This window comes from Streptomyces sp. NPDC057939 (assembly GCF_042887545.1).
GTDB lineage: Bacteria > Actinomycetota > Actinomycetes > Streptomycetales > Streptomycetaceae > Streptomyces.
Genome location: NZ_JBHVPG010000057.1, coordinates 1 through 55348 on the forward strand (window position 1 = coordinate 1; position 55348 = coordinate 55348).

The window sequence follows — 55348 nt, forward strand, 5'->3', positions numbered from 1 at the left end:
CCCATCGGCGTCCTGCGCAGCACCCACCGACCCGTCTACGACACCCTCATGGCCGACCAACTCGACACCGCCGTCGACCAGCACGGCAAGGGGGATCTGGCCACGCTGCTGACGGGAGCCGACACCTGGACGGTCGCCGAGTAGGCGGCGGACGGCAGCACCCACCCGGCCGGCCGCGCGGCGCCCGGCCGGGGACGACGAGGCCCGGAGCCCGCTAGGGCGTCCGGGCCTCGTCGTGCGTCGCGCGGGCCTCGTCGTAGGCCGCGCGGGCGCCCTGGACCTCGGCGGTGCGGTGTTCCGTCCAGCGCGCGAGGGCCCACACCTGTTCGGCGGCCTCCCGGCCGAGTTCCGTCAGCGTGTAGTCCACGCGCGGCGGGATCACCGGGTGCGCGTGGCGCAGGACGAAGCCGTCGCGCTCCAGGGTGCGGAGGGTCTGGGCGAGCATCTTCTCGCTGACGCCGCCCACTTCCCGGCGGAGTTCGCTGAAGCGGTGGGAGCTCTCGACGAGGGCGGCGAGCACGAGCACGCCCCAGCGGCTGGTGACGTGCTCCAGGATCCCGCGCGAGGGACACATCGGGGTCCGGACGTCGGCCGCCTTCCCCAGGGAGCTTCGGGAATCCCCGGTACTTACTTCCATGCCAGTACCTTACTCGAAAGTGGGTACTTTCCAATGGTTAGCGCTCTCCGTAGGGTGGTGTCATCCACCTCGAACAGGAGCGCATCATGAGCATCGTCGTCACCGGAGCCACCGGGTCCCTGGGCCGCCTCGTCATCGAGGAACTGCTGAACCGGGTCCCCGCCGAACGCGTGGCCGCCGTCGTCCGCGACGAGGAGAAGGCCGCCGACCTCGCCGCCCGCGGCGTCGAGGTGCGGGTCGCCGACTACGACGACCCCGCGAGCCTGGGCCGCGCCTTCCGGGCCGGGGACCGGGTCCTGCTGATCTCCGGCAACGAGGTCGGCCGTCGCGTCCCGCAGCACACCGCCGTGATCAAGGCCGCCGCGGCGGCCGGGGTCGCCCAGCTGGCGTACACCGGGATCCTCGGCGGCCCCGAGGCCGACTTCGACCTGGCGGCCGAGCACAAGGTCACCGAGCAGGCGATCCTCGACTCCGGGCTCCCCCACACCTTCCTGCGCAACGGCTGGTACCACGAGAACTACACCGCCCAGCTGCCCGGCGTCCTGGCGCACGGCGCCGTCGTCGGCAGCGCGGGCGAGGGCCGGATCGCCTCGGCGGCTCGCGCCGACTACGCGGCGGCGGCCGCGGCCGTACTGACCGGCGACGGACACCTGAACCGGGTCTACGAGCTCTCCGGCGACACCGCCTGGAGCCTGGCCGAGTACGCCGGCGAGGTGGCCCGACAGTCCGGCAAGGAGGTCGCGTACGCCTCGGTGACCGCCGACGAGCACCTGGCGGTGCTGACCGGCGCCGGAGTGCCCGAGGGGTTCGCGGCGATCCTGGTCGACGTCGACGCGGCCATCGCGCGCGGCCGACTGGCCGGCACGAGCGGGGACCTGGCGCGGCTGATCGGTCGGCCGACCACCCCGGTGGCCGCCGCCGTCACCGCCGCCCTGGCCTGACCCGGGTCACCCACCGCGACCGGCCGGGGCGACCCGGCCGACCGGACGTCTCACCCATCGAGATGTCATGAGTATCTCGCTTATACGGGCATGACATCGGACCCTGGCGGCGCTACCTTCGTTGAGTTGTGAGATTGGCCTGAAGTAGCACTGGAGGACCCGTGAAGGCGGAGAACGAGCAGCGCACGGGATTGCTCTCCGGATTCGGCGCGTACGGCCTGTGGGGCCTCGTGCCCCTTTTCTGGCCACTGCTCAAGCCCTCGGGCGCGGTCGAGATCCTGGCCCACCGGATGGTGTGGTCGCTGGCCGTCGTGGGGATCGCCCTGCTGGCGCTGCGCCGCTGGAGCTGGATGCGCGAGCTGGCACGACAGCCCCGCAAGCTCGGGCTGACGGCCCTCGCGGCCTCCGTCATCAGCGTGAACTGGGGCCTGTACATCTGGGCGGTCAACAACGGGCAGGTCGTCGAGGCCAGCCTCGGCTACTTCATCAACCCGCTGGTCACCATCGCGATCGGCGTGCTGGTGCTCGGGGAGCGGCTGCGCCGGGCCCAGTGGGCGGCCGTCGGCATCGGCTTCGCGGCCGTGGTGGTGCTCGCGGTCGGGTACGGGCGACCGCCGTGGATCTCGCTGGTCCTGGCCTTCTCCTTCGCCGCGTACGGGCTGATCAAGAAGAAGCTCGACATGGGCGGCCTGGAGTCGCTGACGGCGGAGACGGCCCTGCTGTTCCCGCCGGCCCTCGCCTACCTGCTGTGGCTGGGCGTCCAGGGCGACTCGACGTTCGCCACGGAGGGCCTCGGGCACTCCCTACTGCTGGCCGCGACGGGCCTGGTCACCGCGATCCCGCTGGTGCTCTTCGGGGCGGCGGCGATCCGGGTGCCGCTGTCCACGCTGGGGCTGCTCCAGTACATGGCCCCGGTGTTCCAGTTCGGGCTCGGCGTCCTGTACTTCCACGAGGCGATGCCGCCCGAGCGCTGGGCGGGCTTCTCCCTGGTGTGGGCCGCCCTCGCGATCCTGACCTGGGACGCGCTGCGCACTTCCCGCAGGTCGCGGGCCCGGCTCGCGGCCGCGGCGGCGACGGCGCTCGGGGCGGGTCCGCAGGAACTCCCGCAGCCGGCCCTCCCTGACGACGCCCGCGGGACCCCCGCCGCGACCCTCACGGACGGGCCCGCCGGACCTCCCGCGCAGACCCGCGAACCGGCGTAACACCGCCCCCTTCGCCCACCCGATCCCCGGTACGGACCACCCGTACCGGGGATCGTCCGTTTTCCGAACCGCCCTGACCGGATTGTGGTCTTGACGGATTGTCATGCTCTCGCTGAACATCAGGCTCGCACTGACGCACTACAAGCTCACCTGCTCTATCCCCGCACGTTCCGTCTCATCCCCATACGGAATCCCGGAGCCCCCACATGAGCCTGTCCGTCTCCCGGCGCCTCGCTGCCGTCACCGCGATAGCGGTCACCGGTCTGCTGGGCGCCACCGCCCCCTCCGCGCTCGCCGCTCCCACGGCGGTCACCGCGGCCCCGACCCCGCCGGACATCCCGCTGGCCAACGTCAAGGCGCACCTGACACAGCTGCAGACGATCGCCACCAACAACGGCGGCAACCGCGCGCACGGCAGGGCCGGGTACAAGGCGTCCATCGACTACGTGAAGGCCAAGCTGGACGCGGCCGGCTTCACCACCACGCTCCAGACCTTCACCTCCAGCGGCGCCACCGGCTACAACCTGATCGCCGACTGGCCGGGCGGTGACCCCAACTCGGTGCTGATGTCCGGCGCGCACCTGGACTCGGTGACCTCGGGCGCGGGCATCAACGACAACGGCTCGGGCAGCGCGGCGGTCCTGGAGACCGCCCTCGCCGTGTCGCGCGCAGGCCTCCAGCCGACGAAGCACCTGCGCTTCGGCTGGTGGGGCGCGGAGGAGCTGGGCCTGGTCGGGTCGAAGTACTACGTCAACAACCTGCCGACCGCCGAGCGGGCCAAGTTCGCCGGGTACCTGAACTTCGACATGATCGGCTCCCCGAACCCGGGCTACTTCGTCTACGACGACGACCCGACCATCGAGCAGACGTTCAAGAACTACTACGCCGGCCTCGGCGTGGCGACGGAGATCGAGACCGAGGGCGACGGCCGCTCGGACCACGCGTCCTTCAAGAACGTGGGCATTCCCGTCGGCGGTCTGTTCACCGGCGCCAGCAACAGCAAGACGTCGGCGCAGGCGCAGAAGTGGGGCGGCACGGCCGGTCAGTCCTTCGACCGCTGCTACCACTCCTCCTGCGACAACACCTCGAACATCAACGACACGGCCCTGGACCGCAACGCGGACGCCATCGCCTACGCGGTCTGGAACCTCGGGGCGTCCACCCCGGTCCCGCCGGGCCCGTCCTTCGAGAACACCACGGACGTGAACATCCCGGACTCCCCCGCCGCCGGGGTGAACTCGCCGATCACGGTGTCCGGCGTCGCGGGCAACGCGCCCGCCACCACCAAGGTCGACGTGAACATCGTCCACACCTACCGCGGTGACCTCCAGATCGACCTGATCGCCCCCGACGGGACGGCGTACCGGCTGAAGAACTCCAACTCGGACTCCGCCGACAACGTCATCGCCTCGTACACGGTGAACGCGTCGAGCGAGGTGGCGAACGGCGTCTGGAAGCTCCAGGTCAAGGACGTGGCGGCGCAGGACGTCGGCTACATCAACAGCTGGAAGATCACCTTCTAGTGAAGGGTCCGGCGCCGCTCCCCACGGGGCGGCGCCGGCTCCGGACGTCCCGGGCCCGAGGCTACGCGTCCTCCGCGTTGGACCGCAGCGATGCGGGCAGCGGTTCCTGTATCCGGGCGCGCAGCTCCTGTGCGACGGCCCCGATGTCGGCGCGGCCGAGCTTGGCGGCCTCCACGAGGTCGCCGAGCTCCTCCGGCGTCGGCAGTTGCCTGGCCCCGGCCACCCGCAGGTACGAGCGGGTGGCCGCGGCCGCGTAGAACTCGTTCATCGGGGATTCGAGCGCGGGGCAGACGGCCAGCGTGTGCAGGAACGCGGCGGCCCGCCAGGCGGTGTCGGGGGCGGGCTGCTCGGGCACCAGCACCAGGTCGTTCTGGTGCCGGGCGACGGCGGCGGCCACCCCGGAGGGATCCCACACGGCGGGATCCGACGGCAGATGGTGGGCGAGGGCGGTCCAGGCCCACTCCATGGTGATCTTCAATTGCCGAACCGCTCCTGGAAGTAGCTCCAGTGATCGGCGAACTCCTCGATGCCGGTGAGGAACGACTTGCGGTCCTCGTCGAGTTCGCGCTCCGTCACCTCGGTGATCAGTGCGGTGACCGTCGTGCCCAGCGCCGCCGCGCGTGCCTTGAGGCGCTCGTGGAACTCTTCGTCCAGGCGAATGGTGACGTGTCTCGACATGGCCATCACGGTACAGCGGCCTTGCTGTACGCAGGAGGGGAACGGCAGAAGGGTGGCCCGGGACACAAGTCCCGGGCCACCCTTCGCGTTGTCGCCGTGCGCACCGACCGGGTGCGCGCGGACGGACTACTTGGCGGAGTCGGCCGCCTTGACCAGCGCGTCCTTGGTGACGGCGCCGACGTAGACCTTGCCGTCGTCCGTGATCAGGGCGTTGACCAGGCGGGTCGACAGGACCCGACCCTCGCCGAACTTCCCGGTGACCTTGTCACCGAGGGAGTTCAGGAACTGCTGGGCCTCCTTGGGGGCGTTCTTGTCCTTCTCCAGCTCCTTGAGGCCCTGGCCGGCGCCGGTGTCGATGCGGGCGACAGTGGCCCAGCCCTCGCCGAGAACCTTCACCTCGCCGTTGCCGCCGCCGGTCAGCGCGTCGAGGCCGGGGAAGGACTCAAGCGCCTTCCAGTGCTCGTCCTTCCCGGCCTTGCCGTGCTCCTCGCCCTCCAGGCCCTCGGTCACCTTGGCGCCCTTGGGCGGGGTGAACTTGAAGGTGTCGGCGGACGGCTTGGCGAAGTCGACCTTCGTGAAGCCCGCGTCGACGATCGGCTTGCCGCCCTGGCTGGAGAGCAGCTGGACGCGCAGCGGGACGCCGTTCTTGGCGTCGACCGCGATCTGCACCGAGCCGACCGTGGAGCCGCTCTGCTTGGGCTTGAGGACCAGCTGGTAGGCGTCGCGGCCGGCGACCTGCGCGGTGTCACCGACGCTGATGTCGGTGGTCGGGCCGGCGGCCTTGAGGATCTCCTGGGCGATCTGCTGCGGGGAGCCCGCGAGCCGGTCGGCCGTCTTGTGCTCGGTGCCCTTGCCGGCGCCCTCGGGGTTCTTCTCGTGGAAGACCTCGTTGGACTTCGAGTCGTAGCCCCAGACGTCGGCGCCGTTGTGGATGAGGCTGTACTCGTCCTTGCCGTCGAGGAAGGTGAGCTTCTGGCGGTCCGGGCCGTCCGCGGCGACGCGGAAGGTGTGCGAGCCGTTGGCCAGCTGCGCGAGCTTGTCCTCCGGGTTGGCCGAGCCGCCGGTGACGCCGCCGCCGCCGAGGAGGCCGGAGGCGATCTTCGGCAGGCCCAGGTCGGTGGTCAGCTTCGCGGTGCCGGAGAGCTGCTCGACGTCGGACGCGGCCACCTTCTCGATGAGCTGCTGCGCGGTGACCTTGGGAAGATCGGGTCCGCCGGCGTTGGCGAAGGCGGGGACCATCGCGACGGTCGCCGCCGCGATGCCCACCACCGCGACCGGTACGGCGTACCGTGCGGCCTTCCGCGAGGTCTTCGTGTTCGCTGCCATGTCAGTGCCCTGCCCTCTGTGTCGTCGGCGGCGACCCCCGTGTCGCCGCGCTCACCCGGTCCGGTGGGGTTCGATGTCTCCATCTGACCAAATCGGGGCTCCCGGGGCGTCAGCCCCCGGAGCCAACTCCGCGTACGACCGTGGGATGACACCGGACGGACCCTCCTCCCCCGACCCGTAGGGGTCGCCCGGGGGGAGGGAACCGTTCCGCCGGCGTGGGGCGCGCGGGGCCCCGGGGCGGTCCGGCGTCAGCCGGCGCGGTGGACCACCGCGTCGCACAGTTCCTCCAGCGCGGACTTCGCGAAGCACTCCGGCAGCGGGGCCAGCGTGGCCCGCGCGTCCTCCGCGTAGCGGATGGTGTCGCGGCGCGCCTGCTCCAGCGCGGGGTGGACGCGCAGCCGGGCGAGGACCTCGGCGTGCCGGGCGTCGTCCGTGAGGTCGCCGTCGAGGAGCTCGACGAGTTCCAGGTCCTCCGGGCGGCCGTCGCGCTCGGCCATCTCGCGCAGCCGCAGCACGGGCAGGGTGGGGATGCCCTCGCGCAGGTCGGTGCCGGGGGTCTTGCCGGACTCGTGGGAGTCGGAGGCGATGTCGAGGACGTCGTCGGCGAGCTGGAAGGCCGTGCCGAGCCGCTCGCCGTACTGGGTGAGGATGTCGACGACGGCTTCGTCGGCGCCGGCCATCAGCGCGCCGAACCGGCCGGAGACCGCGATCAGCGAGCCGGTCTTGCCGGCGATGACGTCGAGGTAGTGCGCGACGGGGTCGCGCCCGTCGCGCGGGCCGGCCGTCTCCAGGATCTGGCCGGTGACGAGCCGCTCGAAGGCCTCGGCCTGGATGCGCACGGCCTCCGGTCCGAGGTCGGCCAGGATGTGGGAGGCGCGGGCGAAGAGGAAGTCACCCGTCAGGACGGCGACGGAGTTGCCCCAGCGGGCGTTGGCGCTCTCCACCCCGCGGCGCACGTCGGCCTCGTCCATGACGTCGTCGTGGTAGAGCGTGGCCAGGTGCGTGAGCTCCACGACCACCGCGGACGGCACGATTCCGGGGGCGTAGGGGTCTCCGAAGCGGGACGCGAGCATCACCAGCAGCGGGCGGAACCGCTTGCCACCCGCTCTCACCAGGTGTTGTGCGGCCTCGGTGATGAAGGGGACTTCGCTCTTGGTGGCTTCCAGCAGACCCGCCTCGACGGCGGCCAGTCCGGCCTGGACATCGGTCTCAAGAGCCTGGTCCCGCACGCTCAGTCCGAACGGCCCGACGACGGTCACGAGGGGTACTCCTGTCTGCTGACGATCACCTTGACGATCACATGGATTGTCGATGTGTCGCTGCCATCACTCAAGCCAGCGTATCCGGTCCGTTTTCGATCACCCAGAGCGCCTGTCCGGCCGCCACGCGCGCATCGCCCGATCCACCCCGGTATGTTCAGTGGAAGTCGAAACAACCGGAGAATCTGTTTTGTCCAGAATCACGACCGATATGGACGGGCCCGACCCGGAGGCGGACCAGCCGCCGCCCGGTGACGACCACGCCTTCCTGGGGCATCCCAGGGGCCTGGCCACCCTGTCCGGGCTGGAAGTCTGGGAGCGGTTCTCCTTCCTCGGCATGCAGGCCATCCTCGTCCTCTACTTCGCGGACACGGTCGCCAGCGGCGGCCTGGGCATGAACCCCGGCAGCGCGGCCTCCGTCGCGGCGGCGTACGGGACCATGGTCTACCTCGTCTCGGTGGCCGGCGGGTGGCTCGCCGACCGGATCCTCGGTTCCTACCGCGCGGTCCTCTACGGCGGCATCCTGATCGCCTGCGGCCATTACGCCATGGCCGTGCCCACCGCCGCCATGACCTGGGTCGGACTCGGCCTGATCAGCGCGGGCACCGGCCTGCTCAAGCCCAACGTGGCCAGCATGGTCGGCAAGCTGTACCGCACCGACGACGAGCGGCGCGACGCCGGATTCGCCCTCTACTACATGGGCATCAACATCGGCGCCTTCGCCGGACCGCTGATCACCGCGTGGCTCGGGGAGCGCGAGGGCTGGCACTGGGGCTTCTCCGCCGCCGCGATCGGCATGACCGCCGGGCTCATCCAGTACGTGCTCGGACGCCGCCATCTGGCGGGACGGAAACACTCGGCCGAGTACGCCCTCGCACCCGACGCGATGCGCGCCGCCGTGTGGAAGATCGTCGGCGGCTGCGTCGCGTTCGCCGTCATCGCCACCCTCCTGGCCGCTATCGGCTGGTTGACGATGGCCCGTTTCGTCGACGTCCTCACCCTCGTGTCGGTGATCGCGCCGGTCGTCTACTTCGCCGTCATGTTCCGCAGCCCCCGCGTCACCGCCGAGGAACGCGGACGACTGCGCCCGTACGTGGTGCTCTTCCTGGCCTCGGTCGCCTTCAACTTCATCCTGTTCCAGGCGTACTCGACGATGATGCTGCTGGCCTCGACCAACGCCCGCACCACCATCCTCGGCTTCGACTTCCCCGCCGGCTGGTACGCCTCCGCGCTCGGCGCCTTCGAGGTGGCGCTGGCGCCCGTGGTGGCCGCCCTGTGGGTCCGGATGGGCCGCCGCCAGCCGCACGCCTCCAACAAGATCGCCATCGGGGTGATCCTGGGCGGCCTGTCCTTCCTGCTGATGGTCATCCCCACCTCGGGCCACGCCGACGAGACCTACAAGATGGCCGCCTGGTGGATCGTCGGCTCGTACCTGCTGCTCGGGCTCGGCGACGTGCTGCTGGAGACCTCCGGCATGTCCGCCACCACGAAGCTCGCCCCCAAGGCGTACGCGAGCCAGACCATGGCCCTGTGGTTCCTCTCGCTGGCCCTCGCCAACGGCATCCAGGCGCAGGTCGTCAAGCTCTACGACCAGGTGTCCCACCCCGTCTACTTCGGCGTCAACGGCGCCATCGCCGTCGCGGCGGGCCTGGTCGTGGTCGCGCTCGCGCCCTGGCTGCGCCGCACCATGCACCCCGTCCACTGAAAGGGGCCCGACCACCGATGATCATCCGTACCGAGTTCCCGTACGGGACCACCCACGAGGACGTCCGGATCCCGCTGCCGGACGGGGTGGAGCTGTACGCGCGGATCTGGCGCCCGGTGACGGACGAGCCCGTCCCCGCGCTGCTGGAGTACCTCCCCTACCGGCTCACCGACTGGACCGCTCCCCGCGACCGCCAGCGCCACCCCTGGTACGCCGGGCACGGCTACGCCTCGGTCCGCGTCGACGTGCGCGGCCACGGGTGCAGCGGCGGTCTCCCGGGCGACGAGTACGACGCGCGGGAGCTCGCCGACGGGGTCGCCGTGGTGGAGTGGCTGGCGGCGCAGCCCTGGTGCACGGGCGCGGTCGGCATGTTCGGGATCTCCTGGGGCGGCTTCAACAGCCTCCAGATCGCGGCGCTGGCCCCGCCGGCCCTCAAGGCGGTGGTCACCGTCTGCTCGACGGACGACCGCTACGACAACGACGTCCACTACATGGGCGGCTCCGTCCTGGCCGTGGACATGCACGCGTGGGCGGCGACGATGCTGGCCTTCGCCGCCCGACCCCCGGACCCGCTGTTCGTCGGCGACGCCTGGCGCGAGCAGTGGCTGGACCGGCTCACCGCCGTCGAGCCCCTCGTCCACACCTGGCTGGCCCACCAGACCCGCGACGCCTACTGGCGCCACGGCAGCGTCTGCGAGGACTACGGGGCGGTGAAGGCCGCCGTGCTGGCCGTCGGCGGCTGGCACGACCCGTACCGGGACACGGTCCTGCGCCTCGTCGAGCACCTGCCGGCCGGGCGCGTACGGGGTCTCATCGGCCCCTGGTCGCACCAGTACCCTGACCGCGGGCTGCCGCCCGGCCCGGCGATCGGCTTCCTCCAGGAGACCCTGCGCTGGTGGGACCACTGGCTGCGCGGCGACGACAACGGCGTCATGGACGAACCCCTGCTGCGCGCCTGGATCAGCGACTCGCACCCGCCGGCCACCGTCTACGAGCGGCTGCCGGGCCGCTGGGTGGGCGAGCGGGCCTGGCCGTCCCCGACGGTCGTCCCCGTCTCGTACGGGCTCCAGGGCCCGCCCGTCGTGGTGGCCTCGCCGCAGCACACCGGGCTGGACGCGGGCCGCTTCTTCCCCTTCGGCAACGACGCCGACCTGCCGCCGGACCAGCGCGAGGAGGACGCCAAGTCGGCGTGCTTCGAGTTCCCCGTCGGGGCGGGCGAGCCGGTGGAGATCCTCGGCCGGCCCTCGGTGACGCTGCGGCTGCGCATGGAGGTCCCGTACGGGCAGGTCGTGGCCCGACTGTGCGACGTGGCCCCCGACGGCTCCTCGACGCTGATCACCCGGGGCGCGCTGAACCTGTCGGCGCGCCACGGCCGCGACCGGGCGGCGCCGTGGACCCCGGGCGCGACCGAGGACGTCACCTTCGAGCTGAACGGCATCGGGCACGCGTTCCCGCCGGGGCACCGGATCCGGCTGGCGGTGTCGTCCGCGTACTGGCCGTGGATCTGGCCGCGGGCCGGCTCGGAGGCCGGCTGGACCCTCGACCCGGCGGGCAGCACCCTGGAACTCCCCGTCCGGCCGCCCTCCCCGCGTGCGGACGGCGGGATCGTCTTCGAGGCCCCGGAGCAGGCCGCCCCGCTGGGGGTCGCCTACCCGGACACCCTGGAGGAGCCCCGCCCGGAACGCCTGGTCGTACGGGACGTCGCGGCCGGCACCTGGCGCCTGGAGGTGGACCCCCGCTACGGGGGCACCCGGGTGTACCCGGACGGGCTGGAGTTCAGCGAGGACGCGCGGGAGGTGTACGAGATCCAGGAGTCGGACCCGCTGTCGGCCCGCACCCGCTCGGAGTGGAGCATCCGCCTGCACCGGCCGGAGCTGGGCTGGGACGCGAGGGTGGAGACCCGTTCGGAGATCTCCTGCGACGAGGGCGGCTTCCTGACGTCGAACGAGGTGGTCTGCCGGGAGGGCGACGAGGTCGTCTTCCACCGCACCTGGGAACGCCGCCTCCCGAGAGCGGCGGGCTGACGCGCCCGGGCCCCGGACGGCGTACGCGCCCGGGGCCCGATCGTCCGATGCTCAGACGGCCTTGACGCCGTCCACGAACGCGGCGAACGCGGCAGCGGCGAAGCCGAGCACGGGGCTGTCGTCACGCTTGGAGTCCCGGACCGGGACGACACCGCGCGAGGCGACGAGGTTCGTGGCGACCTCGACGCACTGACCGCCGTTGTCGCTGTAGGAGGACGTGAACCAGCGGGGCAGTTCGGTCATCACGGAGTGCCCTTTCGTAGTCCGATGGAGCGAGGTCAGACGGCCTTGACGCCGTCCACGAACGCGGCGAACGCGGCAGCGGCGAAGCCGAGCACGGGGCTGTCGTCACGCTTGGAGTCCCGAACGGGGACCACACCGCGCGAGGCGACGAGGTTGGTGGCGACCTCGACGCAGGCGCCGCCGTTGTCGCTGTACGAGGACGTGAACCAGCGGGGGGATTCGGTCGTCACGAGGTGCCCTTTCGTAGCTGATCGATCATGGCTACCGATGCCGCCTGGGTGCATGCCTCGGCCTGGAGCTGATGGTAGGCCGTCATCATGGGCACCACGGAGTTGTTATCCCGCTCCAGGTGGCCCCGTTGGGCGGATTCCGCATAGGACATGATCGAGCGGTCCGGCAACGTCAGGATGTAGAGCGGCAGGTTGAACGGTCGCCGCTCCCCCATGTCGAACGGAGCGATCTGAAGCACCGTGTTCGGCAGTTCGGCGAATTCCAGCAGCCGCGTGAACTGGTCCCGCATCAGGGCGGGACCGCCGAGGGGCCGACGGATACAGCTCTCGTCGAGCACCGCGAGGATCAGCGGCGGAGGAGTGCGGAGCAGCACGGCCTGCCGGTCCGCAACGACGGCGATCCGCTCGGCCGCGTGATCGGCGGTGATGGCGCCCCGCTTGACCGCGCTCTCGGCCAACACGGTCGCGTACTCCGGCGTCTGGAGCAGCCCCGGTATGACACCCACCTCGTACAGGCGGATCTCCACCGCCCGGCTTTCGTAGCCGAGGAACTCCGGGAAGCCCTCCAGCAGTACGCCGTGCCGGATCTCGCGCCACTCGCGCTCGAACGATTTTTCGCCCTGACCAGTGCCGAAGACCTCGTCAGCACTGCGCGAGAACCGCAAGGTCGGCACTTTCCGTCCGGTTTCGACCGCTGACACGTGCGTACTGGAGTACCCCAGCCGCCCGCCCAGGACCTCCTGCGTCCAACCCCGTTCCTCGCGCGAGCTGCGCAGACGTGCCCCGAAGGCCGCTCGGGGGTCGCGCTCGGGGTTCAACTCCTTGCGGTTCAAGGGCTCCTGACCAATCTTCCGTTCCATTTCGACAAGTTGAAGCCTCCCCCGGCCAGGGCCATCCTGAACCCGATCGGTAGCGAATCGACTACGGAGAGGAACGGTGTCATGTGTGAAACGAAGCCCCCTCAGCCGCCGTCGGCCGGCGCGCTCGTGGTGGACACCAGTCGCGGTGACCGCGTCGGGGAGTTCCGCGGGGTCGCCGGCCCCTACTGGTCGCTGCGTCCGGTGCGCGGCGGCACGGAATGGGAGGCGGAGCCGCGGCACGTGCGGCCCGCCGAGCCCATGGAGCGGATGCGGGCCGAGAACGCCCGGCGCAACGCGCGCAGCGCGAAGGGGTTGCTGTGAGCGCGCCACCGCCCGAAGGGGGCGACACCGGGGCCGAGTTGCGGCGCATGGAGTCGGACCCGGCCTACCGGGCGCTGTTCCTCGCCCTGCTGGACTCGGCTCTGGCGCGGCGGGAGGCGGAGCGCGGCGCGTTCGCCGGCGCGGCCCTGGCGGCGGCCGATCGGCTGCGTGGCCTGGTCCGTCCCGATCCCGACCCGGCGGCCCGGCGCGCCCGCGCCGACCGGCGGAGTGCGGTGGCCCTGACGGTCGGGGCGATCGCGTGGACGTGCTGCGTGGCCGGCATCGTCGCCCGGGGGTGGCTCGCGTGAGCGACGGGCCGCCCTGTCCCCCGCGCCCGGAGTGCGGCGCGTCCGGCACCCTCTCCGTGGCGCACCTGGAGGCGCTGGCGCGCCTCCTCTGCGCGCGGGCCCTGCGGGAGGTCCTCGCGGCCGGTCCGGAGCTTTTCTGCCCCCTGGAACGTCATGCGGGCCCGCACCTGGACGTCGTCCTCGACCCCGGGTCCGGCGACGCCCTGTGGGCCCGCTGGTCCGACGGGCAGGGACCCGACGCCGAACCCGACGCGGTCCTCCCCCTCCCCGACTGCCCGGCGATCACCGGCCCCGAAGCCTGCCCTCACCCCCTCGGCCACCCCGGCGGCCACGGCCCGCACCCATCGACCCCCGCGCCCTGACCCGTCGCCGTCACCGCCACCCTCACCATCGGCCCGCGATCAGGCCCAGAAGGCCTCGGTGACAACGATCTGCGGCTCGGCGTGGCGACGCATGAAGGTGTACATGAGCCAGCCTCGCCCACCCGCCAGATCCACGATGTGCTGGCCGCCCGGCTGCGTCGACGCCAGCGGGCGGACGGTCATCCAGTGCGGAAGCTCGACATCGGCGTCGATCCCCCGAAAGTAAGGGGTCCTCAGCCGTGATCAGCTCAGCGCGCGCACTCATGATCAACTCAACTGCTTCAGCGGGCATGCTCCGGAAGCCCTGGTCCGCCTCTTCGTCCAGTCCATCCGCCAAGGCGGCCGCGGTGGCTCGTCGCTCACTCCCCGGGCTCCCGCTCGGCAGCTTCGCGTCGGAGGCGGCTGTACTCCGCCAGGAGGCGCATGGACTCCTCGGGATCTTCGGACGCGGCCGCGCGCGCTTCCAGGTCGCGAAGGTGCGCGTCGAGAACGGGGTCGCGCACGATGGCGGGGTCGCCCCTCATCTCCTCGCCGACTTCGACCGCGACCGGGCGGCCGGCACCGCCCGCGCCCGTACCGAGGTGTCCGCCGCTCCCCTGCGTACCTTCACCGAGGCATGGGCCGTCGAGGTCGCCATCGCCCGGCACCCCGAGACCGCTGCCCGGCTTCGCGCGTTGGAGAGCCGCGCCGGAGAAGTCACCGACCTCTGCGAGGCCCGGGACATCACCGCCGAGATCAGCCGCATCCGCCGCGCGGCCGCCACCGAGGCGGGTATCGCCATCGCTGCCGGGCCCGCCTCGTGACCGTCGACCCGTCAGGCGTACAAGCGTTCCAGGACCACCGCGATGCCGTCCTCCTCGTTCGAGAGGGTGACCTCGTCGGCGACGGCCAGGAGTTCGCGGTGGGAGTTGGCCATGGCGACCCCGTGGGCCGCCCACGCGAACATCGGGACGTCGTTCGGCATGTCGCCGAAGGCGATCGTGGAGGAACCCGGGACGCCGAGCACCTCGGCGGCGCGGGCGAGGCCGCTCGCCTTGTCGATGCCGGGGGGCTGGAGTTCCACGGTGTGCTCGCCGGCCATGGTGACGTTCACCAGGTCGCCGACCACCGAGCGCGCGATCCGGGTCAGCTCGTCGTCGTCGAGCCGGGGGTGCTGGAGGAGGACCTTGTTGATCGGGGCCGACCACAGGTCGCTGCGGCGCGGTACGCGGACGGTCGGCAGGTGCGGGTGCCACATCCGGTAGCCGGGCCCTATCAGCATCTCCGCGTCGAGGCCCTCCTGGTTCACCGCCGCCCAGACCTCGCCGATCTCGGCCTCGATCTTGCCGAGGGCGACCTCGGCGAGCCCCCGGTCCATGGAGACGGAGTGCAGCAGGAGCCCGCGCGCCGCGTCGTACACCTGCGCGCCCTGCCCGCACACCGCGAGCCCCTCGTAGCCGAGGTCGTCCAGGACGTGTCGGACCTGGGGAACCGGCCGTCCGGTGACGACGATGTGTTGGGCGCCGGCGGCCCGGGCGGTCGCGAGGGCCTTGTGGGAGCGGGCGGAGACGGTGTCTCCGGCGCACAGCAGAGTCCCGTCCAGGTCGGTGGCGATCAAGGCATGGGGGAGGGCGGAAGTCACGGCGTCAAGGATACGGACCCCGTTGGACAAGTCCTACAAATAGCGCCCGAATCCGGCCTCCCACAGACCCCACCTGGCACGTAACGTGTCAACGAGCCCCCGGGACACCCCCGGCCCGCGTCGAAAGCGAGGCAGCACCCCATGCCCCAGCAGAGCCCCCTCGATGTTCCCGAGGGCGACCCGTTCGGGCCGCACAACCTCCCCTACGGCGTCTTCTCGACCGCCGGGGAGGACCGTCGCCGGATCGGCGTTCGGATCGGCGGGCACGTGCTCGACGCGGGAGCGGCCGCCCTGGCACTCGGCTCCCCGTACGCCGGACTGCTCGGGCAGTCCTCCCTGAACCCGCTGCTCGCCGCCGGCCGCACCGCCTGGCGCGACGTGCGCCGCGCGCTGACCGCCTGGGTCACCGACCCCGGCCACCGCCCCACGGTGGAGCCGCACCTGCTGCCGCTGGACGCGGTCACGCTGCACCTGCCGTACGAGGTCGCCGACTACGTCGACTTCTACGCGAGCGAGCACCACGCCACCAACGTCGGGAAGATGTTCCGCCCCGACGGGGACGCGCTGACGCCCAACTGGAAGCACCTGCCCATCGGTTACCACGGCCGCTCCGGCACCATCGTGGTCTCCGGCACGGACGTCGTGCGCCCCTCCGGGCAGCGCAAGGCGCCCACCGACGCGGCGCCCGTCTTCGGGCCGTCCGTGAAGCTCGACATCGAGGCCGAGGTCGGCTTCGTCGTCGGCACGCCGTCCGAGCTGGGCCGGCCGGTGCCGCTGGCCGACTTCGAGGACCACGTCTTCGGACTGTTCCTCCTCAACGACTGGTCGGCCCGCGACGTCCAGGCCTGGGAGTACGTCCCGCTCGGCCCGTTCCTCGGAAAGTCGTTCGCCACGTCAGTCTCCGCCTGGGTGACCCCCCTGGAGGCCCTGGACGCGGCCCGCGTCTCCCCGCCCGCCCGGGACTTCCCGCTGCTGCCCTACCTCGACGACGCCGACAGCGACCGCCCCGGCGGCTTCGACCTGCACATCGCCGTCTCGATCAACGGGCAGGAGGTGGCCCGGCCGCCGTTCGCGACGATGTACTGGACGGCCGCCCAACAGCTGGCCCACATGACCGTCAACGGCGCCTCCCTGCGCACCGGCGACGTGTTCGGCTCCGGCACCGTCAGCGGCCCCGAGGTCGACCAGCGCGGCTCCCTGCTGGAACTCACCTGGAACGGCCGCGACGCCATCGAGCTCGCCGACGGCAAGCGCACCTTCCTGGAGGACGGCGACACCGTCACCCTGACCGCCTGGGCGCCCGGCGCCGACGGCACCCGCGTCGGCCTCGGCGAGGTCACCGGCCGGATCGTGGGATCGCGCTAGTCCGTCCCTCGGGACGACGGGTTCCCGCAGGGTGGCGGATTCCTCCCCCACCCTGCGGGAACCGCAGGTCACAGCCCTGCACGCGGGGCGCCCGGTGGCGCAACACCGCCGCAACACCATCTCCGCCGCACCGCCGGTACGTTCCCTGCCATGCCAGCCGAACGCACCCGTGAGCACACCGTCCCGGTCGCCGCCGCGCGCCGCCGGCGGCTGCGCGCGGACCAGGCGCGACAGCTCGCCGACCTGCTCCGCCGCCAGATCCTGACCGGCGGCTACCCGGGCGGCGTCCTCCCCCTGGAGGACACCCTCGCCGTCGAGTACGGCGCGGGCCGCAACACCGTCCGCCAGGCCCTCGACCTGCTCCGCGGCGAACACCTCGTGGAACGCCGGCCCGGGGTCGGCACCCTCGTCGTCGGCGAGAAGTACCCGCACGGCCTGGACCGGCTCCAGGGACTGGCCGAAACCCTGCACGAGCACGGCGAGGTCACCAACGAGGTCCGCAGCGCGGGCCCCGTCCGCGCGCCCGCCCCCGTCGCCGGGCGGCTCGGGCTGCCCGAGCACGCCGAGGTGCTCTACATCGAGCGGCTGCGCCGGCTGAACGGCCTGCCGCTGTCCCTCGACCTCACGTACGTCCCCCTCGACATCGGCGCCGCCCTCCTCGACTGCGACCTGGAGCACACCGACGTGTTCCGGCTGCTGGAACGGCTCACCGGGCAGCCGCTCGGCCACGCCGAGATCACCCTGGAGTCCGTCAACGCCGACGCGCACTCCGCCGCCGTGCTCCAGGCCCCGCGCGGGGCCGCCGTCCTGATGCTGGAGCGGCTCACCCACCTCGCCGACGGACGGCCCGTGGACCTGGAGTTCATCCGCTTCCGCGGCGACCGCATCACCATGAGCGGCCTCCTGCACCGCTCGTTGTAGCCCCTCCCCACAGGACTCCGCGTCCAAGAGCAGCCCCTCCTACCCCTTTCCTGGAGACAGCCATGCCTCTGGTCCCCCAGCGCGGCGACGTGCCCGTGACCATCGACGAGTCCCTGTGCATCGACGGCTGCACCCTGTGCGTCGACATGTGTCCCCTCGACTCGCTCGCCATCCGCGAGGACAACGGCAAGGCGTACATGCACGTCGACGAGTGCTGGTACTGCGGCCCCTGCGCCGCCCGCTGCCCCACGGGCGCGGTCACCGTCAACATGCCCTACCTGCTCCGGTGAAAGGTCCCGTCCCCATGCGCACCCCGCCCGCGAAGGCCCTCGCGCCCGCGCTCGCCCTGCTCCTCGTCCCGCTCGCCACCGGCTGCGGCGACGCCTCGGGGGCGGACGGCCCGAAGACCGTCACCGTGACCGTCGGCTACCAGTCCAAGACCATCAACACCGTCACCGCGGGCACCCTGCTCCGCTCCCTGCGCTACTTCGAGGAGGAGCTCGCGGCCCGCGGCAAGAAGGACGGGATCACCTACGAGGTGGACTGGCAGGACTACGCCACCGGCGCTCCCATCACCGCCCAGATGACCGCCGGGAAGATCGACATCGGCTCCATGGGCGACTTCCCTCTCCTCATCAACGCGGCGCGCGGCAAGGAACTGAAGCAGCCCACCCGGCTCGTCTCGGTGACCGGCTACAACCTCCGCGGCGGACTCAACACCGTCGTCACCGCACCCGGCTCGACCCTCGAATCCCTGGCCGACCTGCGCGGCAAGAAGGTCTCCACGAGCGTCGGCTCCGCCGCCGACGGCACCCTCGTACGAGCCCTCCAACGGGCCGGCATCGACCCGGCCAAGGGCATCCAGAAGCTCAACCAGCAGCCCAGCGTGGGCGCTTCCGCCCTCCAGGCGGGCAGCGTCGACGCCCTCTCCCAGTTCGTGGCCTGGCCGGGCCAGCTCGCGCACGAGGGCAAGGCTAAGGCCCTGTACGACGGCGCCGAACTGAACCTGCCGACCTTCCACGGGGTCACCGTCCGGCAGGAGTTCGCCGAGAAGCGGCCCGGGATCCTCGACGACTTCCTGCGCGCCCAGATCAAGGCCACCGACCACCTGCGCGCCCACCCCGTCGCCGCCGCGGAATCGGTGGCGAAGGAGACCGGGCTGCCCGCCGAGGTGGTCTACCTCTACAACGGCGCGAACGGCATCGCGACCTTCGACCCGGAGCTGCGCCCGGAGCTGATCGCGGCGCTCAAGCAGGACGTGCCCGTGCTGAAGGACGCCGCGCTGGTCCCCGACGTCGACGTGGACGCCTTCGTCGACCCGGAACCACTGCGCCGCGTCGCCGCCGGCCGGACCCTGCCGGTCGCGGCCCCCGCCCGCAGCGAACTGTGGCTCAAGGGACAGACCGGGACCCGGAGCTACGACTCCCCGCGCGAACTCCTGAAGGCGGCCCGCGGGGCCGACGTCCGCGCGGCGTACGTACCGGACGCGGTGACCGGCACCCTCTGGTTCGCCGACAAGGCGGTGTGGGTCGCCGAGGGCACCGAGCTGCGCGCGTTCGTCACGACGGCGGGCGCGAAGGCGTACGTCGAGGCGCACCGGGACTCCGGGGCGCGGACCGTCGGCTGGGCCGAGGCCATCGGGCTCGCCTCGTGACCGCCGGCCGCCGGGCGCTGCGCGTGGCCTCGCTGGGGGCGGCGCTGCTCCTGTGGCAGGTGCTGACCTCGCTGGACGTGAACCTGTGGCTGCGCTTCGAGCAGTTCCCGACGGCCGTCGAGGTGGCGCGCAAGCTCGCCGAACGGGCGACGGCCGGCCCGTACTGGGAGGACCTGGGGTCCAGCCTGAGCCGGATCGTGACGGGCTTCGCGCTGGCCGCCGTCCTGGGCGTGGCGGCGGGCACGGCCATCGCCCGGTCGCGGATCGCGGCCGACCTGTTGGGGCCGCTGGTGGAGGTGCTGCGGCCGGTGCCGGCGATCGCGCTGGTTCCCGTCGCGATCCTGCTGTTCCCGTCCAACGAGCAGGGCATCGTGTTCATCACCTGCACGGCGGCGTTCTTCCCGGTGCTGGTCTCGACCCGGCACGCGGTGGCGGCCCTGTCGCCGGTGTGGGAGGAGGCCGTCCTCACGATGGGCGCCGGCCGGCGGCGGGTGCTGTTCTCGGTGGTGCTGCCGGGGGCCCTGCCGGGCGTGTTCGGCGGGCTGTCGGTGGGCATCGGGGTGTCCTGGATCTGCGTGATCTCCGCCGAGATGATCTCCGGTGAGTACGGGGTCGGGTACCGGACCTGGCAGGACTACACGGTGGTCGACTACCCGGGGGTCTTCGTCGGCATGGTCACCATCGGCGCGCTGGGCTGGCTGACCTCCACGGCCGTGGAACGGGCCGGCCGCCGCCTGACCCACTGGCTCCCGTCCCGCGAGACGGCCCCGGGCCCCGCGACCCTCCCCCGCCCGGCCCGCCGCAAGGCCCGGGCCGCGGTGACCGGCCGGAACGGCGGGAACGTGCCGCCTGCCCGCCCGACGGCGGGTGCCGCGGAGGGGCCGGCGGCCGATCCGGCGGCCGGTTCGACCGACATCCCGACAGCCAATGTGACGGCCGGTGCCGCGGAGGGGCCGGCGGCCGGTTCGGCGGGGGCGCGGGGTGCGGGTGGTTCCGGGGGGCCGGTGCGGGGTGGCGTCGTCGCGTCCGCCGGGTCCGCCGGCGGTCCGGCCCCGAGCGCCGCCGGGGTCCTCAGCTCTTCCGACCGAGAGGACGCCCCGTGAGCCCGACCGACATCGACACCGAGATCCACACCAACACCGTGACCGGCGCCGCGTCCGTAGCCCGCCCGGCACCGGGGGCGGAGCTCGCGCTGCGCCGCGTACGGCTCGGGCACGCCGGGAGTCCCGTCCTCGACGGGGTCGACCTCACGGTCGAGGCCGGGGAGGTGCTGGCCGTCGTGGGCCCCTCCGGGTGCGGGAAGTCGACGCTGCTGCGGGCCCTGGCCGGGCTGTTGCCGCCACTGGACGGGACCGTCGAACAGGACGGACGGGCCGTCACCGGGCCGGACGCCGACCGGGCGCTGGTGTTCCAGGACGACGCCCTGCTGCCCTGGCGGACGGTACGGGCCAACGTCGAACTCCCCCTGGCCATCCGCGGATCCGCCGGCATCGAGGCCGACGCCGCCACCGCGGCCAACCCCACCCCCGACGACCGCCGAAGCGGGCCCGGCGGTTCCTTCCTGGCCCGCCGGGCCGCGCGTCGGGCCACGGCCGCGGCCTGGCTGGAGCGGGTCGGGCTCGCCGAGCACGCGCACAAGCTCCCGCACCAGCTCTCGGGCGGCCAGCGCCAACGCGTGCAGCTGGCCCGCGCCCTCGCCGCGCGCCCCCGCGCCGTCCTCATGGACGAACCGTTCGGCGCGCTCGACGCCCAGACCCGTGCCGAGATGCAGGACCTCCTGATCGGGGTCCTCTCCGGGACCGGGGCCACCGTCGTGTTCGTCACGCACGACGTGGACGAGGCCCTCCACCTCGGCGACCGCGTCGCGCTCCTCGGCTCCGGCCGGATCCTCGACGTGTTCGACGTCCCGCGCCCCCGGACCCGTACGGCCCCGGACCCGGCCCTGCGCCGCCGGATCCTCGAATCCCTCTGACCCGTACGTCCGTACGGCCCGCCCCACCACCCCGAAAGGCAGCACCGTGGACATCCCCGCGATCGGCGACGCCGAGGAACTCTCCTGCGACGTCCTCGTCATCGGCGGCGGCACCGCCGGCACGATGGCGGCCCTGACCGCCGCCGAGCGCGGGGCACGGGTCCTGCTCCTGGAGAAGGCGCACGTGCGCCACTCCGGTGCCCTCGCCATGGGCATGGACGGCGTCAACAACGCCGTCATCCCGGGCCGCGCCGAACCGGACGACTACGTCGCCGAGATCACCCGCGCCAACGACGGCGTCGTCGACCAGTCCACCGTCCGCCAGACCGCGACCCGCGGCCACGACATGGTGCGGCGCCTGGAGTCGTACGGGGTGAAGTTCGAGAAGGACGAGCACGGCGAGTACGCGGTGCGCCAGGTGCACCGGTCCGGCTCGTACGTGCTGCCGATGCCCGAGGGCAAGGACGTCAAGAAGGTCCTCTACCGGCAGCTGCGGCGCCGCGAGATGCGCGAGCGCATCCGCATCGAGAACCGGGTGATGCCGGTGCGGGTGCTGACCTCGCCCGAGGACGGCCGCGCCATCGGGGCGGCCGCCTTCAACACCCGTACGGGCGCCTTCGTGACGGTCCGCGCGGGCGCCGTGGTGCTGGCGACGGGCCCGTGCGGCCGGCTCGGGCTGCCCGCCTCCGGTTACCTGTACGGGACGTACGAGAACCCGACCAACGCCGGTGACGGGTACGCGATGGCCTACCACGCGGGCGCCGCGCTCACCGGGATCGAGTGCTTCCAGATCAACCCGTTGATCAAGGACTACAACGGTCCGGCGTGCGCGTACGTGGCCAATCCGTTCGGCGGCTACCAGGTCAACCGGCACGGCGAACGGTTCGTCGACTCCGACTACTGGTCGGGCCGGATGATGTCGGAGTTCGCCGCCGAACTCGCCTCCGACCGGGGGCCGGTCTACCTCAAGCTCAGCCACCTCCCCGAGGAGACGGTGGCCTCGCTGGAGTCGATCCTGCACACGACGGAACGCCCCACCCGCGGCACCTTCCACGCGGGGCGCGGCCACGACTACCGCACGCACGACATCGAGATGCACATCTCGGAGATCGGGCTGTGCGGCGGCCACTCGGCCTCGGGCGTGCGCGTCGACGACCACGCGCGCACGACCGTCCCCCGGCTGTACGCGGCCGGCGACCTGGCCTCCGTACCGCACAACTACATGATCGGCGCGTTCGTGTTCGGTGACCTGGCGGGCGCGGACGCCTCCCGGTACACCGCGTACGAGGGGGACCTGCCGGCCGATCAGGTGGCGGCGGCGCACGAGCTGATCTACCGACCGCTGCGCCATCCGCAGGGGCCGCCGCAGCCGCAGGTGGAGTACAAGCTGCGGCGGTTCGTCAACGACTACGTCGCCCCGCCGAAGACGGGCGCGAAGCTGTCTCTGGCGGTGGCGGCGTTCGAGCGGATGACCGACGAGATCGCCGGGATGGGCGCGACCACCGCGCACGAGCTGATGCGGTGCGCGGAGGTGTCCTTCATCCGGGACTGCGCGGAGATGGCGGCGCGGTCCTCACTGGCGCGCACGGAGTCCCGCTGGGGGCTGTACCACGAGCGCCTGGACCACCCCGAGCGCGACGACGACGGCTGGCTTCACCATCTTGACCTGCGCAAATCCCCGTCCGGGGCGATGGTGTTCACCGCCCGGCCGGTCGAGCCGTACGTGGTGCCCGTGCCCGGGTTCGAGCCGTCGCCGGGGCCGTCGCGCGAGCTGGGCGAGGTCGTGCTCGTCCCGGTGGCAACGGCCGGCGGACGCAGCGCGGCGCCGGCGGCCGGCCGGGCCGCCGGCGGGCCCGGTGCAGGGCCCGGTGCAGGGCCCGGTGCAGGGACGCCCACCCCGGCCGGCCCCCCTGCCGCCGCCGCGCCCGGTGAGCGGTTGCTGCGGCTGGTCGGGCTGGCCGAGGAGGAGCCGGACCTGGACGCGCTCCTGCCCTACCTGACCGACCCGGACCCGGCGCTGCGGGCGGCGGCCGTGGCCACCCTCGGCGAGACCCTGCCCGCCGGAGCCGGGCCGGCCCTCGCGGCGCGGCTCGCCGACCCGGCGGGGCAGGTGCGCGCGGTGGCCGCGGCGGCGCTGCGAGAGCTCCTCGAAGTACTGCCGGCCGAGCCCGCGTTGGCGGCCGGCCTACGGGCGGCCCTCGCGGTAGCCGACCCGGCCGTCCGCGCGGCGGCCCTGGAGGCGTTGCGCGCCCTGCGGCTCGGCGACGCCGTGCTGTACGCCGCCTCGCTGGCCGACACCGACATCGAGGTCAGGATCCACGCCGTGCGGGCCCTGGTCTCCGTCGACGCGGTACCGGCCCTGGCGGCGGCCGCCGCCGATCCGGCGCGCGAGGTGCGGGTGGCGGTCGCGAAGGGGCTCGCGGCGGTGCACGCGCCGACGCCGGAGCCGTTGGACCCGCTGCTGGACGACGCCGATCCGCTGGTCCGGGGCGCCGCGCTGGCCGCCCTGGCGCAGACGGGCTGCCCGGCCGGTTACGCGGCGCGGGCGGCGGCGGCGCTGGCCGATCCGGCCTGGCAGGTCCGGGCGGGGGCGGCGGCGGCCCTCGGTCCGGCGGCGGCCGAGGAAGCGGTCCCGGCCCTGGCGGGGGCGCTGGCCGCCGACGCGAACGCGGACGTCCGCAAGGCGGCGGTGCTCGCGCTGCTGCGGCACCGGGACTCGGCTCCGGCCCGTACGGCGCTCGCCGGGGCGACGGGTGACGCGGACGCGGACGTCCGCGCGTACGCCGGGCGGGCCGTTTAGCTCATCCGTCCGGCCCGCCCGCGTGGCGGGCCGGACCCGGGCCCGCACATGCTGCTCGGACAGCCGAAGTCCCCGCAGCGCAGGAGGCCCTGCCATGCTCGTGTCCACCCGCACCCTGGCCCTCGCCGCCGCCGCGGCCGTGGCGCTCGCCCTCGCCCCGGCCGCCTCGGCCGTCGAAGGTCCGGCGCCCGACCCCCGCAACAGGAAGGCGATGCGCGACATGGCCACGGCCATCGCGGTGACCGCCAAGTACGTGGACGAGCGGCAGGCCCTCAAGGACGGGTACGTGCCGCACGGCGAGGCCTGCATGAACAACCCGTTCGGCGCGGGCGCCATGGGCTACCACTACGTCAAGCAGGCCAACTGGGGGTCGACGGACCCCGCGAAGCCCACCGCGCTGCTGTACAGCACCGAGAAGGACCGGCACGGCCGCCGCACCCTCCAGACGGTGGAGTGGATGGCCACCGACCGGGACCAGGACCTGAAGACCGCCGACGACCGGCCGTCGATGTTCGGCCTGCCCTTCGACGGCCCCATGCCGGGCCACTGGGCGGGCATGCCGAAGCACTACGACCTGCACATGTGGGCGTACAAGGAGAACCCGGCGGGCCGCTTCCACAACTGGAACACGGCCCTGAAGTGCCCGAAGAAGACCACCACGGGCACCGCCACCACCCCGGCCCACGGCCACCACTGACGGAGCCGCCCCCTCACCGATGTGCCCGGGGCATATGACTCACCCGTAAGGGCGACTTCGCCCCGGGACCCCGGCGATACCCTGGACGGGCTTGCGAGGATCCCGCCCATGGGAGCACTGATGAACCCGGAACACAGCTGGCCGATCCCGCCTCCGGGCGGCTGGACCGCGGACGACCTGGACACGCTTCCGAATCTGCCTCCGCACACGGAGCTGATCGACGGGAGCCTGATCTTCGTGAGTCCGCAGACCCTCTTCCACACGCGGGCGGTCACCTTCTTCGAGCGGCAACTGGACGCGCTGGCCCCCACCGCGCTGGAAGTCCTGCGCGAGTTCACCATCGACATCGACCGCCGCAACCGACCCGAACCCGACGTCATCGTGTGCCGCGAGGACGTCCTCACCGACCTGGCACAGACCCGGTTCCCCGCCGAAGCCGTCCTGTTGGCCATCGAGGTCGTCTCTCCCGAGTCCGTCGACCGCGACCGCGAGACCAAGCCGCTCAAGTACGCCCGCGCGGGAATCCCCCACTACTGGCGGGTCGAGAACAAGGACGGCCGCGCCGTCGTGTACGTCTTCGAGCGGGAACCGGCCAGTGGCGGCTACGTCGCCACCGGGATCTTCCACGACCGCCTGAAGGTCTCCGTCCCCTTCCCCGTCGACCTCGACCTCACCTCCATCACGGCGAAGCGACAGCGGGCCGAATAGCCCCGCGCACGACACCAGGGCCCGGCTCCCCCCGTGGGAAGCCGGGCCCTGGTGGTGTCGCGGACCGGTCAGCGGACGAAGGTGCTCGCCTGCCCCGCCAGGTCCAGGAAGTACTGCGGGGCCAGGCCGAGGACGAGGGTGACCGCGACGCCGACCGCGATGGTCGTCATCGTCAGCGGCGAGGGCACCGCCACCGTCGGGCCGTCCGCCTTCGGCTCACTGAAGAACATGAGCACGATCACCCGGACGTAGAAGAACGCGGCGATCGCCGACGAGATGACGCCGACCACGACGAGCGCCCCGGCACCACCCTCGGCCGCCGCCTTGAACACCGCGAACTTGCCGGTGAACCCGGACGTCAGCGGGATGCCCGCGAAGGCCAGCAGGAACACCGCGAACACCGCCGCGGTGAGCGGCGAACGCCGCCCCAGCCCGGCCCACTTCGACAGGTGGGTGGCTTCGCCGCCCGCGTCGCGCACCAGCGTGACCACCGCAAAGGCGCCGATCGTCACGAAGGAGTAGGCGCCCAGGTAGAAGAGGACCGATTGCACGCCCTCCGCCGACGTCGCGATCACACCGGCGAGGATGAACCCCGCATGCGCGATCGACGAGTACGCCAGGAGCCGCTTCACGTCGGTCTGGGTCACCGCGATGACCGCGCCGGCCAGCATCGTGACGATCGCGACGCCCCACATCACCGGCCGCCAGTCCCAGCGCAGGCCCGGCAGGACCACGTACAGCAGGCGCAGCAGCGCGCCGAACGCGGCGACCTTCGTCGCGGCGGCCATGAAGCCGGTGACCGGGGTCGGGGCGCCCTGGTAGACGTCCGGGGTCCACATGTGGAAGGGGACCGCGCCGACCTTGAACAGCAGGCCCATCAGGATCAGCGCGCCACCGATCAGCAGCAGCGCGTCGTTGCCCATGGTGGCGGCCAGCGCCGGGTCGGTCTTGGCGACCGTACCGTCCACCACGTCCGCGATGACCGCGTACGAGACGGATCCGGAGTACCCGTAGAGCAGGGCGATGCCGAACAGCAGGAACGCCGAGGAGAAGGCGCCGAGCAGGAAGTACTTGACCGCCGCCTCCTGCGACATCAGCCGCTGGCGGCGGGCGACGGCGCAGAGCAGGTACAGCGGGAGGGAGAAGACCTCCAGCGCGATGAACAGCGTCAGCAGGTCGTTGGCCGCCGGGAAGATCAGCATGCCGGCGACCGCGAACAGGGCCAGCGGGAACACCTCGGTGGTGGTGAACCCGGCCCTGACGGCGGCCTTCTCGCTGTCGCTGCCCGGCACGGACGCGGCCTGCGCGGCGAAGGAGTCCACCCGGTTGCCGTGGGCCTCCGGGTCCAGGCGCCGCTCGGCGAAGGTGAACATCGCCACGATCGAGGCGAGCAGGATGGTGCCCTGGAGGAACAGGGCCGGGCCGTCCACCGCGATGGCGCCCATGGCGGCGATCTGCGCCTTGCTGCCGCCGTACCCGCCGGCCGCGAGGCCGACGACCGCGGCGAAGGCCGAGGCCAGCGCGGCGACGGCGAGGAACACCTGGACGTAGTAGCGGGACCTGCGGGGGACGAACGCCTCGACGAGGATGCCGAGGATGGCCGCGCCCACCACGATGAGCGTGGGCGCGAGCTGGGCGTACTCGATGTGCGGGGCCGGGATCCGGTCGATCGGTTCCGCGGCCAGGGCCCAAAGGCCCGTAGCTGTCGTGCTCACTTGGCCGCCTCCACCTCGGGCTCGGGGTCGGTCTGCTGTACGTCCGACATGGTGTGCTCGACCGCCGGGTTGACGATCTCGGTCAGGGGCTTGGGGTAGACGCCCAGGCCGATCAGCAGCGCGATCAGCGGGGCCACCACCAGCACCTCCCGCAGGCGCAGGTCCGGCATGGTGCGGACCTCCTCCTTCACGGGGCCGGTCATCGTGCGCTGGTACAGCACCAGCGTGTACAGCGCGGCGAGCACGATGCCGACGGTCGCGATGATGCCGACGACCGGGTAGCGGGCGAACGTGCCGACCAGGACCAGGAACTCGCTGACGAACGGTGCGAGGCCCGGCAGTGACAGGGTGGCGAGTCCGCCGATCAGGAAGGTGCCGGCGAGGACCGGGGCCACCTTCTGGACGCCGCCGTAGTCGGCGATGAGCCGCGAGCCGCGCCGCGAGATCAGGAAGCCGGCGACCAGCATCAGCGCCGCCGTCGAGATGCCGTGGTTGACCATGTACAGCGTCGCGCCGGACTGGCCCTGGGAGGTCATCGCGAAGATGCCCATGATGATGAACCCGAAGTGGGAGATCGACGCGTAGGCGACCAGCCGCTTGATGTCGCGCTGTCCGACCGCGACCAGCGCCCCGTAGACGATGCTGATCAGGGCGAGGACGAGGATCACCGGCGTGGCCCACTTGCTGGCGTCGGGGAACAGCCCGAGGCAGAAGCGGAGCATCGCGAAGGTGCCGACCTTGTCGACGACCGCGGTGATCAGGACGGCGACCGGGGCGGTGGCCTCACCCATCGCGTTCGGCAGCCAGGTGTGCAGCGGCCACAGCGGGGCCTTCACCGCGAAGGCGAAGAAGAAGCCGAGGAACAGCAGCCTCTCGGTGTTGGTCGCCATGTCCAGGGTGCCCGCGGCGCGGGCGGCGGTGATCTCCTGGAGGGAGAAGTTCCCGGCGACCACGTACAGCCCGATGACGGCGGCCAGCATGATGAGCCCGCCGGCCAGGTTGTAGAGGAGGAACTTGACCGCCGCGTACGAGCGCTGCGCGGCCGCGTTCTCGTCGGACCCGGAGTGGGCCCGGTCGCCGAAGCCACCGATGAGGAAGTACATCGGGATGAGCATGGCTTCGAAGAAGATGTAGAAGAGGAAGACGTCGGTCGCGGCGAAGGAGATGATCACCATCGCCTCGACCATGAGGATCAGGGCGAAGAAGCCCTGGGTCGGACGCCAGCGCGAGGAGTTGGTCTCCAGAGGGTCGGCGTCGTTCCAGCCGGCCGCGATCACGAAGGGGATGAGCAGCGCGGTGAGCGCGATCAGCGCCACCCCGATGCCGTCGACGCCGAGTTCGTAGCGGACGCCGAAGTCGGCGATCCAGGAACGGGATTCGGTGAGCTGGTAGCGGTCACCGCTCGGGTCGAAGCGGACCGCGACGAGCACGGCCAGCGCCAGCGTCGCCAGCGAGAAGAGCAGCGCGAGCCACTTGGCGGCGGTCCGGCGGGCGGCCGGTACGGCCGCCGTCAGGATCGCGCCGACCGCGGGGACCGCGGCCGTCACCGTCAGAAGCGGGAAATTCATCTCACACCGCCCTCATCAGCAGGGTCGCGGCGATGAGGATCGCCGTGCCCCCGAACATCGAGACCGCGTAGCTGCGGGCGTAGCCGTTCTGCAGCTTGCGCAGCCGGCCCGAGAGCCCGCCGACCGAGGCGGCCGTGCCGTTGACCACTCCGTCGACCACGCTGTGGTCGAGGTAGACGAGCGAGCGGGTCAGGTGCTCGCCGCCGCGGACGAGGACGACGTGGTTGAAGTCGTCCTGGAACAGGTCCCGGCGGGCCGCCCGGGTGAGGAGCGAGCCGCGCGGGGCGACGACCGGGACGGGCTTCTTGCCGTACATGACCCAGGCGATGCCGACACCGATGACGAGGACGACCATGGTGGCGGCCGTCACCGTCAGGGCGCTGACCGGCGGGTGGCCGTGCTCGTAGCCGGTGACGGGCTCCAGCCAGTTGAGGAAGCGGTCGCCGATCTCGAAGAACCCACCGGCGAAGACCGACCCGAAGGCGAGCACGATCATCGGGATGGTCATGGACTTCGGGGACTCGTGCGGGTGCGGCGCGTGGCCGTCCGCGTCCGGCTGCCAGCGCTTCTCGCCGAAGAAGGTGAGGAGCATGACGCGGGTCATGTAGAAGGCGGTGATGCCCGCGCCCAGCAGGGTCACGCCGCCGAGGATCCAGCCCTGGGTGCCGCCCTTCGCGAAGGCCGCCTCGATGATCATGTCCTTGGAGAAGAAGCCCGACAGGCCCGGGAAGCCGATGATGGCGAGGTAGCCGAGTCCGAAGGTCACGAAGGTGATCGGCATGTACTTCCGCAGGCCGCCGTACTTGCGCATGTCGACCTCGTCGTTCATCCCGTGCATCACGGAACCGGCGCCGAGGAAGAGGCCCGCCTTGAAGAAGCCGTGCGTCACCAGGTGCATGATCGCGAAGACGTAGCCGATGGGGCCGAGGCCCGCGGCGAGGATCATGTAGCCGATCTGCGACATCGTGGAGCCCGCGAGGGCCTTCTTGATGTCGTCCTTCGCGCAACCGACGATCGCACCGAAGAGCAGCGTGACGGCGCCGACGACGGTGACGACGAGCTGTGCGTCGGGCGCCCCGTTGAAGATGGCCCCGGACCGGACGATCAGGTAGACGCCCGCGGTGACCATGGTGGCTGCGTGGATGAGGGCCGAGACCGGGGTCGGGCCCTCCATCGCGTCACCGAGCCAGGACTGGAGCGGCACCTGCGCCGACTTGCCGCAGGCGGCGAGCAGCAGCATCAGGCCGATCGCGGTGAGCGTGCCCTCGGAGGTCTCGCCGACGGAGCCGAGGACCGGTCCGAAGGCGAACGTCCCGAAGGTGGTGAACATCAGCATGATCGCGATCGACAGGCCGATGTCGCCGACGCGGTTGACGAGGAAGGCCTTCTTCGCGGCGGTGGCCGCGCTGGGCTTGTGCTGCCAGAAGCCGATCAGGAGGTAGGAGGCGAGGCCCACGCCCTCCCAGCCGAAGTACAGCAGCAGGTAGTTGTCGGCGATGACCAGCAGCAGCATGGCCGCGACGAACAGGTTGAGGTAGCCGAAGAAGCGGCGGCGGCGCTCGTCGTGCTCCATGTACCCGATCGAGTACACGTGGATGAGCGTGCCCACCCCGGAGATCAGCAGGACGAAGGTCATCGACAGCTGGTCCAGCTGGAAGGCGATGTCCGCCTGGAAGCCCTCCACCGGGATCCAGCTGAACAGCCGCTGGTGCAGGGTCCGGTCGTCGGCGCTCCGCCCCAGCATGTCGGCGAACAGGGCGACGCCGATGCCGAAGGAGACGGCGGCGAGCAGGGTACCGAGCCAGTGACCGACCTTGTCGAGCCGGCGTCCGCCGCAGAGCAGCACCGCCGCCCCGAGCAGGGGCGCCGCCACCAGCAGCGCAATCAGATTCTCCACTGTGTGAACGCCCCTTACAGCTTCATCAGGTTGGCGTCGTCGACCGAGGCCGAGTGGCGGGTGCGGAACAACGACACGATGATCGCGAGGCCCACCACGACCTCCGCGGCGGCGACGACCATCGTGAAGAAGGCGATGATCTGGCCGTCGAGGTTTCCGTGCATCCGGGAGAACGCCACGAACGCGAGGTTGCAGGCGTTGAGCATCAGCTCGACGCACATGAACAGCACGATCGTGTTCTTCCGGATGAGCACTCCGGTCGCGCCGATGGTGAACAGCAGGGCGGCCAGGTACAGGTAGTTGACCGGATTCACTTCGATGCCTCCTCACGGCCGAGGCGGTCCGACGACGCCTGCTCCAGCGCCTTCAGGTCGTTCAGCGCCTCGCTGGACACGTCGCGGATCTGGCCGCGGGCGCGGAGCGTCTTGTTGACGGTCAGCTCGGACGGGGTGCCGTCCGGCAGCAGACCGGCCACGTCCACGGCGTTGTGCCGGGCGTAGACGCCGGGCGCCGGCAGCGGCGGGAGCTGCACCCCGTCGCGCACGCGCTTCTCGGCGAGCTCGCGCTGGGTGGCGGCCCGCTCGGTGCGCTCGCGGTGGGTGAGCACCATCGCGCCGACGGTCGCGGTGATCAGCAGGGCACCGGTGAGCTCGAAGGCGAACACGTACTTGGTGAAGATCAGCGTGGCGAGGCCCTCGACGTGGCCGCCGGAGTTGATCCGGCCGAGCCCGTTGAAGTGGCTGAGCCCGGCCTGGCCGATGCCGGCGATCAGCAGGACGCCGAAGCCGAGTCCGCACAGGACGGCGAGCCAGCGCTGGCCCTTGATGGTCTCCTTCAGGGAGTCGGCGGCGGTGACGCCGACGAGCATGACCACGAAGAGGAACAGCATCATGATGGCGCCGGTGTAGACGATGACCTGGACGACGCCCAGGAAGTACGCCCCGTTGGCGAGGTAGAAGACCGCGAGGATGATCATCGTCCCGGCGAGGCTGAGCGCGCTGTGCACGGCCTTCTTCATGAGGATCGTGGCGAGCGCGCCGATGACGGCGACGGTGCCGAGGATCCAGAACTGGATCGCCTCACCCGTGGAGGTCAGCGAGCCGGCGGCGAGGTTGGCCGCGTCCAGGGAGCCGGCGGGGAGGGCGGTGGTCGCCAGGGCGCTCATGCCTCCACCCCCTCGGCGGGTTCGGCGACCTCGCCCTTGGAGACGGCCGTCTGCCGGACCGTGCCCGGGGCGGCCCCCGTCACCAGCCCCCGGTAGTAGTCCTGCTCGTCGGTCCCGGGGAACACCGAGTGCGGGGCCTCGACCATGTTCTCGGTCAGGCCGGCGAGGAGCTGCTCCTTGGTGTAGATCAGCGACTCACGGCTGGAGTCCGCCAGTTCGAACTCGTTCGTCATGGTCAGCGCCCGGGTCGGGCACGCCTCGACGCACAGCCCGCACAGGATGCAGCGGGCGTAGTTGATCTGGTAGACGCGGCCGTACCGCTCGCCCGGGGAGTAGCGCTCCTCCTCGGAGTTGTCCGCGCCCTCCACGTAGATGGCGTCGGCGGGACAGGCCCAGGCGCACAGCTCGCACCCGATGCACTTCTCCAGACCGTCGGGGTGGCGGTTGAGCTGGTGCCGTCCGTGGAAGCGTGGAGCGGTGGTCTTCTGCTGCTCCGGGTACTGCTCGGTGAGGCGCTTCTTGAACATGGCCTTGAAGGTCACGCCGAAGCCGGCCACCGGGTTCTGCCACTTCTCGTCAGACATTTCCCGCACCCTCCTCTCGGTCGCTGTCGGTGTTCGTGCCGCCGCTGACGATCAGCTCCCGCTCGCTGCGGGACCGTCGGCGCGGTACGGGTGCCAGGTGCTGGCCGGGCTTGGGCGGTACGGGGAACCCGCCCGCCAACGGGTCGAACGGCTCGGCCGCGGCGGCCTTGTCGGCCTGCTCGACGGCGGCCTTCTCGCGTTTGTCCCGGAACAGGTCGACGACGAAGGACAGCAGCAGGATCGCGACGACGGCCCCGCCGACGTACAGGACGATCTCGCTGAAGTCGTAGGCCTCGTTGCGCAGCGCCCGGACGGTGGCGACCAGCATCAGCCAGACCACGGAGACCGGGATGAGGACCTTCCAGCCGAGCTTCATCAGCTGGTCGTAGCGGACGCGGGGCAGGGTGCCGCGGAGCCAGATGAAGAAGAACAGCAGCAGCTGCACCTTGAGGACGAACCAGAGCATCGGCCACCAGCCGTGGTTCGCGCCCTCCCAGTAGGTGGAGATCGGCGCCGGGGCCCGCCAGCCGCCCAGGAACAGGGTGACGGAGACCGCGGAGACGGTGACCATGTTGACGTACTCGGCCAGCATGAACAGCGCGAACTTGATGGACGAGTACTCGGTGTTGAAGCCGCCGACCAGGTCGCCCTCGGACTCCGGCATGTCGAAGGGGGCGCGGTTCGTCTCGCCGACCATCGTGATGACGTAGATGATGAACGACACCGGCAGCAGGATGATGAACCAGCGGTCGGCCTGGGCCTCCACGATCGCCGAGGTCGACATCGACCCGGAGTAGAGGAACACCGAGGCGAAGGCCGCGCCCATCGCGATCTCGTAGGAGATCATCTGCGCGCAGGACCGCAGTCCGCCGAGCAGCGGGTAGGTGGAGCCCGAGGACCAGCCCGCGAGGACGATGCCGTAGATGCCGACCGAGGCCACCGCGAGGATGTACAGCATCGCGATGGGCAGGTCGGTCAGCTGCATCGTGGTGCGCTGGCCGAAGATCGAGACCTCGTTGCCGGCCGGGCCGAAGGGGATCACCGCGATGGCCATGAAGGCCGGGATCGCCGCGATGATCGGGGCCAGGACGTACACCACCTTGTCGGCCCGCTTGACGATGACGTCTTCCTTCAGCATCAGCTTGATGCCGTCGGCGAGCGACTGGAGCATGCCCCAGGGGCCGTGCCGGTTGGGGCCGATGCGCAGCTGCATCCAGGCGACGACCTTGCGCTCCCACACGATGGAGAACAGCACGGTCACCATCAGGAAGGCGAAGCAGAACACCGCCTTGATGACGACGAGCCACCAGACGTCCCTGCCGAACAGCGACAGGTCCTCCGCGGCCAGCTGTACGAGGTCACCGGGTACCGCGTTCACGCTCCCACCTCCGCAGTGGTGTCACCGGTGGCGGCGGCCGGGACCGCCGGTCCGATGCGTACGAGGGTGCCGGGGCGGGCTCCGGTGTCGGAGTACACGCCGGAACCGGTGGAGTTCAGCGGCAGCCACACCACCCGGTCGGGCATTTCGGTGATCCGCAGCGGGAGTTCCACCGAGCCGGCCGGGCCGGTCACCGCGAGGACGTCGCCGTCCTTGACGCCGGTCTCGGCTGCGGTGGCGGCCGACAGGCGGGCCGGTGCCTCGTGCCGGGTTCCGGCGAGGGCCTCGTCGCCCTCCTGGAGCCGGCCGAGGTCCAGCAGCAGCCGGTGGCCGGCGAGCACCGCCTCCCCGGCGGCGGGCCGCGGCAGCGGTACCCGGTCGGTGGACTGCTCGGCTGCGAGCGCGCCCTCCCAGGGTCCGAGCCGTTCCAGTTCCCGGCGTACTGCGTGCACGTCGGGCAGGGCGATGGGCCGGTCCGCGGCGTCGGCCAGCATGTGCAGCACGCGGGCGTCGGCGGGGGCGAGGCGGCGGGTCATCTGGTCGGGCTTGAGGGCGGCCTCGAAGGGACGCACCCGGCCCTCCCAGTTGATGAACGAGCCGGCCTTCTCGGCGACCGCGGCGACGGGCAGGACCACGTCGGCGTGGTCGGTGACCTCGCCGGGCCGCAGTTCCAGGGAGACGACGAAGGCCTCCTGGAGGGCGGTCCGGGCGCGGGCCGGGTCGGGCAGGTCGGTGACCTCGACGCCGCCGACGAGGAGCGCGGACAGCTCGCCGGTGGCGGCGGCCTCCACGATCTGGCCGGTGTCGCGGCCGTGGCGGTGCGGGAGTTCGTCCAGCCCCCAGGCGGTCGCGACCTCGTCGCGGGCCCGCGGGTCGGTGGCGGGGCGGCCCCCGGGCAGCAGCGACGCCAGGGCGCCCGCCTCGACGGCGGCCCGTTCCCCGGCCCGGCGCGGGATCCACACCAGGCGGGCCCCGGTCGCGTCGGCCGCCCGTACGGCGGCGGTCAGCGCTCCGGGTACGCCCGCGAGGCGTTCCCCGACGACGATGACCGCGCCGGGCCGGCGCAGCGCCTCGGCGGCGACGGACCCGCCGGCCTCCAGGCCGGTGCCGGTGGCGAGGGCGTCCAGCCACTCGGGTTCGGTGCCGGGGGCGGCGGCCAGCAGGATGCCGCCCGCCTTGTCCAGGCCGCGGCTCGCGAAGGGGGCCAGCGCGAAGGTCTGCTGCTTGTGCTTGCGGTGGGCCTTGCGCAGTCGCAGGAAGACGCCGGGCGCCTCCTCCTCCGCCTCGATGCCGGCGAGCAGCACGGTCGGCGCGGCCTCCAGCGAGGTGTGGGTGACGCCGGTGCCGTCGAGGTCCTTGCCGGTGCCGGCGACGGAGGCGGCCAGGAAGTCGGCCTCCTCGGCGCTGTGCACGCGGGCCCGGAAGTCGATGTCGTTGGTGTCGAGGACGACGCGGGCGAACTTGGCGTAGGCGTAGGCGTCCTCGACGGTGAGCCGGCCGCCGGTCAGGACACCGGCCCGGCCGCGCGCGCCCGCGAGGCCCTTCGCCGCGGCCTCCAGGGCCTCGGGCCAGCTCGCCGGGGCGAGGACGCCGTCGGCGCCGCGCACCAGCGGGGTGGTGAGCCGGTCCGGGCGCTGCGCGTAGCGGAACCCGAAGCGGCCCTTGTCGCAGACCCACTCCTCGTTGACCTCGGGGTCCTCGGCGGCGAGGCGCCGCAGGACCTTGCCGCGCCGGTGGTCGGTGCGGGTCGCGCAGCCGCCCGCGCAGTGCTCGCACACGCTCGGGGAGGAGACGAGGTCGAAGGGGCGGGAACGGAACCGGTAGGCGGCCGAGGTGAGGGCGCCGACGGGGCAGATCTGGATGGTGTTGCCGGAGAAGTACGACTGGAAGGGGTCGCCCTCGCCGGTGCCGACCTGCTGGAGCGCGCCGCGTTCGACGAGCTCGATCATCGGGTCGCCGGCGATCTCGTTGGAGAAGCGGGTGCAGCGCGCGCACAGCACGCACCGCTCGCGGTCCAGGAGCACCTGCGTGGAGATCGGAACGGGCTTCTCGTAGGTCCGCTTGTGGCCCTCGAAGCGGGATTCGGAGTTGCCGTGCGACATCGCCTGGTTCTGCAGGGGGCATTCGCCGCCCTTGTCGCAGACGGGGCAGTCAAGCGGGTGGTTGATGAGCAGCAGCTCCATCACCCCGCGCTGGGCCTTGTCGGCGACCGGCGAGGTCAGCTGCGTCTTGACGACCATGCCGTCGGTGCAGGTGATGGTGCAGGAGGCCATCGGCTTGCGCTGGCCCTCCACCTCGACGATGCACTGGCGGCAGGCGCCGGCCGGGGAGAGGAGGGGGTGGTCGCAGAACCGGGGGATCTCGATGCCGAGTTGTTCGGCGGCCCGGATGACGAGGGTTCCCTTGGGCACCGACAGCTCGACGCCGTCGATGGTCAGGGAGACCGTGTCCTCGGGGGCCTTGTGCACCTCGCCGCCACCGGCGGGGGCGTTTGTGGTGACGGTCACGCGTTCACCTCCGTGTCAGCCCAGAGGGTCGACTTCCTGGGGTCGAAGGGGCAGCCCTTGCCCGTGATGTGCTGCTCGTACTCCTCGCGGAAGTACTTGAGCGAGGAGAAGATCGGGCTGGCCGCGCCGTCGCCGAGCGCGCAGAACGACTTGCCGTTGATGTTGTCGGCGATGTCGTTCAGCTTGTCGAGGTCGGACATGACGCCCTTGCCGGCCTCGATGTCGCGCAGCAGCTGGACGAGCCAGTACGTGCCCTCCCGGCAGGGGGTGCACTTGCCGCAGGACTCGTGGGCGTAGAACTCGGTCCAGCGGGTGACGGCGCGGACGACGCAGGTCGTCTCGTCGAAGCACTGGAGGGCCTTGGTGCCGAGCATCGAACCGGCCGCGCCGACGCCCTCGTAGTCCAGGGGGACGTCGAGGTGTTCGTCGGTGAACATCGGGGTGGAGGAGCCGCCCGGGGTCCAGAACTTCAGCCGGTGCCCGGGGCGCATCCCGCCGCTCATGTCGAGGAGCTGGCGCAGGGTGATGCCGAGCGGTGCCTCGTACTGGCCGGGGCCGCTGACGTGCCCGGACAGCGAGTACAGGGTGAAGCCGGGGGACTTCTCGGTCCCCATCGACTTGAACCAGTCCTTGCCCTTGTTCAGGATCGCGGGAACCGAGGCGATGGACTCGACGTTGTTGACGACAGTGGGGCAGGCGTAGAGGCCCTCGACGGCAGGGAACGGGGGACGCAGCCGGGGCTGACCGCGCCGGCCTTCGAGGGAGTCGAGCAGTGCCGTCTCCTCGCCGCAGATGTACGCGCCCGCGCCCGCGTGCACGGTGATGTCGAGGTCGAGCCCGCTCCCGAGGATGTCCTTGCCGAGGTATCCGGCCTCGTACGCCTCGCGCACGGCCTCGTGCAGGCGACGCAGGACCGGGACGGTCTCGCCGCGCAGGTAGATGAAGGCGTGCTGCGAGCGGATCGCGTAGCAGGCGATGATCATTCCCTCGATGAGGGAGTGCGGGTTGGCGAAGAGGAGGGGGATGTCCTTGCAGGTTCCCGGCTCCGACTCGTCCGCGTTCACGACGAGGTAGTGCGGCTTGCCGTCGCCCTGCGGGATGAACTGCCACTTCATTCCGGTGGGGAAGCCCGCGCCGCCGCGTCCGCGCAGGCCCGAGTCCTTCACGTAGGCGATGAGGTCGTCGGGCGTCATGGCGAGGGCCTTGCGCAGTCCCTCGTAGCCCTCGTGGCGCCGGTAGGTCTCCAGCGTCCACGACCGCGGGTCGTCCCAGAACGCCGACAGGACGGGGGCGAGGAGCTTCTCCGGACTCGTGCCGTTCTTGCTCAGTTCGGTGGACACGGACATCACTCCCCTCCCTCGGTGCCGGTGTCGCCGCGCGCCTCGCCCCGCGGGTGCACGATCGAGGCGTGCGGAGTCTCGCCGCGCGCGATCCGCAGGCCGATCAGTGAGGCGGGGCCCGCGCCGCCGCTCGCCTCGACGGCGCCCTCGCGCTCGTCGGGGAAGCCGGCCAGGATCCGGGCCGTCTCCTTGTAGGTGCACAGCGGGGCGCCCCGGGTCGGCTCGACGGGCCGGCCGGCGATCAGGTCGTCGACCATGGCCTTCGCCGAGTCGGGGGTCTGGTTGTCGAAGAACTCCCAGTTGACCATCACCACGGGGGCGTAGTCGCAGGCCGCGTTGCACTCGATGTGCTCCAGCGTGACCTTCCCGTCGGGGGTGGTCCCGTTGTTGCCGACGCCGAGGTGTTCCTTGAGCTCGTCGAAGATGGCGTCGCCGCCCATGACGGCGCACAGGGTGTTCGTACAGACGCCGACCTGGTAGTCCCCGGAGGGGCCGCGCCGGTACATCGTGTAGAAGGTCGAGACCGCGGTGACCTCGGCGGTGGTCAGGCCCAGCACCTCGGCGCAGAAGCGGATGCCGGTGCGGGAGACGTACCCCTCCTCGGACTGCGTGAGGTGCAGCAGGGGCAGCAGCGCGGAGCGGCTGTCGGGGTAGCGGGCGATGACCTCCTTCGCGTCCGCTTCGAGCCGGGCCCGGACGTCGGCCGGGAAGTCGGGGGCGGGGAGCTGGGGCATCCCCAGCTGGATGCCTTGCGTTTCACGACGGGCTGTCATCGGTCGACGCCTCCCATCACGGGGTCGATGGAGGCGACGGCGACGATGACGTCGGCGACCTGGCCGCCCTCGCACATCGCTGCCATGGCCTGCAGGTTGGTGAAGGACGGGTCGCGGAAGTGGACCCGGTAGGGGCGGGTGCCGCCGTCGGAGACGACGTGGACGCCGAGCTCGCCCTTGGGGGACTCGACGGCCGCGTAGGCCTGCCCGGCGGGGACCCGGAAGCCCTCGGTCACCAGCTTGAAGTGGTGGATGAGGGCCTCCATGGAGGTGCCCATGATGTTCTTGATGTGGTCGAGCGAGTTGCCGAGGCCGTCGGGTCCCATGGCGAGCTGGGCGGGCCAGGCGATCTTCTTGTCGGCGACCATGACCGGTCCGGGCTCCAGCCGGTCCAGGCACTGCTCGACGATCCGCAGCGACTGGCGCATCTCCTCCAGGCGGATCAGGAACCGCCCGTAGGAGTCGCAGCTCTCGGTGGTCGGCACGTCGAACTCGTAGTTCTCGTAGCCGCAGTACGGGTCCGACTTGCGCAGGTCGTGCGGCAGTCCGGCGGAGCGCAGGACGGGTCCGGTCGCGCCGAGCGCCATGCAGCCGGTGAGGTCGAGGTAGCCGACGTCCTGCATGCGGGCCTTGAAGATGGGGTTGCCGGTGGCGAGCTTGTCGTACTCCGGCAGGTTCTTCTTCATGGTCTTCACGAAGTCGCGCAGCTGGTCGACGGCGCCGGGGGGCAGGTCCTGGGCGAGGCCGCCGGGGCGGACGAACGCGTGGTTCATGCGCAGGCCGGTGATCAGCTCGAAGACGTCGAGGATCAGCTCGCGGTCCCGGAACCCGTAGATCATGATCGTGGTGGCGCCCAGCTCCATACCGCCGGTGGCGATGCACACCAGGTGGGAGGAGAGCCGGTTGAGTTCCATGAGCAGGACGCGGATGACGGTCGCGCGGTCGGGGATCTGCTCGGTGATCCCGAGGAGCTTCTCGACGCCGAGGCAGTAGGCCGTCTCGTTGAAGAACGGCGTCAGGTAGTCCATGCGCGTCACGAAGGTGGTGCCCTGCGTCCAGTTCCGGAATTCGAGGTTCTTCTCGATGCCGGTGTGGAGGTAGCCGATGCCGCAGCGGGCCTCGGTGACGGTCTCGCCGTCGATCTCCAGGATCAGGCGGAGCACGCCGTGGGTGGACGGGTGCTGGGGACCCATGTTGACGACGATCCGCTCGTCGTCCGCGCGGGCCGCCGACTGGACGACCTCGTCCCAGTCGCCGCCCGTGACGGTGTAGACGGTGCCTTCCGTGGTCTCCCGGGAGGAGGCGTGGTTCGTGGACATCAGCTGTACGACCTCCGCTGGTCGGGAGCCGGGATCTGGGCGCCCTTGTACTCGACGGCGATGCCGCCGAGCGGGTAGTCCTTGCGCTGGGGGAAGCCCTGCCAGTCGTCCGGCATCATGATCCGGGTGAGGGCCGGGTGGCCGTCGAAGACCAGCCCGAAGAAGTCGTACGCCTCGCGCTCGTGCCAGTCGTTCGTCGGGTAGACGGAGACGATCGACGGGATGTGCGGGTCGGCGTCCGGGGCGGACACCTCCAGCCGCACGATCCGGCCGTGGGTGAGCGAGCGCAGGTGGTAGACGGCGTGCAGTTCGCGGCCCTTGTCGCCGGGGAAGTGCACGGCGCTGACACCGGTGCAGAGCTCGAAGCGCAGGGCCGGGTCGTCGCGCAGGGTGGAGGCCACGCGCGGCAGGTGCTCGCGCGCGATGTGGAGCGTCAGCTCCGCCCGGTCGACGACGACCTTCTCGATCACGTTGGAGGGCACCAGGTCCTGCTCCTCCAGGGCGCCTTCGAGCTCGTCGACGACCTCGTCGAAGTACGAGCCGTAGGGGCGGGCGCTCTCGCCGGGCAGGGCGACGGTGCGGACCAGGCCGCTGTAGCCGCTGGTGTCGCCGCCGTTCGCGGCGCCGAACATGCCCTTGCGGACGCCGATCACCTCGGGGCCGGCAGGGGTCTCCCGGTCGCGCGGAGCAGGGACGTTATTGCCGTTCTCGACGGCAGGGTCGTCGCTCACCGAAGGAGCCCCTTCATCTCGATGGTGGGGAGCGCCTTGAGGGCCGCCTCCTCCGCCTCGCGCGCCGCCTCTTCCCGGTTCACGCCGAGCTTGCCGCCCTGGATCTTCTGGTGGAGCTTGAGGATCGCGTCCAGCAGCATCTCGGGGCGGGGCGGGCAGCCGGGGAGGTAGATGTCCACCGGAACGATGTGGTCGACGCCCTGGACGATCGCGTAGTTGTTGAACATTCCGCCCGAAGAGGCGCAAACGCCCATGGAGATGACCCACTTCGGAGCGGGCATCTGGTCGTACACCTGCCGCAGCACCGGCGCCATCTTCTGGCTGACCCGGCCGGCCACGATCATCAGATCGGCCTGCCGCGGGGAACCGCGGAAGACCTCCATGCCGAAGCGGGCCAGGTCGTAGCGGCCGGCTCCGGTGGTCATCATCTCGATCGCGCAGCACGCGAGGCCGAACGTGGCCGGGAAGACGGATGACTTGCGCACCCAGCCCGCGGCCTGTTCGACGGTGGTCAGCAGGAAGCCGCTCGGCAGCTTCTCTTCCAGTCCCATGGAGTATTCAGCCCCTCAGTCCCATTCCAGGCCGCCGCGGCGCCAGACGTAGGCGTAGGCGACGAAGACGGTGAGCACGAAGAGCAGCATCTCGACGAGCCCGAAGATCCCCAGGGCGTCGAAGGTGACGGCCCAGGGGTAGAGGAAGACAACTTCGATGTCGAAGACGATGAAGAGCATCGCCGTCAGGTAGTACTTGATGGGGAAGCGACCGCCGCCGGCGGGCATCGGAGTGGGTTCGATGCCGCACTCATAGGCTTCCAGCTTTGCCCGGTTGTACCGTTTTGGGCCGATCAGCGTGGCCATGACCACGGAGAAGATCGCAAACCCTGCGCCGAGGGCGCCGAGCACGAGGATGGGCGCGTACGCATTCACGCTCCTCGCTCCTTCCAGTCGTCCTTGACCGTTGGACCGCTGCCGGCGCCGCGTGTCCCGCCTCGCGAAGATCACCCCGGAGTCGGAACGGGGGCATGTGAGGCAGTTCACAAGCCGGACTGCTGCGCATCTTATGCCTGCCGGTCTGTGATCTGCGACACGGGTAACAACACCGAGTTTGTGATCTCCACCACCTGACGAACGATCATGAAGCCCGCTGAGTGGTGATCTTCGTACGCAAGGCATCCACATGATCACCAAAGGTGACATTGACGCTCGTCGTCGCAGGTGGAGCGCCGGTTGCCCTATCAAATGGTGGCCCTTGCAGGCAAATTGGCGGGAGGGCGGGGAGGGTGGTAAAGGAATCGCCGTCGCCCGACCGGGGGAAGCCGACGGGACGGGAGTGGACGCGCGGGCGGTGCGGGCGCGCGCGAGGGGGGAATGCGGGCACCGCGAGCGGGTACCCGGGGGGCCGGTGGCCGGAAGTCGACGGCGGGATGAAAGGGGAGCGGATGCTGTGCATCCGTTCACGAACCGCACAGCATGCTCACAGTCGGATCACGGACCGGCCACAGAGCCTCCGAAGCCCGAGGTTACTGTGACCTGTGTCACACGGAATCCGGGCCGCCGAAAGAGGGCTTGGCCATCTGTGCGGGTCAGTGGTAGGCCCTGGATAAATTCGGACTAAACACTGAAACCCCATGATCACAGGCTTGTGAAAGGGTGTCCGTTACGCCCGTTACGGCGTCAATAAGGCCCGCGACGCGCCCGGTTAACGCCCTCCGCGCGCAACTGTGGCGCAGACCACGTTTCTTGAAGCGGACGCCCACCCCCTGATAGCGGTTGTTCTCATGTCCCACACCGCTCACATACCCAGCCACCGGAAGCCGCGCCGCAGCGCCTCGAAGCTCGCGGTCCGCGCCGGAGTTGCCGGTGGCGTTCTCAGCACCCTGGCCATGGCCGGGACCGCGAGCGCGACCCCGTCCGCGGAGCCCGTGGCCGAGACGACGATGGAAATGCCGGTCCTCGAACTGAACCTCGGCGCCGAGGTGTCCTCCGCGGTCACCACGGCCGCCGAGACCACCCGCGTCGCGGCCGTCGAGGCCGCCGTGGAAGGCGAGCTGAACGCCCAGGAGGAGAGCGCCCGTACGGGTGCCGCCGCCGAGGCGAAGCAGGCCAAGGAGACCGCGCAGCAGGCCGCCGAGAAGAAGGCCAAGGAGGAGGCGGACCGCAAGGCCGACGCCGAGCGCGCCGCCCGCGACTCCGAGCGCACCTCCCTCCAGACGGCCTCGGGCTCCAACACCTCCGCCGAGCAGGGCTCCTCCACGCCCTCCAAGGGCTCCGGTTCGGGCAGCGGCTCGGGCCAGGGCAGCGGCACCGTCACGGCGCCCGTCAAGGGCTCCGCGTCCGCCATCCTCAACTTCGCCCGCGCGCAGCTCGGCAAGGCGTACGTCATGGGCGGCACCGGCCCGTCCTCGTTCGACTGCTCCGGGCTCGTCCAGGCCGCCTACAAGCAGGCCGGGATCTCCCTGCCGCGCACCTCCCAGGCGCAGTCCACCGCCGGCCGCTCGGTGTCCCTGAGCGCCCTGCAGCCGGGCGACATCGTCTACTGGGGCGCCAAGGGCAGCGCGTACCACGTCGCCGTGTACTCCGGTGGCGGCAAGTTCATCGGTGCCCAGAACCCCAACACCGGGATCGTCGAGCGCCCCATGAACTACGACATGCCCACGGGCGCCGTCCGTCTCCTCTGATCGGACCGCTCGTCACGAAGGGCCGGTACTCCCCCGCTCGGGGGTGGAGTACCGGCCCTTCGTCGTGCCCGGGGGCGGCGCACCGGAAATCCGCCGGACCGGGCCGAAGTCGCCCGCCATCGCGCCGGCGCCCATTGCGCCGGCGCCCATTGCGCCGATGTCCATTGCGTCGATGTCCATTGCGCACCGCGAGGAGAAGCGAATTCCGGGGCGGCCGGGAAAACTCCGGCACCGATTCCCGTCACCCCGCCCCGCATGCCGGCGCATTCGCCGGTCCTTTCCCGGACTCTCTCACCGGCGCTTTCCGCAATCCCACTGACGCCCCATCAATACCTTTGTATGACAAGCCACTTGTCACGCAACCGGCGTCGCGACCAGGATCGGCATCGGCGGTCGCGGGCCCGTCCCGTAGGGCTCGTGCGACACCACCGAACACCCGCGTCCCGCCCCGCATCCCGCCCCGAGGAAAGCGTCTCCAACCATGCGCAAAACCCTGCCCGTCGTGGTCCTCGCCCTTTCTCTCGCACTCAGCGCCTGTTCCGGGGAAAAGGACCCTTCGGCGAGCGCCAGTCCGCCTCCGGGCGCGGCCGAGGTCGCCTACTACGACTGCCTGAAGGACAAAGGCGTTCCGGTCGTACTGCTCGACAACGGGACGCCCCGCGTCGACAAGGACAAGCCGCACGAAACGCTCCCCGCCGCCGAGGCGGCCTGCCGGTCGAAGCTTCCGGCACCGGCCTCCGCCGCGCCCGTCACCCCGGAGGTCCTGGCCGCCGCCCGCGAGGAGTCCGAGTGCGTGCGCGCGGAGGGCATCTCCTGGTACCCGGATCCGGACCCGGTGACCGGCACCGCCGACGAGCGGTCCGCGCCCGCGGAACAGACCGACGAACTCAGGAAGAAGTACCTCGAAGCCACCCGTAAGTGCCGCGAGGCGAACAAAACGCTCCGGTGACGTACGGGGCTCCCGCGGACCGGCGTTCGACGACCGCGCGGACCCTGCGAAGATGGACGGCGGTACACCCCGGCCCGCGCGGGCCGGTCCGATCCCTGGAGGTGGTGGTGCCGTGAACACCGAGCCGTACGAAACCCCCGGCGCCGCCGACGCAGGCGCCGCACCGGCCGCCACCGGACTCGCCCTCCTCGCGGCGGGCGGCTGGCTGCTGACCACCACCCGCCCCTGGAACAGGCCGGGCCACCCGCTGGCCCTGGGCCTCGAATGGACCGCCTCGGCAGCCCTGCTCCTGACGGGCCTGCTGCTCCTGGCGCACGGCATACGCGCGGTGCACGGCCACCCGAACCCACCGACCGAACCGGGCCCGGGCACCTGAGGCCCCCGGGCCCGCGCCCGCGATGACGACCGCGACCGGCGGCGTTCGGCCGGCGGGTTCGGCCGGCGGGTTCGGCCGGCTCGCGGTCAGGCCTTCGGGGCCACCTTGCTCAGGCCGTTGATGATGCGGTCCATCGCGTCGCCGCCCGTCGGGTCGGTCAGGTTGGCCAACATCTTCAGCGTGAACTTCATCAGTACGGGGTGGGTCAGGCCGCGCTGCGTGGCCAGCTTCATCACCTTCGGGTTGCCGATCAGCTTCACGAAGGCACGGCCCAGCGTGTAGTAACCGCCGTACGTCTCCTTCAGCACCTTCGGGTAGCTGTGCAGCGTCAGTTCGCGCAGCGACGGCGTGGCACGGGAGTGGGCCTGCACGATGACATCGGCGGCGATCTGCCCGGACTCCATCGCGTAGGCGATGCCCTCGCCGTTGAACGGGTTGACGAGGCCGCCCGCGTCACCGACGAGCAGCAGCCCCTTCGTGTAGTGCGGCTGCCGGTTGAACGCCATGGGCAGCGCCGCCCCGCGGATCGGCTGCGTCATGTTCTCCGGGGTGTAGCCCCAGTCCTCCGGCATGGACGCGCACCACGCCTTGAGGACCTCGCGCCAGTCCAGCTCCTTGAACGCGGAGGAGGAGTTCAGGATGCCGAGACCGACGTTGGACGTGCCGTCGCCCATGCCGAAGATCCAGCCGTAGCCGGGCAGCAGCCGGTCCTGCGGACCGCGCCGGTCCCACAGCTCCAGCCAGGACTCCAGGTAGTCGTCGTCGTGCCGCGGCGAGGTGAAGTACGTACGGACCGCGACGCCCATCGGGCGGTCCTCGCGCCGGTGCAGGCCCATCGCGAGGGACAGCCGCGAGGAGTTGCCGTCGGCGGCGACGACCAGCGGCGCGTGGAAGGTGACCGGGGTCTTCTCCTCGCCCAGCTTCGCCTGCACGCCCGTGATGTGCCCGGTGCGCGGGTCGCGCACGGGCTCGCCGACGTTGCACCGCTCGTACAGCCGCGCGCCGGCCTTCTGCGCCTGACGGGCGAGCGTCTCGTCGAAGTCGTCGCGCTTGCGGACGAGTCCGTAGTCCGGGTAGGAGGCGAGTTCCGGCCAGTCCAGCTGGAGCCGCTGCCCACCGCCGATGATCCGCAGACCCTTGTTGCGGAGCCAGCCCGCCTCTTCCGAGATGTCGATGCCCATCGACACGAGCTGCTTGGTGGCACGCGGGGTCAGACCGTCACCGCAGACCTTCTCGCGCGGGAACGCCGTCTTCTCCAGCAGCAGGACGTCCAGTCCGGCCTTGGCGAGGTAGTAGGCGGTGGTGGAGCCGGCCGGACCGGCGCCGACGACGATCACATCCGCGGAGTGTTCGGAGAGGGGCTCGGTCACTGCGGGGTCTCCCGAAGGCTCGATATAGGGTGCCAGGCGGCACCGGACAAGTGCAGTCTAAGCAGCGAGAGAGATCACGATCCGAAGGGCTGCCCCCTATGACCACCTCGCCCACCCGGCCCCTCCCCGACGTACGCCTGCGCGTACCCACCCACGAGGACGCCCACGCCTGGCACGGGGTCTTCGACGACCCGGACGTGATGGAGTTCCTCGGCGGCCCCGCCGAACTGTCCTCGTACGTCGAATTCACCGCCCGGCAGCGGATGCACGACGCCCAACTCGGCCACTGCCTGTGGACATTGCTGGACGCGGAAGGCGAGGTCATCGGCTTCACCGGGGCGCAGCCGTGGCCGGCGGAGAAGGCGTGGGGGCCGGTCGGTGAGATCGAGATCGGCTGGCGCCTCGGGCGCTCCGCGTGGGGGCGGGGCTACGCGTACGCGGCCGCGCTGGCCGCGCTGGAGCGGGTGCGGGAGGCGGGGGTGCCGCGGGTGGTCGCGATGATCGACGACGCGAACGCGCGGTCGATCGCTGTCGCGGAGCGGCTGGGGATGACGCTCGCGGAGCGGTTCCTGCTGCCGAGCGGTACGCGGTACGGGCGGCGCTACGAGTTGGTCTTCGACGCCGGCTGAGTGCGTTGACGTTCCCGTCCCCACGGTGAGGGGTTCCGGGGCGGGGGGTGCCTTGCGGGTGTGCCGCTGCGCGGGGCCGTTCCCCGACCCGCCCTTTCTCCGTTTCCCGGGCTCCGCCCGGACCCGGGGGCCCGGGGGCTGCGCCCCCGAACCCCTTCCGGGGCTCCGCCCCGCACCCCGCGCCTCAAACGCCGGCGGGGCTGGACGGGGCGCGTCTCCGGTCCCGCGCCTCAAACGCCGGCGGGGCTGGTTTCTGCCGCCCGCGGCCTGGCCGGGCCGGCGTCAGAAGACCGACAGGCCCGTCAGGGTCGTGAAGCGGTCCAGGGCGGCAACGCCCGCCACCGAGTTGCCCTGGGCGTCGAGGCCCGGGCTCCAGGCCGCGAGGGTGCACAGGCCCGGGACGACCGCGACGATGCCGCCTCCGACGCCGCTCTTGCCCGGCAGCCCGACCCGGTAGGCGAACTCCCCCGCCGCGTCGTACGTCCCGCAGGTCAGCATCACCGCGTTGATCTGCTTGGCCTCGCTGCGCGTCAGCAGCCGCGAGCCGTCCGCGCGCAGCCCGTGCCGGGCCAGGAAGCGGCCGGCCAGGGCGAGGTCGGCGCAGCTCATCTCGATGGAGCACTGCCAGAAGTAGTGCTCCAGCAGCGCCGGTACCGGGTTGTCGATGTTCCCGTACGAGGCCATGAAATGGGCGACGGCCGCGTTCCGGTCGCCGTGTTCCTGCTCGGACGCGGCCACCTCGGCGTCGAAGCCGAGGCCCGGGTTGCCGCTCTCCTGACGCAGGAACTCCAACAGTTCGCTGCTCGCGTCGCCGGTCAGGCTCTGGAGCCGGTCGGTGACGACGAGCGCGCCCGCGTTGATGAACGGGTTGCGCGGGATGCCGTTCTCGTACTCCAGCTGGACGAGGGAGTTGAACGGGTTGCCGGACGGCTCCCGCCCCACCCGCTCCCACAGGCTGTCGCCACCCTCTGCGAGGGCCAGGGCCAGCGAGAACACCTTGGTGATCGACTGGGTGGAGAACGGGGTCCGCCAGTCGCCGACGCCGAAGACGTTGCCGTCGAGGTCGGCGAGCGCCATGCCGAAGCTACGGGGTTCCACCGTCGCGAGCGCCGGAATGTACTCGGCGGGCGTGCCGCTGCCGACGAGCGGGGCGACGTCCGCGGCGACCTGCTCCAGCAGCGCCGCCCAGTCGAAGGAGCCGGTCTCCACCACCGTCCGCTACGCCTTGGTGCCGCGGTGCAGGGCGACGATGCCGCCCGTCAGGTTGCGCCAGGCGACGTTTCCCCAGCCGGCCTTCTGCAGGAGCGCGGCCAGCGCCGGCTGGTCCGGCCACTCGCGGATCGACTCGGCGAGGTACACGTACGCGTCCGGGTTCGACGACACGGCGCGGGCCACCGGCGGCAGCGCGCGCATCAGGTACTCCATGTAGACGGTCCGCAGCGGCGCCCACGTCGGCTGCGAGAACTCGCAGATCACGACCTGGCCGCCGGGCTTCGTCACCCGGTACAGCTCGCGCAGCGCGGCGTCGGTGTCCTGGACGTTGCGCAGCCCGAAGGAGATCGTCACGGAGTCGAAGACGTCGTCCTTGAACGGCAGCTTCGTCGCGTCGCCCGCGGTCAGCGGCAGCCAGGAGTGCTTCTTCTTGCCCTCGCGGAGCATCCCGAGGGAGAAGTCGCAGGGGACGACGTACGCACCGGTCGCGGCGAACGGCAGCGAGGAGGTGGCCGTGCCGGCGGCGAGGTCGAGGACCTTCTGTCCGGGACGGGCGGCGACCGCCTTGGCGACCGCCTTGCGCCACACCCGGTCCTGGCCGAGGGACAGGACGTCGTTGGTGAGGTCGTAGTTCGCCGCCACACCATCGAACATGGAGGCGACTTCGTGCGGCTGCTTGTCCAGGGAAGCCCTTGTCACTGGCGTTGGCCCCTCGCTGTGCGGATCGACAGATACGCAGCCATCCTCTCAGGCCGCCCGCCACGCCCCCGCCCACGCCCCCGCCCGTGCCCCGGTCCGGCCCGGGACTGGCCCCGAGGACAGTTGTGGTGCGGCGTGCGGGTGGGTTGACTGGGCGCGGGCTCCCACCGCACCGACGGCCCGGTAGGGCACGGGCACACTGGGTGCCCTCACCTAGCAAAGGGCTCACGCATGCCGGCAGGCCGCTCGACCGGTCGTCCCAGAAGTGGTTCGCGCGCGCTGCGCCGGGCCGAACGCCGTAGACGGCTGCGCCGTACGATCCTCGGCACGACGGCGCTGATCGCGCTCACCGTCACCGCGTACACCATGGCCCCCGGCAACCCGGAGGTCGCCACGGTCGCCGACGGGCGGGGCGCGCCGCCCACGGAACGCGCCCCGGAGGAGGCCTCCGCGGGCTCCCCCGCGCCCGGCTCCCCCGCGCCCCGGCAGAGCCGCCGCGCAACGGCGGAGCCGTCCAGGGGCCACACCGCGTCGCCCTCCGCACCGGCCTCCCCGAAGGCGTCGGCGTCGGCGGGCCCGTCCGCGCCGGCCGCGGGCCCGGGGGTGTTCACGGCCTCCACCGTCGCCGGTCAGGCCCAGGGCAAGGGACCCGCGCGGAGCTGGCGGGTCGAGGTCGAGCAGGGCAGCGGGGTCGACGCGAACGCCGCCGCCCGCGCCGTCGAGGCGGTCCTCGGGGATCCGCGCGGCTGGATCCGCGACCCGGCGTACGGATTCCGGCTGGCCGGGCCCGGACAGCCCGTGGACTTCACCGTGAAGATCGCCACGCCGTCGACCACCGACCGGCTGTGCGAGGTCCTCACGCCCGAACTGGTCGGCGAGACCAACTGCCGGGCCGGGCACACCGTAGTGGTCAACCTCAAGCGCTGGCAGGAGGGGTCCCCGCAGTTCAGCGGGACGGTGGAGGAGTACCGGGCGCTGATCGTGAACCACGAGGTGGGCCACGAACTCGGTCGAGAACACGAGACCTGCCCCGGGGCCGGGCAGCCGGCGCCCGCGATGATGCAGCAGATCAAGGGGCTGCTCGGCTGTACGTCCAACGCGTGGCCGTTCGACGCCGCGGGAACCTACCTGGCCGGTCCGCGCGTCCCCTGACACAGGAGCGTCCGGGGTGAGGAGCGGGAAACGTGCGCGTCGTCAGCTTCAGCGTCCCCGCCTGGTTCCCGTCCTACGCCGCCGAACCGCCCCGGGTGCGGTTGACGGAGCAGGAGTCGGCGGTGTTCCTGTTCCTGGCGACGGGCGCCTCCAACGCGGAACTCGCCGCCGAGCTCCAACTGTCGGTCAGCACCGTCAAGTTCCACGTGGGCAACATACGGGCCAAGCTCGGCGGCATCAGCCGCCTCCAGGCCTGCCTGCTGGCCGCCCTCGCCCGCGACGGCCGCCTCCAGGAGCCCGAGCGGCCCGGTGAACTCCCGACCGGCGACGGCGTCCCGACCGCCGACGCCGCCCCGCTCAGCGGCGCCGGTGCAGCAGACGGCCCCCGATGACGGTCGCCACGCAGGTGTCCGCGCCGAGCACGGCGAGGTCCTCCGGGGACGGCACCGCGAACACCGCGAACCGGGCCGGCGCGCCGACCGCCAGGACCCCGTGGAAGGCGTCCTCGGCGCTCTCCCGACCGGCGAACGGATCCAGCGCCGGCCGCCCCTCGTAGGGGACCGGCGGCAGCACGGCGAGACCCGAGCGGACCACCGCGGTGCGCACCGATCCGACGGTGAACCGTCCGGCGACCGCCACCACCCCGCGCGCGAGCAGCTTCTGCGTGCCGCGGCGGGCGCTGTTGCCCCAGCGCGCCTCGGTCATCCCCAGCGCGTCGAGGGCGTCCCGCCCGGTGATCGGATCCGCCCCGAGCTCGGTGATCTCGTACGGGTCGTCCGGGTAGTACGTCCGCTCCAGCAGTTCGTCGGCGCCGCGCGCCAGGAGCCCCGGCGTCAGCACGCCGGGCCAGCGCCGCACCCGGGCGTGCGGGGCGTCCGCGGCGAGCTCCTCGTACGGGCCCGCGCGGACGATCCGGTCGCCGTCGACGAGGACGGCGCCGCCCTCCAGCGGCGTCGACCCCGCTCCGGTGAGGAGGAGTTCGGCGGTGTGCAGCGTCAGCATCGGGCGTCGGTCCCCGCCGTCAGTTCGAGGAGATGAGCTTCAGCTCGGGGTGCGCGGTGCCGCCCTCGATGGCGATGGAGGAGATGTGCGAGGCGACGCGGTCGTCGACGGGGTCGTTCGCCGGGTCGTCGTGCACGAGGAGGTGCTCGTACGTCGTCGCACGCTGTGCCGGGGTGCGGCCCGCCTTGCGGATCAGGTCGATGATCTCCTGCCGGTTCGAGCGGTGCTTGGCACCGGCCGAGGAGACGACGTTCTCCTCCAGCATGATCGAACCGAGGTCGTCGGCGCCGTAGTGCAGGGACAGCTGCCCCGCCTCCTTGCCGACGGTGAGCCAGGAGCCCTGGATGTGGGCGACGTTGTCGAGGAACAGCCGCGCGATGGCGATCATGCGCAGGTACTCGAAGACGGTCGCCTGGGTGCGGCCCTTGAGGTGGTTGTTCTCGGGCTGGTACGTGTACGGGATGAACGCGCGGAAGCCGCCGGTGCGGTCCTGCGTGTCCCGGATCATCGCGATGTGCTCGATGCGCTCGGCGTTGGTCTCGCCGGTGCCCATCAGCATCGTGGAGGTGGACTCCACGCCCAGCCGGTGGGCGATCTCCATGATCTCCAGCCAGCGCTCGCCGGACTCCTTGAGCGGGGCGATCGCCTTGCGGGGCCGCGCGGGCAGCAGTTCGGCGCCGGCGCCCGCGAAGGAGTCCAGGCCGGCGGCGTGGATCCGCTGGATGGCCTCCTCCGCCGAGACGCCCGAGATGCGGGCCATGTGCTCGACCTCGGACGCGCCGAGGGAGTGGATGACCAGCTGCGGGAATTCCTTCTTGATGGCCCCGAAGTGGTGCTCGTAGTACTCGACGCCGTAGTCCGGGTGGTGCCCGCCCTGGAACATGATCTGGGTGCCGCCGAGCTCCACGGTCTCCGCGCAGCGGCGCAGGATGTCGTCGAGGTCCCGGGACCAGCCCTTCTTCTTGTCCTTGGGCGCCGCGTAGAAGGCGCAGAACTTGCACGCCGTGACGCACACGTTGGTGTAGTTGATGTTGCGCTCGATGATGTACGTCGCGATGTGCTCCGTACCGGCGTAGCGCAGCCGACGTGCGGCGTCGGCGGCCTGGCCGAGCGCGTGCAACGGGGCGTGCCGGTAGAGGTCGAGGGCCTCTTCCCGAGTGATCCGGCCCCCTGCGGCGGCACGGTCGAGGACAGACTGGAGAGCGGCCTGGTCGGTCACCGGTGCGTCACCTTTCGGCGGTGTGTCAAGGGTCCGGACCGATCCAGCGTACGCCAGGGCCGGTGCGCCCCGATCAGGGGCCGGGTGCGGCGCCGGCACGGGCCGGTCAGGGGCTGCGCGTGAGGTCGCCCTCCGGGTTACCGGCGGCCCGGTCGCCCGACGTGTAGTGCAGGGTCCCGTTCGCGTTGAGGGCGAACCGTTCGTCGGCGGAGCCGTTCGAGCAGATGCCGGGGGCCGGGTTGGGGCCGCCCGAGGTGTCCAGGACGAGCGAGCGGTCGGTGGCCGACGTCAGCTTCCAGTCGCCGCCGCAGTCGGTGCCGAGGAGTTCGACGACCGACTTGTCGCGGGCCACGACCTCGCCGACCTTGCCGCCCCTGATGGTGATCTCGAACTCGCTCGGGACACCCATGCGGGCGGTCGTGACGGTCCCCTTCCAGGTCCCGACCAGTTCCTTCGGTACGTCGCCCCGCGTCCCCCGGGGCGGGGTCGACCCGGACGCGGAGGGGCCGGCCGACGGGGTGGTGGCGGGTGGGGACGCCGCCGGGTCGGTGTCCGCCGGCGCGGACCCCGAGGGACGGGGACCGCTGCTCGCGGACTCACGGCGCCCGTCGTCGCCGGGGAACAACCCCATTCCGTACAGACCGCCGGACACCGCCGCCAGGACGGCCGCCGCCGCGAGGACGACGGTGCAGCTGAAGCGCCGCCCGGCCGCGCTCACCGTGACCCGGCGCCCGTCGAGAGCCGGCCGCGGGCCGGGCACGCCGCTGGCGGTCCCGCCCGTCCCACCGGTCCCGTCGGGGCCGCCGCCCGCCGTCTCCGTGGGAGCGGCGTGCGCCGCGCCGCCCGCACCGAAGGCGCCGTACGGGCCCGCCGGGGCGGAGTACGGGGAGCCGCCCGTGCCCCCGGGGCCCGGGAGGGCGCCGCCGTAGGAGGGGTCCGGCGCGCCGTAGCCGGCCCCCGCGACGGGTCCGGAGGAGGCGGACGTCCACGGCACCGGCCCCGAACCGGCCTCCTGCCCGGGACCCCCGGTCCCGCCCGCCCCGGCGGGGTCGGCGTCCAGGTCCAGCAGGGCGACGGCCGCCCGGCTCGCCTCCTCCACCAGCGGCGCCGGCAGCCACCCGGGGGCGGCCGGCGCGGCACCCAGGGCCACCACCAGATCCTCGGGCGCGGGCCGCTCGGACGCCGCCTTGGCCAGGCAGGACTCGATGAGCGTGCGCAGTTCCCCGGCCGGGATCCCGTCGAGCTCCGGCGGCTCGTGCACCACCTTGTAGAGGAGGGTCGCCGAGTTGTCGCCGCTGAAGGGGGGCCGTCCCGTCGCCGCGAAGGCCAGGACGGCGCCCAACGAGAAGACGTCCGCCGCCGCCGTGATGCCCTTGCCGAGGATCTGCTCGGGCGACATGTAGCCCGGCGAGCCGACGGACACCCCGGTCGAGGTCAGCGAGGCCGTGCCGTCCGTGGCCCGGGCGATCCCGAAGTCGATCAGCCGGGGCCCGTCGAGGGTCAGCATCACGTTCGACGGCTTCACGTCCCGGTGGACGAGGCCCAGCGCGTGCACCGCGACCAGGGCCCGCGCCAACCCCGCGCCGACGGCCCGCACCGCGGCCGCGGGCAGCGGCCCGTGCCCCGCCACGGCCCGGTCCAGGGAGGGGCCCGCCACGTATCCCGTCGCCACCCACGGCACGGCCGCCTCCGGGTCGGCGTCCAGCACCGGCGCCGTCCACTCCCCGCCGACCCGGCGCGCGGCCTCCACCTCACGGCGGAACCGGGCCCGGAACTCCTCGTCCGAGGCGAAGTGCGGGTGCACGATCTTCACCGCCACGGTCCGGCCGCCGGCGCTGCGCCCCAGGTAGACGCGGCCCATGCCGCCCGCACCGAGCCGGCCCAGCAGCCGGTACGCCCCGATCGTCCGCGGTTCACCGGCTTCGAGCGGCTGCATCGCTTCCCCGTCCCCCGCGCTGTGTGACGTCACCTGAACACCACAGCACCTTAGGGCTTCGACCCCGCCCGCGGTGGGCCGCCGGAGGGGTACGAGGAGGAGGGGGCACGAGGGGCGGGAACACGAGGAACACCGGCGCCCCCGGCGCCGCCACCGGGACCGTGTCCGCCCGGCCGCGGTGGAACCCCCGGCAAATGCGTGCATTTCCCGGGGGAGGTTCCCCCGCCCGTTTGCGGTACACGAGGGCGAATGGGGAACGAATTCCCGGGAAACCGCGCATTCACTTTCCGGAAGCGGAATCGCCCCGGGGATAACCCGCCCGGGGCTTACGGAGCGGCCACCTCCAGGAGCTCCACGGCGACATCCGAGGAGTAACCGGTCGTGGGCCCCGTACGGCGTGCGAATTCGCGTACGCCGGCCAGTTGTTCCGGGCCGAAACGGAAGTCGAGCGTGGTGAAGTAGCGCTCCAGCAGCTCGGCATCGAAGGCCTCCCAGCGGGCGGCCTGCTTGGCGACCTTGGCCACTTCCGCGAGGGAGACGTCCCGGGAGGCGAGGAAGGCCCGGTGGACCTTGGAGACGACGTCGGGCTCGCGGGCCAGGTAGTCCTTGCGGGCGGCCCAGACGGCGAAGACGAACGGCAGCCCGGTCCAGTCCTTCCACATCTGCCCGAGGTCGTGGACGGCCAGCCCCAGCCGGGGCGCGTCGTGCAGCGAGGCGCGCAGCGCGGCGTCGCCGATCAGCACGGCCGCGTCGGCCTCCTGCATCATCACCCCCAGGTCAGGGGGGCAGGAGTAGTACTCGGGCGCCACCCCGTACTGCTCGGCGAGGAGCAGTTGGGCGAGGCGGACGGAGGTCCGGGAGGTCGATCCGAGGGCGACCCGGGCGCCGTCGAGCTGCTCCAGCGGGACCTGCGAAACGATGACGCAGGACATGACGGGGCCGTCGCAGCCGACCGCGAGGTCGGGGAAGGCGACGAGCTCGTCCGCGTTGCGGAGGTACTCGACGAGGGTGATGGGCGCGATGTCGAGCTCGCCCCGTACGAGGCGCTCGCTGAGTTTCTCGGGGGTGTCCTTGGTCAGCTCCAGGTCCAGCAGCGTGCCGGTTCGGGCCAGTCCCCAGTAGAGGGGCAGGCAGTTCAGGAACTGGATGTGGCCGACGCGGGGCCGGCTGCGGTAGACGTCCACATCGCGAGACTAGCCCCCGGCTCTCCGTCAGCCATCGCGCGGGTCTCAAACGTCCGGGTGACGTGATCTTTCCCTCTGGTCTCCGCCACAGGGTGCGTGCTAGGCTCGACGCAAGTTGCAGTTTGGTTTCCCTTGCAGTACGAGGCCTGCGGAGAATGTGACCCGCAGGCTTTTGTAGTTTTCAGACTTCTTAGCAGGTTCTGGAGCAGGGCGACCCTTTGGCCCATAGGAGGGCTCATGGCTACCGGAACCGTGAAGTGGTTCAACGCTGAAAAGGGCTTCGGCTTCATCGCCCAGGACGGCGGCGGCCCGGATGTCTTCGTCCACTACTCCGCGATCAACGCCTCTGGCTTCCGCTCCCTGGAGGAGAACCAGCAGGTGACCTTCGACGTCACGCAGGGTCCGAAGGGCCCGCAGGCGGAGAACGTTATCCCGGCCTAGTCGCCTGGCCGACCGGATCGCGGTTGGATTAAGCAGTACCCAAGGAGCCCTGGCTCCTCCGTGCGAGCGGAGGTGGCGGGGCTCCTGCCTTTTCGCCCGTGCCCCGTGCCCCGTCGCGCGGGACAGGGGGAAGGGGAGAAGGCCGCCGGCCGGTCACCGTGGGAACGG

At 71.7% G+C, this 55348-nt stretch carries 55 protein-coding genes and 2 pseudogenes; 26 read left to right on the plus strand and 31 right to left on the minus strand.

Annotated elements, in window-relative coordinates:
* Positions 1–144, plus strand: a pseudogene (locus ACFVS6_RS36370) (2-oxoacid:ferredoxin oxidoreductase subunit beta); the annotation flags it as partial.
* Positions 145–214: 70 nt separating this feature from the next.
* Here the strand turns inward: ACFVS6_RS36370 and ACFVS6_RS36375 are convergent.
* Entirely contained in the window at positions 215–637 is a 423-nt protein-coding gene (locus tag ACFVS6_RS36375) for a winged helix-turn-helix transcriptional regulator (protein ID WP_389710829.1), read from the minus strand.
* An 86-nt stretch (positions 638–723) separates the two neighbouring features.
* Here ACFVS6_RS36375 and ACFVS6_RS36380 point away from each other — a divergent pair, with 86 nt between their 5' ends.
* The 3 genes from ACFVS6_RS36380 (at position 724) to ACFVS6_RS36390 (ending at position 4303) form a co-directional block, all read left to right on the plus strand.
* Complete coding sequence (locus tag ACFVS6_RS36380) at positions 724–1578, plus strand: SDR family oxidoreductase (RefSeq protein ID WP_389710830.1); 855 nt, start codon at positions 724–726, stop codon at positions 1576–1578.
* A gap of 161 nt (positions 1579–1739) precedes the next feature.
* Positions 1740–2780 carry an EamA family transporter RarD gene (rarD, locus tag ACFVS6_RS36385; protein WP_389710831.1) on the plus strand — a complete coding sequence of 347 codons (1041 nt, stop codon included), beginning with the start codon at positions 1740–1742 and terminating at the stop codon, positions 2778–2780.
* 206 nt (positions 2781–2986) lie between these two features.
* Entirely contained in the window at positions 2987–4303 is a 1317-nt protein-coding gene (locus ACFVS6_RS36390; RefSeq protein WP_389710832.1) for a M28 family metallopeptidase, read from the plus strand.
* A 61-nt stretch (positions 4304–4364) separates the two neighbouring features.
* Here ACFVS6_RS36390 and ACFVS6_RS36395 read toward each other — a convergent pair whose 3' ends face one another.
* The 4 genes from ACFVS6_RS36395 to ACFVS6_RS36410 all read right to left on the minus strand — a co-directional run bounded on the left by ACFVS6_RS36395 (position 4365) and on the right by ACFVS6_RS36410 (position 7566).
* Positions 4365–4781 carry a hypothetical protein gene (locus ACFVS6_RS36395; protein WP_389710833.1) on the minus strand — a complete coding sequence of 139 codons (417 nt, stop codon included), beginning with the start codon at positions 4779–4781 and terminating at the stop codon, positions 4365–4367.
* The gene (locus ACFVS6_RS36400; RefSeq protein ID WP_389710834.1) at positions 4778–4981 is read right to left on the minus strand and encodes a hypothetical protein; all 204 of its coding nucleotides are present in this window, start codon (positions 4979–4981) and stop codon (positions 4778–4780) included. Before ACFVS6_RS36400 ends, ACFVS6_RS36395 begins: the two co-directional genes overlap by 4 nt.
* A 126-nt stretch (positions 4982–5107) precedes the next feature.
* Positions 5108–6307: an outer membrane lipoprotein carrier protein LolA gene (locus ACFVS6_RS36405; protein ID WP_389710835.1), complete on the minus strand. Its 1200-nt coding sequence runs from the start codon at positions 6305–6307 to the stop codon at positions 5108–5110.
* A 248-nt stretch (positions 6308–6555) separates the two neighbouring features.
* Positions 6556–7566 (minus strand): polyprenyl synthetase family protein, encoded by a 1011-nt coding sequence (locus ACFVS6_RS36410; RefSeq protein WP_389710836.1) that lies wholly within the window; start codon positions 7564–7566, stop codon positions 6556–6558.
* Positions 7567–7777: 211 nt separating this feature from the next.
* Between ACFVS6_RS36410 and ACFVS6_RS36415 the strand changes: the two genes are divergently transcribed.
* The gene (locus tag ACFVS6_RS36415) at positions 7778–9271 is read left to right on the plus strand and encodes a peptide MFS transporter (protein WP_389710872.1); all 1494 of its coding nucleotides are present in this window, start codon (positions 7778–7780) and stop codon (positions 9269–9271) included.
* Positions 9272–9288: 17 nt separating this feature from the next.
* A complete protein-coding gene (locus ACFVS6_RS36420) occupies positions 9289–11295 on the plus strand; it encodes a CocE/NonD family hydrolase (protein ID WP_389710837.1) in 2007 nt (668 codons plus the stop codon).
* Between the two features lie 51 nt (positions 11296–11346).
* Here ACFVS6_RS36420 and ACFVS6_RS36425 read toward each other — a convergent pair whose 3' ends face one another.
* Genes ACFVS6_RS36425 through ACFVS6_RS36435 form a run of 3 tightly spaced genes read right to left on the minus strand, consistent with a single transcriptional unit; the run spans position 11347 to position 12628 of the window.
* On the minus strand, positions 11347–11541 hold the full coding sequence (locus tag ACFVS6_RS36425) for a DUF397 domain-containing protein (RefSeq protein ID WP_389710838.1): 195 nt from the start codon (positions 11539–11541) through the stop codon (positions 11347–11349).
* A 32-nt stretch (positions 11542–11573) separates the two neighbouring features.
* Positions 11574–11768: a DUF397 domain-containing protein gene (locus tag ACFVS6_RS36430; protein WP_389710839.1), complete on the minus strand. Its 195-nt coding sequence runs from the start codon at positions 11766–11768 to the stop codon at positions 11574–11576.
* Positions 11765–12628, minus strand: coding sequence for a helix-turn-helix domain-containing protein (locus ACFVS6_RS36435; RefSeq protein WP_389710840.1), 864 nt, complete (start codon positions 12626–12628; stop codon positions 11765–11767). The genes ACFVS6_RS36430 and ACFVS6_RS36435 overlap by 4 nt, the downstream gene beginning before the upstream one ends.
* A gap of 81 nt (positions 12629–12709) precedes the next feature.
* Between ACFVS6_RS36435 and ACFVS6_RS36440 the strand changes: the two genes are divergently transcribed.
* From ACFVS6_RS36440 to ACFVS6_RS36450, 3 genes are read left to right on the plus strand one after another with little or no spacing between them, the layout of a single operon-like run.
* Entirely contained in the window at positions 12710–12949 is a 240-nt protein-coding gene (locus ACFVS6_RS36440; RefSeq protein ID WP_389710841.1) for a hypothetical protein, read from the plus strand.
* Positions 12946–13257, plus strand: coding sequence for a hypothetical protein (locus tag ACFVS6_RS36445; protein WP_389710842.1), 312 nt, complete (start codon positions 12946–12948; stop codon positions 13255–13257). Before ACFVS6_RS36440 ends, ACFVS6_RS36445 begins: the two co-directional genes overlap by 4 nt.
* Positions 13254–13619 carry a hypothetical protein gene (locus tag ACFVS6_RS36450; RefSeq protein ID WP_389710843.1) on the plus strand — a complete coding sequence of 122 codons (366 nt, stop codon included), beginning with the start codon at positions 13254–13256 and terminating at the stop codon, positions 13617–13619. The genes ACFVS6_RS36445 and ACFVS6_RS36450 overlap by 4 nt, the downstream gene beginning before the upstream one ends.
* 39 nt (positions 13620–13658) lie before the next feature.
* Here the strand turns inward: ACFVS6_RS36450 and ACFVS6_RS36455 are convergent, their stop codons facing one another.
* Positions 13659–13802: a hypothetical protein gene (locus tag ACFVS6_RS36455; RefSeq protein ID WP_389710844.1), complete on the minus strand. Its 144-nt coding sequence runs from the start codon at positions 13800–13802 to the stop codon at positions 13659–13661.
* A gap of 164 nt (positions 13803–13966) precedes the next feature.
* On the opposite strand from ACFVS6_RS36455, the gene ACFVS6_RS36460 reads away from it, so the two are divergent.
* Positions 13967–14422 (plus strand): hypothetical protein, encoded by a 456-nt coding sequence (locus ACFVS6_RS36460; RefSeq protein ID WP_389710845.1) that lies wholly within the window; start codon positions 13967–13969, stop codon positions 14420–14422.
* A gap of 11 nt (positions 14423–14433) precedes the next feature.
* On the opposite strand, the gene ACFVS6_RS36465 is transcribed toward ACFVS6_RS36460, so the two are convergent.
* Positions 14434–15240, minus strand: a complete 807-nt coding sequence (locus ACFVS6_RS36465; protein ID WP_389710846.1) for a Cof-type HAD-IIB family hydrolase — start codon at positions 15238–15240, stop codon at positions 14434–14436.
* Between the two features lie 141 nt (positions 15241–15381).
* On the opposite strand from ACFVS6_RS36465, the gene fahA reads away from it, so the two are divergent.
* The 9 genes and pseudogenes from fahA (at position 15382) to ACFVS6_RS36510 (ending at position 25357) form a co-directional block, all read left to right on the plus strand.
* Positions 15382–16605: a fumarylacetoacetase gene (gene fahA / locus ACFVS6_RS36470; protein ID WP_389710847.1), complete on the plus strand. Its 1224-nt coding sequence runs from the start codon at positions 15382–15384 to the stop codon at positions 16603–16605.
* Positions 16606–16755: 150 nt separating this feature from the next.
* On the plus strand, positions 16756–17526 hold the full coding sequence (locus ACFVS6_RS36475) for a GntR family transcriptional regulator (protein ID WP_389710848.1): 771 nt from the start codon (positions 16756–16758) through the stop codon (positions 17524–17526).
* A gap of 62 nt (positions 17527–17588) precedes the next feature.
* Positions 17589–17816 carry a ferredoxin family protein gene (locus ACFVS6_RS36480; protein ID WP_030710222.1) on the plus strand — a complete coding sequence of 76 codons (228 nt, stop codon included), beginning with the start codon at positions 17589–17591 and terminating at the stop codon, positions 17814–17816.
* Between the two features lie 14 nt (positions 17817–17830).
* Positions 17831–19180 carry an ABC transporter substrate-binding protein gene (locus ACFVS6_RS36485; protein WP_389710849.1) on the plus strand — a complete coding sequence of 450 codons (1350 nt, stop codon included), beginning with the start codon at positions 17831–17833 and terminating at the stop codon, positions 19178–19180.
* A pseudogene (locus ACFVS6_RS36490) lies at positions 19177–19998 on the plus strand (ABC transporter permease); the annotation flags it as partial. The gene ACFVS6_RS36485 and the pseudogene ACFVS6_RS36490, both read left to right, overlap by 4 nt.
* Positions 19999–20321: 323 nt before the next feature.
* Positions 20322–21152: an ABC transporter ATP-binding protein gene (locus ACFVS6_RS36495; RefSeq protein WP_389710873.1), complete on the plus strand. Its 831-nt coding sequence runs from the start codon at positions 20322–20324 to the stop codon at positions 21150–21152.
* Positions 21153–21198: 46 nt separating this feature from the next.
* The gene (locus ACFVS6_RS36500; RefSeq protein ID WP_389710850.1) at positions 21199–23952 is read left to right on the plus strand and encodes a fumarate reductase/succinate dehydrogenase flavoprotein subunit; all 2754 of its coding nucleotides are present in this window, start codon (positions 21199–21201) and stop codon (positions 23950–23952) included.
* A gap of 94 nt (positions 23953–24046) precedes the next feature.
* A complete protein-coding gene (locus ACFVS6_RS36505) occupies positions 24047–24649 on the plus strand; it encodes a hypothetical protein (RefSeq protein ID WP_389710851.1) in 603 nt (200 codons plus the stop codon).
* 108 nt (positions 24650–24757) lie between these two features.
* Positions 24758–25357 (plus strand): Uma2 family endonuclease, encoded by a 600-nt coding sequence (locus tag ACFVS6_RS36510; protein WP_389710852.1) that lies wholly within the window; start codon positions 24758–24760, stop codon positions 25355–25357.
* Between the two features lie 68 nt (positions 25358–25425).
* Here ACFVS6_RS36510 and nuoN read toward each other — a convergent pair whose 3' ends face one another.
* Genes nuoN through ACFVS6_RS36580 form a run of 14 tightly spaced genes read right to left on the minus strand, consistent with a single transcriptional unit; the run spans position 25426 to position 41260 of the window.
* The gene (nuoN, locus tag ACFVS6_RS36515) at positions 25426–27072 is read right to left on the minus strand and encodes an NADH-quinone oxidoreductase subunit NuoN (RefSeq protein ID WP_389710853.1); all 1647 of its coding nucleotides are present in this window, start codon (positions 27070–27072) and stop codon (positions 25426–25428) included.
* Positions 27069–28640, minus strand: coding sequence for an NADH-quinone oxidoreductase subunit M (locus ACFVS6_RS36520; protein WP_281205121.1), 1572 nt, complete (start codon positions 28638–28640; stop codon positions 27069–27071). Before ACFVS6_RS36520 ends, nuoN begins: the two co-directional genes overlap by 4 nt.
* 1 nt (position 28641) lies before the next feature.
* Positions 28642–30537, minus strand: a complete 1896-nt coding sequence (nuoL, locus tag ACFVS6_RS36525; protein ID WP_389710854.1) for an NADH-quinone oxidoreductase subunit L — start codon at positions 30535–30537, stop codon at positions 28642–28644.
* Positions 30538–30551: 14 nt separating this feature from the next.
* Complete coding sequence (nuoK, locus tag ACFVS6_RS36530; RefSeq protein WP_389710855.1) at positions 30552–30851, minus strand: NADH-quinone oxidoreductase subunit NuoK; 300 nt, start codon at positions 30849–30851, stop codon at positions 30552–30554.
* A complete protein-coding gene (locus ACFVS6_RS36535; protein WP_389710856.1) occupies positions 30848–31702 on the minus strand; it encodes an NADH-quinone oxidoreductase subunit J in 855 nt (284 codons plus the stop codon). Before ACFVS6_RS36535 ends, nuoK begins: the two co-directional genes overlap by 4 nt.
* On the minus strand, positions 31699–32286 hold the full coding sequence (gene nuoI, locus ACFVS6_RS36540; protein WP_281205118.1) for an NADH-quinone oxidoreductase subunit NuoI: 588 nt from the start codon (positions 32284–32286) through the stop codon (positions 31699–31701). The genes ACFVS6_RS36535 and nuoI overlap by 4 nt, the downstream gene beginning before the upstream one ends.
* Positions 32279–33664, minus strand: coding sequence for an NADH-quinone oxidoreductase subunit NuoH (gene nuoH / locus ACFVS6_RS36545; protein WP_389710857.1), 1386 nt, complete (start codon positions 33662–33664; stop codon positions 32279–32281). Before nuoH ends, nuoI begins: the two co-directional genes overlap by 8 nt.
* Complete coding sequence (locus ACFVS6_RS36550; RefSeq protein WP_389710858.1) at positions 33661–36171, minus strand: NADH-quinone oxidoreductase subunit G; 2511 nt, start codon at positions 36169–36171, stop codon at positions 33661–33663. Before ACFVS6_RS36550 ends, nuoH begins: the two co-directional genes overlap by 4 nt.
* On the minus strand, positions 36168–37517 hold the full coding sequence (gene nuoF / locus ACFVS6_RS36555; RefSeq protein WP_389710859.1) for an NADH-quinone oxidoreductase subunit NuoF: 1350 nt from the start codon (positions 37515–37517) through the stop codon (positions 36168–36170). The genes ACFVS6_RS36550 and nuoF overlap by 4 nt, the downstream gene beginning before the upstream one ends.
* Positions 37517–38245, minus strand: coding sequence for an NADH-quinone oxidoreductase subunit NuoE (nuoE, locus tag ACFVS6_RS36560; protein WP_389710860.1), 729 nt, complete (start codon positions 38243–38245; stop codon positions 37517–37519). Before nuoE ends, nuoF begins: the two co-directional genes overlap by 1 nt.
* A gap of 35 nt (positions 38246–38280) precedes the next feature.
* Positions 38281–39603, minus strand: a complete 1323-nt coding sequence (locus ACFVS6_RS36565; RefSeq protein ID WP_389710861.1) for an NADH-quinone oxidoreductase subunit D — start codon at positions 39601–39603, stop codon at positions 38281–38283.
* Complete coding sequence (locus ACFVS6_RS36570) at positions 39603–40334, minus strand: NADH-quinone oxidoreductase subunit C (protein WP_389710862.1); 732 nt, start codon at positions 40332–40334, stop codon at positions 39603–39605. Before ACFVS6_RS36570 ends, ACFVS6_RS36565 begins: the two co-directional genes overlap by 1 nt.
* Positions 40331–40885, minus strand: a complete 555-nt coding sequence (locus ACFVS6_RS36575) for an NADH-quinone oxidoreductase subunit B family protein (protein WP_266381642.1) — start codon at positions 40883–40885, stop codon at positions 40331–40333. The genes ACFVS6_RS36570 and ACFVS6_RS36575 overlap by 4 nt, the downstream gene beginning before the upstream one ends.
* Before the next feature lie 15 nt (positions 40886–40900).
* Positions 40901–41260: an NADH-quinone oxidoreductase subunit A gene (locus ACFVS6_RS36580; protein WP_030773548.1), complete on the minus strand. Its 360-nt coding sequence runs from the start codon at positions 41258–41260 to the stop codon at positions 40901–40903.
* Positions 41261–42111: 851 nt separating this feature from the next.
* On the opposite strand from ACFVS6_RS36580, the gene ACFVS6_RS36585 reads away from it, so the two are divergent.
* From ACFVS6_RS36585 to ACFVS6_RS36595, 3 genes are all read left to right on the plus strand, one after another.
* A complete protein-coding gene (locus ACFVS6_RS36585) occupies positions 42112–43011 on the plus strand; it encodes a C40 family peptidase (protein WP_389710863.1) in 900 nt (299 codons plus the stop codon).
* A 481-nt stretch (positions 43012–43492) separates the two neighbouring features.
* Positions 43493–43960: a hypothetical protein gene (locus tag ACFVS6_RS36590; protein ID WP_389710864.1), complete on the plus strand. Its 468-nt coding sequence runs from the start codon at positions 43493–43495 to the stop codon at positions 43958–43960.
* A 112-nt stretch (positions 43961–44072) separates the two neighbouring features.
* Positions 44073–44336 carry a hypothetical protein gene (locus ACFVS6_RS36595; protein ID WP_389710865.1) on the plus strand — a complete coding sequence of 88 codons (264 nt, stop codon included), beginning with the start codon at positions 44073–44075 and terminating at the stop codon, positions 44334–44336.
* Positions 44337–44422: 86 nt separating this feature from the next.
* Here ACFVS6_RS36595 and ACFVS6_RS36600 read toward each other — a convergent pair whose 3' ends face one another.
* A complete protein-coding gene (locus ACFVS6_RS36600; protein ID WP_362881947.1) occupies positions 44423–45706 on the minus strand; it encodes a geranylgeranyl reductase family protein in 1284 nt (427 codons plus the stop codon).
* A 98-nt stretch (positions 45707–45804) separates the two neighbouring features.
* On the opposite strand from ACFVS6_RS36600, the gene ACFVS6_RS36605 reads away from it, so the two are divergent.
* A complete protein-coding gene (locus ACFVS6_RS36605; RefSeq protein ID WP_389710866.1) occupies positions 45805–46335 on the plus strand; it encodes a GNAT family N-acetyltransferase in 531 nt (176 codons plus the stop codon).
* 282 nt (positions 46336–46617) lie between these two features.
* Here the strand turns inward: ACFVS6_RS36605 and ACFVS6_RS36610 are convergent, their stop codons facing one another.
* Both ACFVS6_RS36610 and ACFVS6_RS36615 read right to left on the minus strand, forming a co-directional pair.
* On the minus strand, positions 46618–47514 hold the full coding sequence (locus ACFVS6_RS36610; protein ID WP_389710874.1) for a glutaminase: 897 nt from the start codon (positions 47512–47514) through the stop codon (positions 46618–46620).
* A gap of 39 nt (positions 47515–47553) precedes the next feature.
* Complete coding sequence (locus ACFVS6_RS36615) at positions 47554–48246, minus strand: demethylmenaquinone methyltransferase (protein ID WP_389710867.1); 693 nt, start codon at positions 48244–48246, stop codon at positions 47554–47556.
* A 231-nt stretch (positions 48247–48477) separates the two neighbouring features.
* Between ACFVS6_RS36615 and ACFVS6_RS36620 the strand changes: the two genes are divergently transcribed.
* Both ACFVS6_RS36620 and ACFVS6_RS36625 read left to right on the plus strand, forming a co-directional pair.
* On the plus strand, positions 48478–49398 hold the full coding sequence (locus ACFVS6_RS36620) for a DUF3152 domain-containing protein (RefSeq protein WP_389710868.1): 921 nt from the start codon (positions 48478–48480) through the stop codon (positions 49396–49398).
* A 32-nt stretch (positions 49399–49430) separates the two neighbouring features.
* Complete coding sequence (locus ACFVS6_RS36625) at positions 49431–49790, plus strand: helix-turn-helix transcriptional regulator (protein WP_389710869.1); 360 nt, start codon at positions 49431–49433, stop codon at positions 49788–49790.
* Here the strand turns inward: ACFVS6_RS36625 and ACFVS6_RS36630 are convergent.
* From ACFVS6_RS36630 to ACFVS6_RS36645, 4 genes are all read right to left on the minus strand, one after another.
* A complete protein-coding gene (locus ACFVS6_RS36630; RefSeq protein WP_389710870.1) occupies positions 49756–50400 on the minus strand; it encodes a hypothetical protein in 645 nt (214 codons plus the stop codon). The two genes, ACFVS6_RS36625 and ACFVS6_RS36630, sit on opposite strands and share 35 nt — an antisense overlap.
* Before the next feature lie 19 nt (positions 50401–50419).
* A complete protein-coding gene (mqnC, locus tag ACFVS6_RS36635) occupies positions 50420–51619 on the minus strand; it encodes a cyclic dehypoxanthinyl futalosine synthase (protein WP_281205095.1) in 1200 nt (399 codons plus the stop codon).
* 106 nt (positions 51620–51725) lie between these two features.
* Entirely contained in the window at positions 51726–53555 is a 1830-nt protein-coding gene (locus ACFVS6_RS36640) for a serine/threonine-protein kinase (protein WP_389710875.1), read from the minus strand.
* A 326-nt stretch (positions 53556–53881) separates the two neighbouring features.
* Positions 53882–54739, minus strand: a complete 858-nt coding sequence (locus tag ACFVS6_RS36645; protein ID WP_389710871.1) for a menaquinone biosynthetic enzyme MqnA/MqnD family protein — start codon at positions 54737–54739, stop codon at positions 53882–53884.
* 237 nt (positions 54740–54976) lie between these two features.
* On the opposite strand from ACFVS6_RS36645, the gene ACFVS6_RS36650 reads away from it, so the two are divergent.
* Positions 54977–55180, plus strand: a complete 204-nt coding sequence (locus ACFVS6_RS36650; protein WP_015610594.1) for a cold-shock protein — start codon at positions 54977–54979, stop codon at positions 55178–55180.
* Positions 55181–55348 lie beyond the last annotated feature (168 nt).

Coding starts and splice junctions, on each gene's coding strand:
- ACFVS6_RS36435 (WP_389710840.1), bottom strand. CDS start 12,628: ATGGAACGGAAGATTGGTCAGGAGCCCTTGAACCGCAAGGAGTTGAAC.
- ACFVS6_RS36620 (WP_389710868.1), top strand. CDS start 48,478: ATGCCGGCAGGCCGCTCGACCGGTCGTCCCAGAAGTGGTTCGCGCGCG.
- ACFVS6_RS36375 (WP_389710829.1), bottom strand. CDS start 637: ATGGAAGTAAGTACCGGGGATTCCCGAAGCTCCCTGGGGAAGGCGGCC.
- ACFVS6_RS36590 (WP_389710864.1), top strand. CDS start 43,493: ATGCGCAAAACCCTGCCCGTCGTGGTCCTCGCCCTTTCTCTCGCACTC.
- ACFVS6_RS36475 (WP_389710848.1), top strand. CDS start 16,756: ATGCCAGCCGAACGCACCCGTGAGCACACCGTCCCGGTCGCCGCCGCG.
- ACFVS6_RS36520 (WP_281205121.1), bottom strand. CDS start 28,640: ATGAATTTCCCGCTTCTGACGGTGACGGCCGCGGTCCCCGCGGTCGGC.
- nuoI (WP_281205118.1), bottom strand. CDS start 32,286: ATGTCTGACGAGAAGTGGCAGAACCCGGTGGCCGGCTTCGGCGTGACC.
- ACFVS6_RS36380 (WP_389710830.1), top strand. CDS start 724: ATGAGCATCGTCGTCACCGGAGCCACCGGGTCCCTGGGCCGCCTCGTC.
- ACFVS6_RS36405 (WP_389710835.1), bottom strand. CDS start 6,307: ATGGCAGCGAACACGAAGACCTCGCGGAAGGCCGCACGGTACGCCGTA.
- nuoF (WP_389710859.1), bottom strand. CDS start 37,517: ATGTCCGTGTCCACCGAACTGAGCAAGAACGGCACGAGTCCGGAGAAG.
- ACFVS6_RS36650 (WP_015610594.1), top strand. CDS start 54,977: ATGGCTACCGGAACCGTGAAGTGGTTCAACGCTGAAAAGGGCTTCGGC.
- fahA (WP_389710847.1), top strand. CDS start 15,382: ATGCCCCAGCAGAGCCCCCTCGATGTTCCCGAGGGCGACCCGTTCGGG.
- ACFVS6_RS36565 (WP_389710861.1), bottom strand. CDS start 39,603: ATGTCCACGAACCACGCCTCCTCCCGGGAGACCACGGAAGGCACCGTC.
- ACFVS6_RS36575 (WP_266381642.1), bottom strand. CDS start 40,885: ATGGGACTGGAAGAGAAGCTGCCGAGCGGCTTCCTGCTGACCACCGTC.
- ACFVS6_RS36390 (WP_389710832.1), top strand. CDS start 2,987: ATGAGCCTGTCCGTCTCCCGGCGCCTCGCTGCCGTCACCGCGATAGCG.
- ACFVS6_RS36510 (WP_389710852.1), top strand. CDS start 24,758: ATGGGAGCACTGATGAACCCGGAACACAGCTGGCCGATCCCGCCTCCG.
- ACFVS6_RS36605 (WP_389710866.1), top strand. CDS start 45,805: ATGACCACCTCGCCCACCCGGCCCCTCCCCGACGTACGCCTGCGCGTA.
- ACFVS6_RS36455 (WP_389710844.1), bottom strand. CDS start 13,802: ATGACCGTCCGCCCGCTGGCGTCGACGCAGCCGGGCGGCCAGCACATC.
- ACFVS6_RS36415 (WP_389710872.1), top strand. CDS start 7,778: ATGGACGGGCCCGACCCGGAGGCGGACCAGCCGCCGCCCGGTGACGAC.
- ACFVS6_RS36585 (WP_389710863.1), top strand. CDS start 42,112: ATGTCCCACACCGCTCACATACCCAGCCACCGGAAGCCGCGCCGCAGC.
- ACFVS6_RS36420 (WP_389710837.1), top strand. CDS start 9,289: ATGATCATCCGTACCGAGTTCCCGTACGGGACCACCCACGAGGACGTC.
- ACFVS6_RS36505 (WP_389710851.1), top strand. CDS start 24,047: ATGCTCGTGTCCACCCGCACCCTGGCCCTCGCCGCCGCCGCGGCCGTG.
- nuoE (WP_389710860.1), bottom strand. CDS start 38,245: ATGCCCCAGCTCCCCGCCCCCGACTTCCCGGCCGACGTCCGGGCCCGG.
- ACFVS6_RS36535 (WP_389710856.1), bottom strand. CDS start 31,702: ATGAGCGCCCTGGCGACCACCGCCCTCCCCGCCGGCTCCCTGGACGCG.
- ACFVS6_RS36485 (WP_389710849.1), top strand. CDS start 17,831: ATGCGCACCCCGCCCGCGAAGGCCCTCGCGCCCGCGCTCGCCCTGCTC.
- ACFVS6_RS36400 (WP_389710834.1), bottom strand. CDS start 4,981: ATGTCGAGACACGTCACCATTCGCCTGGACGAAGAGTTCCACGAGCGC.
- ACFVS6_RS36630 (WP_389710870.1), bottom strand. CDS start 50,400: ATGCTGACGCTGCACACCGCCGAACTCCTCCTCACCGGAGCGGGGTCG.
- ACFVS6_RS36440 (WP_389710841.1), top strand. CDS start 12,710: ATGTGTGAAACGAAGCCCCCTCAGCCGCCGTCGGCCGGCGCGCTCGTG.
- ACFVS6_RS36640 (WP_389710875.1), bottom strand. CDS start 53,555: ATGCAGCCGCTCGAAGCCGGTGAACCGCGGACGATCGGGGCGTACCGG.
- ACFVS6_RS36480 (WP_030710222.1), top strand. CDS start 17,589: ATGCCTCTGGTCCCCCAGCGCGGCGACGTGCCCGTGACCATCGACGAG.